Annotated in this window: 55 protein-coding genes (2 of these 55 cut by a window edge); 33 read left to right on the top strand and 22 right to left on the bottom strand. The window is 69.6% G+C overall.

Annotation, left to right across the window (positions count from 1 at the left end):
* From AC0IZJ_RS19640 to AC0IZJ_RS19610, 7 genes are all read right to left on the bottom strand, one after another.
* Positions 1 to 1,088, bottom strand: partial view of a peptide chain release factor 3 gene (locus tag AC0IZJ_RS19640; RefSeq protein WP_471853012.1) — the 5' portion only. It extends 553 nt beyond the left edge of the window; the window shows 1,088 of its 1,641 coding nt (coding positions 1-1,088); the start codon lies at positions 1,086 to 1,088; the stop codon falls past the left edge of the window.
* A gap of 318 nt (positions 1,089 to 1,406) precedes the next feature.
* Positions 1,407 to 2,315, bottom strand: a complete 909-nt coding sequence (locus AC0IZJ_RS19635) for a class I SAM-dependent methyltransferase (protein WP_471853011.1) — start codon at positions 2,313 to 2,315, stop codon at positions 1,407 to 1,409.
* Positions 2,316 to 2,368: 53 nt separating this feature from the next.
* Positions 2,369 to 2,578 (bottom strand): LytTR family DNA-binding domain-containing protein, encoded by a 210-nt coding sequence (locus AC0IZJ_RS19630; RefSeq protein WP_471853010.1) that lies wholly within the window; start codon positions 2,576 to 2,578, stop codon positions 2,369 to 2,371.
* A 438-nt stretch (positions 2,579 to 3,016) separates the two neighbouring features.
* Positions 3,017 to 4,333 (bottom strand): hypothetical protein, encoded by a 1,317-nt coding sequence (locus AC0IZJ_RS19625; protein ID WP_471853009.1) that lies wholly within the window; start codon positions 4,331 to 4,333, stop codon positions 3,017 to 3,019.
* Positions 4,330 to 4,830, bottom strand: a complete 501-nt coding sequence (locus AC0IZJ_RS19620) for a Dps family protein (protein ID WP_471853007.1) — start codon at positions 4,828 to 4,830, stop codon at positions 4,330 to 4,332. The genes AC0IZJ_RS19625 and AC0IZJ_RS19620 overlap by 4 nt, the downstream gene beginning before the upstream one ends.
* Before the next feature lie 52 nt (positions 4,831 to 4,882).
* On the bottom strand, positions 4,883 to 5,605 hold the full coding sequence (locus AC0IZJ_RS19615) for a P-loop NTPase family protein (protein WP_471853005.1): 723 nt from the start codon (positions 5,603 to 5,605) through the stop codon (positions 4,883 to 4,885).
* A 72-nt stretch (positions 5,606 to 5,677) separates the two neighbouring features.
* Positions 5,678 to 6,601, bottom strand: coding sequence for a hydrogen peroxide-inducible genes activator (locus tag AC0IZJ_RS19610; protein WP_471853003.1), 924 nt, complete (start codon positions 6,599 to 6,601; stop codon positions 5,678 to 5,680).
* 63 nt (positions 6,602 to 6,664) lie between these two features.
* On the opposite strand from AC0IZJ_RS19610, the gene panB reads away from it, so the two are divergent.
* The 9 genes from panB to AC0IZJ_RS19565 all read left to right on the top strand — a co-directional run bounded on the left by panB (position 6,665) and on the right by AC0IZJ_RS19565 (position 14,688).
* Entirely contained in the window at positions 6,665 to 7,471 is an 807-nt protein-coding gene (gene panB, locus AC0IZJ_RS19605) for a 3-methyl-2-oxobutanoate hydroxymethyltransferase (RefSeq protein ID WP_471853001.1), read from the top strand.
* Between the two features lies 1 nt (position 7,472).
* Positions 7,473 to 8,306, top strand: coding sequence for a pantoate--beta-alanine ligase (gene panC, locus AC0IZJ_RS19600; RefSeq protein WP_471853000.1), 834 nt, complete (start codon positions 7,473 to 7,475; stop codon positions 8,304 to 8,306).
* Position 8,307: 1 nt separating this feature from the next.
* Positions 8,308 to 8,946: a peptidylprolyl isomerase gene (locus AC0IZJ_RS19595; protein WP_471852999.1), complete on the top strand. Its 639-nt coding sequence runs from the start codon at positions 8,308 to 8,310 to the stop codon at positions 8,944 to 8,946.
* 94 nt (positions 8,947 to 9,040) lie between these two features.
* Positions 9,041 to 9,739, top strand: coding sequence for a peptidylprolyl isomerase (locus AC0IZJ_RS19590; RefSeq protein WP_471852998.1), 699 nt, complete (start codon positions 9,041 to 9,043; stop codon positions 9,737 to 9,739).
* A gap of 131 nt (positions 9,740 to 9,870) precedes the next feature.
* On the top strand, positions 9,871 to 10,767 hold the full coding sequence (locus AC0IZJ_RS19585; RefSeq protein ID WP_471852997.1) for an alpha/beta fold hydrolase: 897 nt from the start codon (positions 9,871 to 9,873) through the stop codon (positions 10,765 to 10,767).
* 19 nt (positions 10,768 to 10,786) lie between these two features.
* Complete coding sequence (locus AC0IZJ_RS19580) at positions 10,787 to 11,833, top strand: sensor histidine kinase (RefSeq protein ID WP_471852996.1); 1,047 nt, start codon at positions 10,787 to 10,789, stop codon at positions 11,831 to 11,833.
* The gene (locus tag AC0IZJ_RS19575; protein WP_471852995.1) at positions 11,830 to 12,549 is read left to right on the top strand and encodes a LytR/AlgR family response regulator transcription factor; all 720 of its coding nucleotides are present in this window, start codon (positions 11,830 to 11,832) and stop codon (positions 12,547 to 12,549) included. The genes AC0IZJ_RS19580 and AC0IZJ_RS19575 overlap by 4 nt, the downstream gene beginning before the upstream one ends.
* 122 nt (positions 12,550 to 12,671) lie before the next feature.
* A complete protein-coding gene (locus tag AC0IZJ_RS19570) occupies positions 12,672 to 12,863 on the top strand; it encodes a hypothetical protein (RefSeq protein WP_471852994.1) in 192 nt (63 codons plus the stop codon).
* Between the two features lie 382 nt (positions 12,864 to 13,245).
* Positions 13,246 to 14,688, top strand: a complete 1,443-nt coding sequence (locus tag AC0IZJ_RS19565) for a serine hydrolase (protein WP_471852992.1) — start codon at positions 13,246 to 13,248, stop codon at positions 14,686 to 14,688.
* A 7-nt stretch (positions 14,689 to 14,695) separates the two neighbouring features.
* Here the strand turns inward: AC0IZJ_RS19565 and recG are convergent, their stop codons facing one another.
* Entirely contained in the window at positions 14,696 to 16,753 is a 2,058-nt protein-coding gene (recG, locus tag AC0IZJ_RS19560; RefSeq protein WP_471852991.1) for an ATP-dependent DNA helicase RecG, read from the bottom strand.
* Between the two features lie 111 nt (positions 16,754 to 16,864).
* On the opposite strand from recG, the gene AC0IZJ_RS19555 reads away from it, so the two are divergent.
* Positions 16,865 to 17,224 carry a COG4315 family predicted lipoprotein gene (locus tag AC0IZJ_RS19555; RefSeq protein WP_471852990.1) on the top strand — a complete coding sequence of 120 codons (360 nt, stop codon included), beginning with the start codon at positions 16,865 to 16,867 and terminating at the stop codon, positions 17,222 to 17,224.
* Positions 17,225 to 17,258: 34 nt separating this feature from the next.
* A complete protein-coding gene (gene queA, locus AC0IZJ_RS19550) occupies positions 17,259 to 18,293 on the top strand; it encodes a tRNA preQ1(34) S-adenosylmethionine ribosyltransferase-isomerase QueA (protein WP_471852989.1) in 1,035 nt (344 codons plus the stop codon).
* Between the two features lie 24 nt (positions 18,294 to 18,317).
* Here queA and AC0IZJ_RS19545 read toward each other — a convergent pair whose 3' ends face one another.
* Genes AC0IZJ_RS19545 through AC0IZJ_RS19535 form a run of 3 tightly spaced genes read right to left on the bottom strand, consistent with a single transcriptional unit; the run spans position 18,318 to position 21,743 of the window.
* A complete protein-coding gene (locus AC0IZJ_RS19545) occupies positions 18,318 to 20,708 on the bottom strand; it encodes a hybrid sensor histidine kinase/response regulator (RefSeq protein ID WP_471852988.1) in 2,391 nt (796 codons plus the stop codon).
* A gap of 20 nt (positions 20,709 to 20,728) precedes the next feature.
* Positions 20,729 to 21,343, bottom strand: coding sequence for a response regulator (locus tag AC0IZJ_RS19540; protein ID WP_471852987.1), 615 nt, complete (start codon positions 21,341 to 21,343; stop codon positions 20,729 to 20,731).
* Between the two features lies 1 nt (position 21,344).
* Positions 21,345 to 21,743: an Hpt domain-containing protein gene (locus AC0IZJ_RS19535; protein ID WP_471852986.1), complete on the bottom strand. Its 399-nt coding sequence runs from the start codon at positions 21,741 to 21,743 to the stop codon at positions 21,345 to 21,347.
* Between the two features lie 195 nt (positions 21,744 to 21,938).
* Here AC0IZJ_RS19535 and AC0IZJ_RS19530 point away from each other — a divergent pair, with 195 nt between their 5' ends.
* On the top strand, positions 21,939 to 22,430 hold the full coding sequence (locus AC0IZJ_RS19530) for a chemotaxis protein CheW (protein WP_471852984.1): 492 nt from the start codon (positions 21,939 to 21,941) through the stop codon (positions 22,428 to 22,430).
* Between the two features lie 36 nt (positions 22,431 to 22,466).
* Positions 22,467 to 24,191: a methyl-accepting chemotaxis protein gene (locus tag AC0IZJ_RS19525; RefSeq protein WP_471852983.1), complete on the top strand. Its 1,725-nt coding sequence runs from the start codon at positions 22,467 to 22,469 to the stop codon at positions 24,189 to 24,191.
* A 15-nt stretch (positions 24,192 to 24,206) separates the two neighbouring features.
* Here the strand turns inward: AC0IZJ_RS19525 and AC0IZJ_RS19520 are convergent, their stop codons facing one another.
* A complete protein-coding gene (locus AC0IZJ_RS19520; protein WP_471852982.1) occupies positions 24,207 to 25,199 on the bottom strand; it encodes a PEP-CTERM sorting domain-containing protein in 993 nt (330 codons plus the stop codon).
* A 268-nt stretch (positions 25,200 to 25,467) separates the two neighbouring features.
* Here AC0IZJ_RS19520 and AC0IZJ_RS19515 point away from each other — a divergent pair, with 268 nt between their 5' ends.
* Both AC0IZJ_RS19515 and AC0IZJ_RS19510 read left to right on the top strand, forming a co-directional pair.
* A complete protein-coding gene (locus tag AC0IZJ_RS19515; RefSeq protein WP_471852981.1) occupies positions 25,468 to 25,878 on the top strand; it encodes a DUF4259 domain-containing protein in 411 nt (136 codons plus the stop codon).
* A gap of 5 nt (positions 25,879 to 25,883) precedes the next feature.
* Positions 25,884 to 26,264, top strand: a complete 381-nt coding sequence (locus AC0IZJ_RS19510) for a YfeK family protein (RefSeq protein ID WP_471852980.1) — start codon at positions 25,884 to 25,886, stop codon at positions 26,262 to 26,264.
* Positions 26,265 to 26,309: 45 nt separating this feature from the next.
* Here the strand turns inward: AC0IZJ_RS19510 and AC0IZJ_RS19505 are convergent, their stop codons facing one another.
* Both AC0IZJ_RS19505 and AC0IZJ_RS19500 read right to left on the bottom strand, forming a co-directional pair.
* Entirely contained in the window at positions 26,310 to 26,849 is a 540-nt protein-coding gene (locus tag AC0IZJ_RS19505; protein ID WP_471852979.1) for a PEP-CTERM sorting domain-containing protein, read from the bottom strand.
* A gap of 20 nt (positions 26,850 to 26,869) precedes the next feature.
* Positions 26,870 to 28,426 carry a DUF4331 domain-containing protein gene (locus AC0IZJ_RS19500; RefSeq protein ID WP_471852978.1) on the bottom strand — a complete coding sequence of 519 codons (1,557 nt, stop codon included), beginning with the start codon at positions 28,424 to 28,426 and terminating at the stop codon, positions 26,870 to 26,872.
* A 162-nt stretch (positions 28,427 to 28,588) separates the two neighbouring features.
* On the opposite strand from AC0IZJ_RS19500, the gene pbpC reads away from it, so the two are divergent.
* The 4 genes from pbpC to AC0IZJ_RS19480 all read left to right on the top strand — a co-directional run bounded on the left by pbpC (position 28,589) and on the right by AC0IZJ_RS19480 (position 33,801).
* Positions 28,589 to 30,934 carry a penicillin-binding protein 1C gene (pbpC, locus tag AC0IZJ_RS19495; RefSeq protein WP_471852977.1) on the top strand — a complete coding sequence of 782 codons (2,346 nt, stop codon included), beginning with the start codon at positions 28,589 to 28,591 and terminating at the stop codon, positions 30,932 to 30,934.
* A gap of 52 nt (positions 30,935 to 30,986) precedes the next feature.
* Positions 30,987 to 31,586: a hypothetical protein gene (locus tag AC0IZJ_RS19490; protein WP_471852976.1), complete on the top strand. Its 600-nt coding sequence runs from the start codon at positions 30,987 to 30,989 to the stop codon at positions 31,584 to 31,586.
* Between the two features lie 86 nt (positions 31,587 to 31,672).
* Positions 31,673 to 32,866 carry a response regulator gene (locus AC0IZJ_RS19485; RefSeq protein WP_471852975.1) on the top strand — a complete coding sequence of 398 codons (1,194 nt, stop codon included), beginning with the start codon at positions 31,673 to 31,675 and terminating at the stop codon, positions 32,864 to 32,866.
* A gap of 47 nt (positions 32,867 to 32,913) precedes the next feature.
* Positions 32,914 to 33,801 carry a LysR family transcriptional regulator gene (locus AC0IZJ_RS19480; protein ID WP_471852974.1) on the top strand — a complete coding sequence of 296 codons (888 nt, stop codon included), beginning with the start codon at positions 32,914 to 32,916 and terminating at the stop codon, positions 33,799 to 33,801.
* Here the strand turns inward: AC0IZJ_RS19480 and AC0IZJ_RS19475 are convergent.
* Entirely contained in the window at positions 33,798 to 34,373 is a 576-nt protein-coding gene (locus AC0IZJ_RS19475; protein ID WP_471852973.1) for a LysE family translocator, read from the bottom strand. The two genes, AC0IZJ_RS19480 and AC0IZJ_RS19475, sit on opposite strands and share 4 nt — an antisense overlap.
* A gap of 181 nt (positions 34,374 to 34,554) precedes the next feature.
* On the opposite strand from AC0IZJ_RS19475, the gene AC0IZJ_RS19470 reads away from it, so the two are divergent.
* Positions 34,555 to 35,955, top strand: a complete 1,401-nt coding sequence (locus tag AC0IZJ_RS19470; protein ID WP_471852972.1) for a hypothetical protein — start codon at positions 34,555 to 34,557, stop codon at positions 35,953 to 35,955.
* 28 nt (positions 35,956 to 35,983) lie between these two features.
* Here AC0IZJ_RS19470 and AC0IZJ_RS19465 read toward each other — a convergent pair whose 3' ends face one another.
* Complete coding sequence (locus tag AC0IZJ_RS19465) at positions 35,984 to 36,352, bottom strand: winged helix-turn-helix transcriptional regulator (protein WP_471852971.1); 369 nt, start codon at positions 36,350 to 36,352, stop codon at positions 35,984 to 35,986.
* A gap of 63 nt (positions 36,353 to 36,415) precedes the next feature.
* On the opposite strand from AC0IZJ_RS19465, the gene AC0IZJ_RS19460 reads away from it, so the two are divergent.
* The 4 genes from AC0IZJ_RS19460 to AC0IZJ_RS19445 all read left to right on the top strand — a co-directional run bounded on the left by AC0IZJ_RS19460 (position 36,416) and on the right by AC0IZJ_RS19445 (position 38,435).
* Entirely contained in the window at positions 36,416 to 36,973 is a 558-nt protein-coding gene (locus AC0IZJ_RS19460; protein ID WP_471852970.1) for a carboxymuconolactone decarboxylase family protein, read from the top strand.
* Between the two features lie 39 nt (positions 36,974 to 37,012).
* Complete coding sequence (locus tag AC0IZJ_RS19455; protein WP_471852969.1) at positions 37,013 to 37,564, top strand: hypothetical protein; 552 nt, start codon at positions 37,013 to 37,015, stop codon at positions 37,562 to 37,564.
* A 5-nt stretch (positions 37,565 to 37,569) separates the two neighbouring features.
* Positions 37,570 to 37,956, top strand: a complete 387-nt coding sequence (locus AC0IZJ_RS19450) for a GFA family protein (RefSeq protein WP_471852968.1) — start codon at positions 37,570 to 37,572, stop codon at positions 37,954 to 37,956.
* A 110-nt stretch (positions 37,957 to 38,066) separates the two neighbouring features.
* Complete coding sequence (locus AC0IZJ_RS19445) at positions 38,067 to 38,435, top strand: hypothetical protein (RefSeq protein ID WP_471852966.1); 369 nt, start codon at positions 38,067 to 38,069, stop codon at positions 38,433 to 38,435.
* A gap of 23 nt (positions 38,436 to 38,458) precedes the next feature.
* Here AC0IZJ_RS19445 and AC0IZJ_RS19440 read toward each other — a convergent pair whose 3' ends face one another.
* Genes AC0IZJ_RS19440 through AC0IZJ_RS19430 form a run of 3 tightly spaced genes read right to left on the bottom strand, consistent with a single transcriptional unit; the run spans position 38,459 to position 40,700 of the window.
* Entirely contained in the window at positions 38,459 to 39,622 is a 1,164-nt protein-coding gene (locus tag AC0IZJ_RS19440) for a serine hydrolase domain-containing protein (RefSeq protein ID WP_471852964.1), read from the bottom strand.
* Complete coding sequence (locus tag AC0IZJ_RS19435) at positions 39,619 to 40,293, bottom strand: glutathione S-transferase family protein (RefSeq protein WP_471852963.1); 675 nt, start codon at positions 40,291 to 40,293, stop codon at positions 39,619 to 39,621. Before AC0IZJ_RS19435 ends, AC0IZJ_RS19440 begins: the two co-directional genes overlap by 4 nt.
* Positions 40,290 to 40,700: a DoxX family membrane protein gene (locus AC0IZJ_RS19430; protein ID WP_471852962.1), complete on the bottom strand. Its 411-nt coding sequence runs from the start codon at positions 40,698 to 40,700 to the stop codon at positions 40,290 to 40,292. Before AC0IZJ_RS19430 ends, AC0IZJ_RS19435 begins: the two co-directional genes overlap by 4 nt.
* 90 nt (positions 40,701 to 40,790) lie before the next feature.
* Between AC0IZJ_RS19430 and AC0IZJ_RS19425 the strand changes: the two genes are divergently transcribed.
* The 5 genes from AC0IZJ_RS19425 (at position 40,791) to AC0IZJ_RS19405 (ending at position 45,743) form a co-directional block, all read left to right on the top strand.
* Positions 40,791 to 41,663, top strand: a complete 873-nt coding sequence (locus AC0IZJ_RS19425) for a LysR family transcriptional regulator (protein WP_471852961.1) — start codon at positions 40,791 to 40,793, stop codon at positions 41,661 to 41,663.
* 75 nt (positions 41,664 to 41,738) lie between these two features.
* The gene (locus AC0IZJ_RS19420; protein ID WP_471852959.1) at positions 41,739 to 43,934 is read left to right on the top strand and encodes a heavy metal translocating P-type ATPase; all 2,196 of its coding nucleotides are present in this window, start codon (positions 41,739 to 41,741) and stop codon (positions 43,932 to 43,934) included.
* Positions 43,931 to 44,338 (top strand): Cu(I)-responsive transcriptional regulator, encoded by a 408-nt coding sequence (cueR, locus tag AC0IZJ_RS19415; RefSeq protein WP_471852958.1) that lies wholly within the window; start codon positions 43,931 to 43,933, stop codon positions 44,336 to 44,338. Before AC0IZJ_RS19420 ends, cueR begins: the two co-directional genes overlap by 4 nt.
* A 59-nt stretch (positions 44,339 to 44,397) precedes the next feature.
* Complete coding sequence (locus AC0IZJ_RS19410) at positions 44,398 to 44,841, top strand: hypothetical protein (RefSeq protein ID WP_471852956.1); 444 nt, start codon at positions 44,398 to 44,400, stop codon at positions 44,839 to 44,841.
* A complete protein-coding gene (locus AC0IZJ_RS19405) occupies positions 44,838 to 45,743 on the top strand; it encodes a DUF2145 domain-containing protein (RefSeq protein WP_471852955.1) in 906 nt (301 codons plus the stop codon). The genes AC0IZJ_RS19410 and AC0IZJ_RS19405 overlap by 4 nt, the downstream gene beginning before the upstream one ends.
* On the opposite strand, the gene AC0IZJ_RS19400 is transcribed toward AC0IZJ_RS19405, so the two are convergent.
* A complete protein-coding gene (locus AC0IZJ_RS19400) occupies positions 45,744 to 47,090 on the bottom strand; it encodes a GGDEF domain-containing protein (RefSeq protein WP_471852954.1) in 1,347 nt (448 codons plus the stop codon). It abuts the gene before it with no gap.
* Between the two features lie 246 nt (positions 47,091 to 47,336).
* Here AC0IZJ_RS19400 and AC0IZJ_RS19395 point away from each other — a divergent pair, with 246 nt between their 5' ends.
* Positions 47,337 to 48,683, top strand: a complete 1,347-nt coding sequence (locus AC0IZJ_RS19395) for an aminotransferase class I/II-fold pyridoxal phosphate-dependent enzyme (protein WP_471852953.1) — start codon at positions 47,337 to 47,339, stop codon at positions 48,681 to 48,683.
* Between the two features lie 6 nt (positions 48,684 to 48,689).
* Here the strand turns inward: AC0IZJ_RS19395 and AC0IZJ_RS19390 are convergent, their stop codons facing one another.
* The gene (locus AC0IZJ_RS19390) at positions 48,690 to 49,394 is read right to left on the bottom strand and encodes a glutathione binding-like protein (protein WP_471852952.1); all 705 of its coding nucleotides are present in this window, start codon (positions 49,392 to 49,394) and stop codon (positions 48,690 to 48,692) included.
* Between the two features lie 92 nt (positions 49,395 to 49,486).
* Entirely contained in the window at positions 49,487 to 49,963 is a 477-nt protein-coding gene (locus AC0IZJ_RS19385; RefSeq protein WP_471852951.1) for a hypothetical protein, read from the bottom strand.
* 41 nt (positions 49,964 to 50,004) lie between these two features.
* Here AC0IZJ_RS19385 and ubiA point away from each other — a divergent pair, with 41 nt between their 5' ends.
* From ubiA to AC0IZJ_RS19370, 3 genes are all read left to right on the top strand, one after another.
* Positions 50,005 to 50,910 carry a 4-hydroxybenzoate octaprenyltransferase gene (gene ubiA / locus AC0IZJ_RS19380; protein ID WP_471852950.1) on the top strand — a complete coding sequence of 302 codons (906 nt, stop codon included), beginning with the start codon at positions 50,005 to 50,007 and terminating at the stop codon, positions 50,908 to 50,910.
* A gap of 101 nt (positions 50,911 to 51,011) precedes the next feature.
* Entirely contained in the window at positions 51,012 to 52,631 is a 1,620-nt protein-coding gene (locus AC0IZJ_RS19375; RefSeq protein WP_471852949.1) for a S41 family peptidase, read from the top strand.
* Positions 52,632 to 52,672: 41 nt separating this feature from the next.
* A protein-coding gene (locus AC0IZJ_RS19370; protein WP_471852948.1) for a S41 family peptidase crosses the window boundary here: on the top strand, positions 52,673 to 54,073 show its 5' portion. 240 nt of this gene lie beyond the right edge of the window; only the first 1,401 of its 1,641 coding nucleotides appear in the window; its start codon is at positions 52,673 to 52,675; its stop codon lies beyond the right edge, outside the window.

Raw genomic sequence — 54,073 nt, 5'->3', positions numbered from 1 at the left:
GCAAACGCTTCGTCCAGCAGCTCACGCTTCTGGCTCATGAAGGTCACCACGCTGTTGGGGCGCAGGCTCTTGCCGGAGCGCACCACCTTCAGGTTCATGCCGCGCTCGAAGCGGCCCGAGGCCACGCGCACGAAGGCGATGCGGTCGCGGTGGGCCGGGTCCATGTTGGCCTGGATCTTGAAGACGACACCCGTGAACTTCGGCTCGGCTGGCTGCACGGTGCGCTGCATGGCCTGGCGTGAATCGGGCGGCGGCGCCAGCTCGACGAGGGCGTCTAGCACCTCCTGCACGCCGAAGTTGTTGACGGCCGAGCCGAAGAACATCGGCGTCTGCTTGCCGGTGAGGAAGTCGTCGTGCACGAACTCGGGCGCGGCGTCGCGCACCAACTCGATCTCGCCCTGGGCCTGCTCGTACTGCATGCCGAAGCGCTCGGCATAGGCCGGGTTGTCCAGCCCTTCCAGCACCTCCTCGGTGCCGGCGGCGCGGTCCTCGCCGGGGGCGAACACGCGCATGCGCTGCTGGCGCAGGTCCATCACGCCGTGGAACTGCTTGCCCATGCCGACCGGCCAGGTGAAGGGCACGACCGTCATGCCCAGCTCCTGTTCGATTTCGTCCATCAGCGCCAGCGGGTCCTTGACCTCGCGGTCCATCTTGTTGACGAAGGTCAGGATGGGCGTGTTGCGGGCGCGGCAGACCTGCAGCAGGCGACGGGTCTGCGGCTCCACACCGTTGGCGGCGTCGATGACCATCAGCGCCGCGTCCACGGCGGTCAGCACGCGGTAGGTGTCTTCCGAGAAGTCCTGGTGGCCCGGGGTGTCGAGCAGGTTGATGACGCAGTCGCGGTATTCCATCTGCATGACGGAAGACGCCACCGAGATGCCGCGCTGCTTCTCGATCTCCATCCAGTCCGACGTCGCATGCCGCGTCGCCTTGCGGGCCTTCACCGACCCGGCAATCTGGATTGCGCCGGAGAACAGCAGCAGCTTCTCGGTCAGCGTGGTCTTGCCGGCGTCGGGGTGGCTGATGATGGCGAAGGTGCGGCGGCGACGGACCTCGGTCTCGATGCGGCTGGCGGTGGATTCGGACATGGAGGAACGCTGGACAGGGGCTAACCGGCGATTATCGTTGCCGGTCCTTGGAGTCTGCGCGGCAGCGCGTGGCACCCGCGTTGGGCCTGGCTGGGGGTGCAGGCAAGGCGCGAGGAGGCCGCGGGCTCATGCCCGCAACGACGAGCAACGCCGCATGCGCCCCCAGCCAGGCCCAACCCGAAGGGCCGGGACGATTTGCGGGGCCATGCGGCGTTGCCGGCTCGTTGTGGGTGCCCCACCCACGCCTCGCCGGCGCCTGGCCTGACCCCGCAAATCGCCCCGGCGCGGGCGCCACGCGCTTCCGCGCAGACTCCCAGCTCATCCCCCCTGGAACGCCAGCTTGCGGTAGTGCTCCAGCCGCAGCGCCTGCAGGTGCGCTTCCAGTGCGGCGACCTCGTGGGGGTCGCTCGAGCGCGGCGCCGCCTGCAGCACGATGATGAAGCTGTTGCTCACGGCCGCGGAGCACAGGCAGGCCAGCAGGTCACACAGACCCAGCAGGTAGAGCTCGGCCAGGATGATCTGCAGCGAGGCCGGCGTGAAGACGTGGTGGTGCAGATAGGCCAGGTCGACCGGTTCGCCACGCAGCCTCGCCTGGAAGCGGTCAAAGGCCAGGCGCAGGTCGCCCAGGGCCATGGCATCCTGCGCACCGAACAGATGCTGACTGCCGGGCGGCGCGATGGCGCAGTGGCTGTCGGCGTCGAAGGCGAGCTGGGTGGTCTTCCAGCCGGGCGGGCCGAACTGGGTCATCAGCACGTCGCTGGTGGTCGTCGTATGGCGGAAGACGTCGAAAGTGCGCTGCTTGTGCGGTATGACGAAGGCGGCCACGCCGTCCGGGCCGAGCAGGGCCTGCAGGCTGCGCAGATGCTCCAGCAGGTTGGGCTGGTGCTCGATGTTGTGCGAGCTGAAGATCAGGTCGAACTGCTGGCCGGCCGGCACCTGGGCGGCCAGACGGCTGTCGGCGCAGACGTAGTCGATGTCGTCGAACAGGTCGGGCGGCAGCTCATCGAGCTTGTAGGCCGACTGCAGCTGACGGCGCAGTTCAGCGGTGTCGCAGCAGTCCGACACCTTCAGATTGGGGAAGTCGCGGCGGCGGAACAGCGGCGCGGCGCCCGGGCCGATCTCCAGGATGCGCGCCTGCGCCGGCATCGCGCCGCGGATGGCCTCGTTGAAGTTGACGCCGGGCCTGAGCTGGGCCCAGAGCCGGTCGGTGAAGGGCAGGTCTGACATGGCTTGCGCAGTGTGGGCGCGAGTGTGTTGCGCGATCCCGCGATAACCGGTGTTTACATGCCCTTGAAGCGCGCACGGTGCGCGCGGCTGACGGGCAGCGCCTGAGCCAGGCCGCGCAGATGCACCCACAACTCACCGTCGTCGCGGCGCTCGATGCGCTCGACGGCCAGCGCGTTGACGACCGAGCCGCGGTGCGCTCGAAGGCGGCCAGCGCATGCTCGGCATAGGCCGTGACGAGACGAGGCGCGTGCCCGCTGGCGCAAGCTGGGCCAGGCCCAGGCCGTCGGTCAAGACCTGGGCCAGCTCGCTGCTCAAGCGGTGGCTGAGCGGGCTCAAGGCGGCGTCAGATGGCTAGGCCGGGTGGGTCGGCCGGGATGTCCAGCACGACCTAGGCCGGCTGGCAGCCGAAGCTGCCGCGCAGAGGCCGGTCGTTCATGTTGTCGAAGGCGGTGCCGGGGCGCTGGCCGCCGTCGGCAAGCATCCACAGGTCCGCCGGGCCGCGAGCCGGTCGCCGCGCACCTGGGCGGTCAGCCGCACGCGCTTGCCGGCGTAGTCACCGCTGCTGATCTGTTGCATCAGCGTCACGAAGCCCTCGGTCCCGCACGCAGACTAGGCAGCGCGAGGCGCTGCCTGCGGGGCGACGGGGCGAACGCGCTCGGCGCGCACAGCAAGGGTCGAAAAATCGACATCAGCGCGAACGCTCAGGGCGCACGCAGCAGCGGCAGCGCGTCCAGCCGGCGCTCGATGTCGGCCAGCATGCGGCGGTAGGGCGGCGCATCCACGCCGCCGTAGGTCGCGATGAAATCGCTGGCGCTGAGGAATTCCGGCAGGTCGGCCACGTCGGGCATCAAGTCGCTGGCGCGCGCGCCGCGCGCCAGCCGCTCCTGCAGCGCCCGCGGGTCACGCCTGGCCAGTAGCCCCAGGCGCGTGCCGGCACGGTCGGCGGCGATGTCATTGAAGCTGAAGCCGCTGCCGTCGCGCAGATCGGCCGTTTCCTTGTACACGCCGATGGCGTCCGCCAGCGGCCCGCCGCCCTCCAGCGCCAGCACGGCGGAGATGAGGAAGTGCTGGGCGAAGTCGTCTCGGCCGGCCAGCGTCACCGTCACGTGCGCCGGCTGGGGTGCCGCCTGGATGGCCGGCACGAGGTCGGACATCCGGCGCCCGGTGGCCTGCAGCGCCAGCGTCAACAGCGCCGCACGGTTTTCCGCGATCGCATCGCCGCCGCCGCTGCTGCGCTGGCCGGCGAGGGTGAACAGCGGCGGCAGCAGGCGTTCCAGTGGCAGGGCGGCGCCGCCGCCGGTCGAGACATGCGCCTGCAAGGCACCGGACAAGGCCTGGGCATAGGCTGTCAGGCGCGCCTGTTCTGCTGGCGGCAGCACGGTGCCGAGCAGGCGCTGCAGGCCGTCGTCGCCCCATGCGTAGACGACCTCCAGCCGCGCTGGCGTCAGGCGCACGCGCCGCACCATGTCCAGCGCCAGCGCCGCCTCGGGGGTGGCGTTCAGGCGCTCGACCAGGCGCGGCAGCAGCCATGCAGCCAGCCAGGCCGGCACCGGCAGCCGGCCCACCCGCAAATCGTCGACGGCAGGCAGCCCGGCGGTCTCGCGCAGCGTGGCGGTGATGTTCAGCCAGGCGGCGACGGGGCTGCGCGGCACGGGCAGGCTGGCCTGCAAGCGGGCGCTGCCGCTGCCAAGCCTCAGCGCCGCCGACGCACCTGGGGCGAAGCGGCGGGCCACCTGGTCCAGCATGAGGTTGGCCTCCCGCTCGGACGCGATCAGCGTGCGCACCGGGCCGGGCGCCGGCCGGCGCGGGTCGTTGCGATGCAGGAAGCTGCGGGCCTGCGCAACGTCTGCCGGCGACACCCCCGCCGGCGCCGGCCAGCGCGGCGACCCCTGCACCGCCAGCGCCAGTGCCAGCAGGCAGGCGGCCAGCAGCGCGAGCGCCGCCCAGACGGCCGCTCTCAGGCCCAGCAGCAGCGCCGCGCGCAGGCGGCCGCGGCGGGGCCGGGCAGCCTCTCTCACTCCTCCAGCAGGCTGCGCAGCATCCACGCGGTCTGTTCATGCACGGTGATCCGCTGCGTCAGCAGATCGGCCGTGGGCTCGTCGCTGGCCTTGTCGACGGTGGGGAAGAGCTGGCGCGCGGTGCGTGCAACCGCCTCGTGGCCCTCTTTCAGGATGCGCACCATCTCCAGCGCCTTGGGCGGCTCGGCGGGTGCGTCCGGCAGGCCGCTGAGCTTGGCGAACTGGGCGTAGCTGCCCGGTGCCGGGTGGCCCAGCGAGCGGATGCGCTCGGCGATCGGGTCCACGGCCGTCCACAGCTCGGTGTACTGGGCCATGAACATCGTGTGCAGCGTGTTGAACATCGGCCCGACGACGTTCCAGTGGAAGTTGTGCGTGGTCAGGTACAGCGTGTAGGTCTCGGCCAGCAGCCTGGACAGGCCGGCGACTATTGCCGCGCGGTCCTTGTCGCTGATGCCGATGCTGATGGAGGGAGAGGCGATGGGGGGTTTCTTGGCCATGGGGGCTCCAAAAATAAGTTGGCGGCGAGCCTAACGGATTCAGCGGGCGGGCCTACACGCCCAAGCGCTCGAACTCGCTCTCGACCTGCGCCAGCCACACGCGCAGGCGCTGGCGCTCCAGCAGGCCCAGCTTGGCGCCTTCGCCGCTGGAGGCGGTGCGGGCCGACCAGAAGCTTGCGTTCGCCGCGTCGATCTTGCGCAGCACCGCGTCCTGCAGGTGCTTGAGCGGCAGCGTCCGGGCGCCCAGGGCCTGAGCGCGGGCGAGCTGGCCGGAGCGCTCCAGCTGCGAAAAGTCGTCGCCGCGCAGCTGGTTGAGCACCAGCACATAGCGCAGCCGGTCGCCAAAGCGGTCGAGCAGGCGGGTGAGCAGGTCGACCGAGTCGCGGCCGGCGTCCATCACATGCCAGTAGTTCACCGCCACGCCGGATTCGGCGGCCAGGTCCAGCACGCCGGACTCGTCCATCCAGCGCGCCAGCGCCTCGTGCGTCTGCGCGGCCAGGTCCACCAGCACGCGCCGGCCCGGCTCGGCCACGGCGCTCTCGACGATGGCGTCCAGCGCCGCGAAGTTGTCGACCAGCGCGGGCGAGGCGTAGTCGGCATAGAAGCGCAGCAGCGCGCCGTGGGAGCGGTCGGTGTCGAAGCCGGTGAAGGGGATGCCGCGGTCGATCATGTACTGCGCCAGCAGCCGCGACACGAGCGACTTGCCGACGCCGCCCTTCTCACCGCCAACGAAATGGATGGCCCCGGCCGTGGGGTCGACAGGAAGGTGGCTCATGGCAGGAGGCGCCTGGGGCGCTGGAGTTGCGAAGTTCGGTGCATTGTGCAGCGCAGCAATGTGGCTTGGCGCTTATTGCGACAAGCGCGCCACGCCGTCCAACTGGCAGGCATAGATGGCATTGCGCAGTGCCGCGATGGCCTCGTAGCGCGTGAAGCTGCGCCGCCACGCCAGCACGACGCGGCGCGTCGGCACCGGCTCGCTGAAGGGCACGAAGCGCAGGTGCGGGGACGAGTCGGCCAGCATCGACAGCCGCGGCACGACCGTCACGCCCATGCCCGAGGCGACCATGTGCTTGATGGTCTCGAGCGACGAGCCTTCGAAGCTGCGGCGGATGCCCTCGGCGTCGCTCGAGAAGCGCGCGTACTCCGGGCAGACCTCCAGCACATGGTCGCGAAAGCAGTGGCCGGTGCCGAGCAGCAGCATGGTCTCGCGTTTGAGTTCCTCGGCGCTGATGGACTCGCGCGTGGCCAGCGGGTGGGCAGCGGGGAGCGCGACGACGAAGGGCTCGTCGTAGAGCTGGGCCGTGGCCAGGCCGGCGTCGGGGAAGGGCTCGGCCATGATGGCGCAGTCCAGCTCGCCGGTGCGCAGCATCTCCAGCAGCTTCACGGTGAAGTTCTCCTGCAGCATCAGCGGCATCTGCGGGTACTGCGCGATGGTGTGCTTGACCAGCTCGGGCAGCAGATAAGGGCCGATCGTGTAGATGATGCCCAGCCGCAGTGCGCCGGCCAGCGGGTCCTTGCCACGCTTGGCGATCTCCTTGATGGCGCCGGCCTGGTCCAGCACCGATTGCGCCTGGCGCACGATCTCGTCGCCCAGCAGCGTCACGCTGACCTCGCTGCCGCCGCGCTCGAAGATCTTCAGGTCCAGCTCCTCTTCGAGCTTCTTGATGGCGACGGACAGCGTCGGCTGCGACACGAAGCAGGCCTCGGCCGCGCGGCCGAAATGCCGCTCGCGGGCGACGGCGACGATGTAGCGCAACTCGGTCAGGGTCATAGGCCCGAACGCTACACTGCGCCCGCCCCACAAGGGCCCCAAGGGTTTACACCGAGGTACCCCATGAATGAACGCAAGCCGATGACCTTGCCGAAGCTGGCGCAGATGCATGCCAGCGGCGAGAAGATCGCGATGCTGACCTGCTACGACGCCGCATTCGCGTCGCTGCTGGACGAGGCCGGCGTCGACATCCTGCTGATCGGCGATTCGCTGGGCAATGTGCTGCAGGGCCGTGGCTCCACGGCGCCGGTGAGCCTGGAGGACATGGTCTATCACACGTTCTGCGTGTCGCGCGGCCACAAGTGGGCCTGGATCGTGGCCGACCTGCCCTTCGACAGCTATCACGTCAGCAAGGAAGAGGCCTGGAAGAGCGCCGCCGCGCTGGTCAAGGCCGGCGCCCACATGGTCAAGCTCGAAGGCGGCGGCTGGACGGCCGAGACCGTGCGCTTCATCAGCGAGCGCGGCATCCCGGTCTGCGCCCACCTGGGCTTCACGCCGCAGACGGTGAACGCGCTGGGCGGCTTCAAGGTGCAGGGCCGTGACGAGGCCGGTGCGGCGCGCATGAAGCGCGAGTCGATGGAACTGGTCGATGCCGGCGCCGCCATGCTGCTCTACGAGATGGTGCCGGCCGCGCTGGCCGCCGAGATCACCGCCGCATCGCCCGTGCCCGTCATCGGCATCGGCGCGGGCGTGGGCACCTCGGGCCAGGTGCTGGTGCTGCACGACATGCTGAACATCACGCAGGGCAGGAAGCCGCGCTTCGTCAAGGACTTCATGGCGGGCAAGGACTCCGTGCTGGCTGCGGTGAAGGGGTATGTGGACGAGGTGAAGGCCGCGACCTTCCCGGTCAATGAGGTGCATGGGTTCTGACATGCAAGTGATACACACGATCGCCGAGCTGCGCGACGCGCTGGCCATCCACCGCCAGCGCGGTTTCGTGCCCACCATGGGCAACCTGCACGACGGCCATCTGCAGCTGGTGAGGCAGGCGCGCGAGCTGGTCGGCCCGGCGGGCGCAGTGGTCGCCAGCGTCTTCGTGAACCGCCTGCAATTTGCGCCGCACGAGGACTTCGACACCTACCCGCGCACCTTGGCCCGCGACTGCGAGCTGCTGGAAGGCGCCGGCTGCGACATCGTCTTTGCGCCGAGCGAGCGTGAGCTCTACCCCGAGCCGCAGGGCTACAAGGTGCTGCCGCCGCCCGAGCTGGCCGACATCCTGGAAGGCCACTTCCGCCCCGGCTTCTTCACCGGCGTGTGCACCGTCGTGCTCAAGCTCTTCAACATCGTGCAACCCACGCTGGCCGTGTTCGGCAAGAAGGACTATCAGCAGCTGATGGTGCTGCGCCGCATGACGGCGCAGATGGCGCTGCCGATCGAGATCTACGGCGGCGAGACACGTCGCAGCAACGAAGGTCTGGCACTGTCGTCCCGCAACGGCTACCTCAGCGAGGCCGAGAAGGCCGAGGCGCTGCGCCTGTCGCGCACGCTCAAGGCCTTGGTCGCCCGCTGGCAGGCCGGTGAGCGCGAACTTGCGGTTATGGAAGCCGACGCAATGCAATCGCTGCGCGACGCCGGCTGGTTGCCGGACTACGTCACACTCCGCGCTCGCCACGACCTGAGTGGCGCCGTGGACGGTCAGCCGCTCGTGGCCCTGGCCGCCGCCAAACTTGGTACCACCCGTTTGATTGACAACCTTGAAGTCTGAGATGAGCACGAACCGAATCCCTCGCCGCGCGCTGCTGGCACTGGCAACCTCCCTGGCCCTCACCGCCTGCGGCGGTGGTGGCGGCGGCGGCGATACCACGCCGACGCCCACGCCGCCCGCGCCCGTCGTGCTGACCGTCACCCACAAGGTGCGCCTCACGACCAACCAGGGCGTCATCGAACTGGGCCTGGACCGCACCCACGCGCCCCTCTCGGTGGACAACTTCCTGAAGTACGTCAACGACGGCTTCTACAACGGCACCGTCTTCCACCGCGTCATCAACGGCTTCGTCATCCAGGGCGGCGGCGTCGCCCGCAATGGCGCGGGCGCGCTGCAGGACAAGACGCCCACCTACGGCCCCATCGCGCTGGAGAGCATGAACGGCCTGGCCAATGTGCGCGGAACGCTGGCCATGGCCCGCACCACGGTGCCCGACAGCGCGACCAGCCAGTTCTATATCAACGTGGTCGACAACGCGAGCCTGAACTACCAGAACTCGGCCAACCCGGGCTACGCCGTCTTCGGCCAAGTGACGTTGGGTCTGGACGTGGTGGACAAGATCAAGGCGGTGTCCACGAACACGTCGGACATCCCGCTGGTCGACGTGACGGTCACCGAAGCGAAGGTGATCCCGCTCTGACCTGAGCCGGATTTACGGTAACCACTTGATTCAGCGTGTCGGCGGCATGCGCCGCCGGCCCGTTGGGCAGGCCCAGCCACTCCCGGGTCCTGCCATGCTGCGCCGTCTTGCCGCCCTGTCGTTCGCTCTGACCCTGGCCGCCTGCGGTGGCGGCGGCGGTTATCACGACCACGGTGGCGGTGGTGGAGGCGGTGGCGGGGGCGGCGGAACGCAGTACCCGCAGCCCAACCCCACGCCCAACGCGCCGACGCTGTCCTGCAGCGCGGCTGGCCTGGCCGCATCGGCGGCGTCGACCTGGGGCACGGTCTGCATGCTGACGAGCAGTGGCGAGATCGTGGTCGAGCTCTACGACACCTACGCGCCGCAGACGGTCGCCAACTTCTACAAATACGTCGCTGCGGGCTTCTACACGAAGACGCTGATCCACCGCGTCGACCGCGACTTCGTCGTGCAGGGCGGCGGCTACACGAGCGGCATGGTGACCAAGACGCCGCTGTACGCGCCCATCAAGCTGGAGAGCAACAACGACCTGTCCAACCTGCGCGGCACCATCGCCATGGCCCGCCGCAGCGACGCCGATTCGGCCACCAGCCAGTTCTTCTTCAACGTGGTGGACAACACCTCGCTGGACTACCAGAGCGCTACCAACCCCGGCTACGCTGTCTTCGGCCGCATCATCTCCGGCCTGAACACGCTGGACGCGATCAATGTCGTGCCGACCTACACCTACAGCCAGACGGACATCCAGCCGCGCACCGAGGTGCTGGTGTACTGGGCCCAACGCCTCAAATAAGGGCTGAAGCAGGCCCGTCTGCCCCGTCGGCGCGCCACTCGTCCGCCCTTCTCGCCGCTCGTCATCGGGCCGCTGCGGGAGGCGGGCGGGCTGGGCAACATGCGCTCCATCGCAACCTAGATGGAGACACCATGTTCAGCAGCAAGCGTTCCTGGGCCGGCCTGTTCGGCGCCGCAGTCGGCATCCTGACGGCTCTGTACGTCAGCCACAGCCAGGCCGCGCCGGTGGAGTTCCGGGATCTGCGCGTCGAGGTCGTCGGCCAGGGCCGGCCCGTCGTCATGATCCCCGGCCTGAACAGCGCCGCCAGCGTCTGGACCGAGACCTGCGCCGCGCTGCAGCCCGGCGTGCAATGCCACATCGTGCAGCTGCCCGGCTTCGCGGGCGCGCCGGCGGTGACGACCGACAACTTCATGAACGGCATGCGCGACCGCCTGCTGGCCTACCTGGACGACCGCAAGCTGGCACAGCCTGTCGTCATCGGCCACAGCCTGGGCGGCACGCTGGCCCTGCAGATGGCGGCCGAGAAGCCCGGCCGCATCGAACGCCTCGTCATCGTCGACAGCCTGCCCTTCCTCGCCGGCATCCGCGGCATGACGCCGGAGGCAGCGCGCGGCGTGGCCGCCGGCATGCGCCAGCAGATGCTGGGCGCGACCCAGGAGCAGTGGGAGGCCGGCACCCGCCAGGGCGCGGGCGGCATGAGCCGCAACCCGGCCAATGCCGAGCGCGTCGTCGCCTGGGGCCTGGCCAGTGACCGCGCGACGACGGCGCAGGCCATGTCCGAGCTGTGGGGCGACGACCTGCGCCCGCTGCTGCCCAAGATCACCGCGCCGACGCTGGTGCTGGGCGCCTGGGCAGCTTTCGAGTCCATGGGCTCTACGCTGGCGAGCACGCAAGCCACATTCGAAGCGCAGTACGCCGGCCTGAAGGGCACCAAGGTGGTCATGAGCCCGCGCGGCTATCACTTCCTCATGTGGGACGATGCCGACTGGCTGGTGGGCGAGATCAAGGGCTTCCTGGCTGCCAAATAAAAACAGGAGCGGGGGAGACATGAACACGCGCAAGCGCAGTGCGATACAGGCGCTGCTGTGGAGCAGCTACGTCGGCATCTCGCTGGTGATGATTGCCAACTTCGGCCCGCTGAGCGGTTCCATGGTTTTCGTCATGGTTTTCGTCGGCGTGGGCATGTGGGTGATCAGCGAGGCCTTGCGCGCCCTGGCCTTGCGCCAGGCCTGGCTGGACCGGCCACCCCACGCCATGGTGCTGCGCCTGCTGCTGGTCCCGCCGCTGTTCGCTGTCGCGCTGCAGATACTGGCGTTCGTCGTCAACCGGGCCGGCGTGCTGGTGGGCCTGCTGGAGTTCCCGCCCGGCATGCCGAGGAACTGGCTGGTCCTGTTGGTCTACACATTCAACACCAGCATCCTGCTGTGGCTGTGGCTGGCCGTGTGGGGAGGCGTGCACATGGTCTCCCGCTGGCGCCTGGGCGAGATCGCCAAATGGAAGGCCGAGACGGCGGCCCGCGAGCTGGAGCTGCAGGTGCTGCGTGCCCAGATCAACCCGCACTTCCTGTTCAACGCGCTGAACAACCTGCGCGCCCTCATCAACGAAGACCCGGTACGCGCCCGCGAGATGCTGAGCCGCCTGTCCAACACGCTGCGGCACACGCTGCAGCACAGCGCCAAGGAGCGCGTGCCGCTGGCCGACGAACTGGCCGTCGTGCGCGACTACATCGCGCTGGAGCAGCTGCACCACGAGGAGAGGCTGCGCGTGGACTGGCAGGTCGACCCCGCCACGGCCGGCGCCAGCGTGCCGCCCATGCTGCTGCAGCTGCTGGTGGAGAACGCCATCAAGCACGGCATCGCGCGCACGCCGGGCGGCGGTGTCGTCGACGTGCGCATCGGCCGCCACGGCGAGAAGCTGCGCATCGCCGTCGACAACCCGGGCCACTGGAAGCCCGAGCCCGGTGCGCCCAACAGCACTGGCCTGGGCCTCGTGCACCTGCGCGAACGGCTGGCGCGGGCGGGCGGCGCGGGGGCGGACTGCCGCATCGCCGCTGGTGACGGGCGCGTCAACATCACCGTGGAGCTGGCCGCATGAGGATTTTCATCGTCGAAGACTCGCGGCTGGCCCGCCAGGAGCTGCGCACACTGCTGGCCGCCATCCCCGATGCCGACATCGTCGGCGAGGCCGCCGAGCTGGCACCGGCGCGCGAGGCCATCGAGACGCTGCAGCCGGAGCTGCTGCTGCTGGACGTGGAGCTGCCCGGCGCCACCGGCTTCGACCTGCTGGACCAGCTGGAGCACGTGCCCCTGGTTGTCTTCACCACCGCCTATGACCAGCACGCGCTGGCCGCCTTCGAGCGCAACGCGCTGGACTACCTGCTCAAGCCCATAGACGCCGACCGGCTGGCCGCCGCACTGACCAAGGCCCGCGAGCGGCTGCGGCCGGCGCCGGCCGCAGCGTCGGCATCGGCGCTGAAGGGCGCGGATGACATGGTCTTCCTGCGCGATGGCGAGCGCTGCTGGTTCGTGCGCCTGGGCGACATCGCCGGGTTCGAGGCCTGCGGCAACTACGCCCAGGCCTGGTTCGACGGCCAGCGCCCGCTGCTCGCCCGCACGCTCACCAGCCTGGAGGAGCGGCTGGACCCACAGCTCTTCTTCCGCGCCAGCCGCAGCCACCTCATCAACCTGCGCTGGATCCAGGGCATCGCGCCCTGGAGCAACGACGGCTACCGCGTGACGCTGAAGGACGGCCACCAGGTCGAGGTGTCACGGCGGCAGGCCAAGCTGTTGCGCGAGAAGCTGGAGCTTTGATGGGCCGTCAGGTCGGCCTGCAGCCTGTCCCAGGCGTTGTGCAGTCCGTCGCTTCCTTGCGGGCCGTCCGGCCAGCGTCAGCGACGATGCTCACCTCTCAACACCTGACCCCGAGAACTCCAATGAACCGCTTTGCTGCCTTTGCCGTTTCCTTCGCTGCTGCCACCCTGCTGAGCGCCTGCGTCTTCGCGCCGCCGGCCAGCTCGATTCCCGCGGACTCTCAGGCCATCACCAAGATGAGCGAGAACGCCGTTACCACCTGCGGCGCCGGCAACGTCAGGGAAGTCAACGCGAAGAGCTTCAGCTGCAAGTGAAGCCCGGGGGCCAATCGCTCAGCGTCTTGATTGAAGACGCGTAGACAGAAGGCGCGGCCGCGCGTTGTGACTCCATGAAATCACTTCTCCTGGCCTGCACCCTTCTGAGCCTTCTGGCCCTTGCCGGATGTGCGACCCACGCCGAGGTCGACGCCACGTGCTCGACCCACCCCGGCGGCGCCTGCTACGCCGGCCCGGGTGGCCCGCGTAGCAGGGCCTGGCGGCGCGTTGTACGCAGGCCCCGGTGGACCCTTGTATGCCGGCCCTGGCGGCGCTTGCTACGCGGGGCCAGGTGGTGCCTGCAGCGCCGCTTCAGGTCCTGGCAGCTGCCCTCCGGTCTGTGCACCGGCCGCCTCGTCACACAAGCCCTGAGCGGCAGCCAATGATTCGATATCTGCCCAAGGCGCTTGCCTTGGCGGGCGCCCTCGCGCTCGGCAGTGCTGCCGCCATCGAGCCTCTTCCCGAAGCCGAGATTCCCGCGCTGCTGCAGGCGCGCATCGACGACGCCGGCGGCTCGGGCATGGTGGTGGGCATCATCGACCGGCAGGGCCGGCGCTTCTACAGCGTCGGCACGGACCGGCGCGGCGGCAGGAAGCGAGTCGACGAGCACACGCTGTTCGAGATCGGCTCGGTCACCAAAGTATTCACGTCGCTGTTGCTGGCAGACATGGTGGTCAAGGGCGAAGTCGCACTCGACGACCCGGTGCAGAAATACCTGCCGTCTGATGTGACGGTGCCGGAGCGAGACGGCCAGGCAGTCCGCCTGGTGGACCTGTCCACGCACCGGTCTGGCCTGCCACGCGACTTCGACGGTGCCCACGCACTCGAGTCGTTCGCGAAGCAAGCTCCTGGCGTGCCGCAGCTCTACGCGCTCGTCTCAAGTTCCTCGCTGGCTTCCAGGCCAGGTACGAAGCTCAGCTATTCCAACGTCGGCCCGAGCCTGCTCGGCTTTGCACTGGCGAATCGCGAAGGCCGGCCCTACGAGTCGTCGATGCAGGCGCGCGTCCTCGCACCGCTGGGCATGCAGGACACCCATTTCCTGGATGACGTTTCGCGCCAGCGCCTGCCGCAGGGCTACGTCGGCTCGGTCCCTCATCCGCTGATGTCCCACATTGCCGCCTACAGGCCGGCCGGTGGACTGCTTTCTTCTGCGGATGAGCTTCTGAAGCTGCTCAGCGCTGCGCTCGGACTGACACCCACGCCGCTGGACCCGGCACTTGCCCTCATGAGAAAGCCGGATCAAGTCCAAGCCGGCCTTCGCCTTGGTTGGCTCACCGTGCGGCTTCGCCACGGTTCGGAAATCTGGGCCCACGGGGGCAACACCTTCGGCTTTTCGAGCGCAGTGGCGTTCGACGCGTTGAACGATCGGGCCGTCGTGGTGCTCGCCAATGGCAGGATCAATTCCCCAATCGACATTGCCCACACCCTCCTCAACCGCAAGTTCCAGCTGGATGACCCCAAGGGTCCACCGCCCGCCTTCAGGCAGATGCTCGAGGACTCCGGCTATCGCCAGGTGACGTCGGCCTACCGCGCCATGCGCGCCCGCGAGGCCAAGTTCGCGCTGAAGGAAGACATCGTCAACATCTGGGGCCTCGGCCTGCTGCACGACGGCCGCAAGCGGGAAGCCATCGCGCTACTGGCCTTCAACGTCCAGCAATATCCGAACAGCGCGAATGCGCATGACAGCCTCGCCGAGGCTTACGAGAAATCTGGCAACAAGACCGCGGCCATCGCGAGCTACCGCCAGGCGCTGGTGCTCGACCCCAAGGTGGAAAGCGCCATTGAGCGGCTGAAGGTGCTGGCGCCGGCTGAGACGGGGCGCTGACACCTTCTCAGGCCTTCAGGAACTCCGCCTTCGTCCCCAGCCAGCGCGCCACCTGTCGTCGCGCCGCCTCAGGGTGCTCGTCCAGCAGCTGCGGCGCGAGCGCGCGGGCGGCGACGAGCAGGGGTGCGTCCTCCTGCAGGTCGGCAAAGCGCAGCAGCTCGGCGCCGCTCTGGCGCGAGCCCATGAACTCGCCTGGCCCGCGGATGTCCAGGTCGCGGCGGGCGATCTCGAAGCCGTCAGTCGTCTCGGCCATGGCCTTGAGCCGCGCCTTGCCGGTGTCGGACAGCGGCGGGCTGTAGATCAGCACGCAGACGCTGGCCTTGGAGCCGCGCCCCACCCGGCCGCGCAGCTGGTGCAGCTGCGCCAGGCCGAAGCGCTCGGCATGTTCGATGACCATCAGGCTGGCGTTGGGCACATCCACGCCGACCTCGATGACCGTGGTGGCCACCAGCACGCTCGTCGCGCCGCTGGAGAACTGCGCCATCACGGCTGCCTTCTCGCCCGAGGCCATGCGGCCGTGCAGCAGGCCGACGGGCGTGCCGGCCAGCGTCTCGCTCAGTTCCGCATGCGTCTCGGTCGCATTGCGCAGGTCCACGGCCTCGCTCTCTTCCACGAGTGGACAGACCCAGTAGACCTGGGCGCCGTCGGCCACCGCCATGCGGATCTTGTCGACCACGTCGTGGCGCTTGGACTCGGTGAACACCTTGGTGACGATGGGGCTGCGGCCGGGCGGCAGCTCGTCGATGGTGGAGACGTCCAGGTCGGCGAAGTAGGTCATGGCCAAGGTGCGCGGAATCGGTGTCGCGCTCATCATCAGCAGGTGTGGTTCGAGGTCCATGGCCTTGAGCTTGTTGCGCAAGGCCAGACGCTGCGCCACGCCGAAGCGATGCTGCTCGTCAATGATCGCCAGGCCCAGCCGCGCGAACTTGACCTTGTCCTCGATGACGGCATGCGTGCCGATGACGAGTTGGGCCTCGCCCGACGCGGCGGCGTCCAGCATCTTCTGCCGCGCCTTGCCCTTCACGCTGCCGGTGAGCCACGCGACCTTCAGCCCCAGCGGCTCCAGCCAGCCGATCAGCTTGCGGAAATGCTGTTCGGCCAGGATCTCGGTGGGCGCCATCAGCGCGCACTGCCAGCCGGCGTCGATGGCGACTGCGGCGGCCAGCGCGGCCACCACCGTCTTGCCCGAGCCCACGTCGCCCTGCAGCAGCCGGTGCGTGGGCTGGGGCCGGGCCAGGTCTTGCGCAATCTCTTCGGACACGCGTTGCTGCGCACCGGTCAGCTGGAAGGGCAGCGCCGCCAGCAGCTTCTCGTGCAGGCCGCCAGGCCGGGCGCGCAAGGCCGGCGCCGCCAGCAGCGCACGCTCGCGCTGGGCCTGCAGCTGCGACAGCTGCTGGGCCAGCAACTCTTCGAACTTGAGCCGCTGCCAGGCCGGGTGGCTGTGGTCGTGCAGGGCTTCCTGGGACGCGTCGGGCGGCGGGTGGTGCAGGTAGTGCAGCGCGTCCTTCAGCGGCGGCAGCCCACGCGGCACAACGCCGGCCGGCAGCAGCTCGCGCAGGTCCGCCCGCGCCAGCCCCGAGGCCACGGCCTTGCGCAGATAGGCCTGCGGCAGCTGCGCCGAGGCGGGGTAGACGGGTGTGAGGGAGGCGGCAAGCGGCGTGTCTTCGTCCACCACCTTGACGACCGGGTGCACCATCTCGCGCCCGAAGAAGCCGACCCGCGCCTCGCCGCGGATGCGCAGCCGCGTGGCCGCCGACATCTGCCTTTGCTGCGCCGGGTAGAAGTTCAGGAAGCGCAGCAGCAAGGTACCGGACTCGTCCTTCACCCGCACCAGCAGCTGGCGACGGCTGCGCATCTCGATCTGGCAATCGGTGACGACGCCTTCCACCTGCGCGGGCTCGTTCTCGCGCAAGGCCGCGATGGGCAGGACGCGCGTCTCGTCCTCGTAGCGCATCGGCAGGTGCAGGGCCAGGTCGATGTCGCGCAGCAGGCCGAGCTTTTCCATCGCCTTCTGCGGGGCGGATTTGGTGGGTGCTTTGCTCGCTGCGGCGCTGGCCTCTGGCATGCGGCGGATTGTGGCGGCGACAACTTGCACAGATCAAAACTCGATTTCATTCGTTGGCCTCCGGGAGGCGCCGGCTTACCGTGCGCGCCTTTATTTCCGGAGCCTCGTTCCATGCGTTCTTCCCTGCTTGCCCTCATCGCCATCGGCTTTGCCGCGTCCGCCCACGCCGCCCCGCCCGCGCAGGCCGTCGACGGCGTCCTCGTCGGCCCCAACGGCCTGTCGCTCTACACCTTCGACCGCGACGCCGAGAACAAGAGCAACTGCAACGACCGCTGCGCCACCAACTGGCCGCCGCTGCCGGCCGCCGCCGACGCCAAGGCCGAAGGCGACTGGACCGTCGTGACCCGCGACGACGGCAGCAAGCAGTGGGCCTACAAGGGCAAGCCGGTCTACGGCTGGGTCAAGGACAGCAAGCCCGGCGACCGCACGGGCGACAACGTCAACCAGGTCTGGCACTTGGCCAAACCCTGAGCTTTCTCGCAGGGGCTGAGACAATCCCGGCCCCATGCCTGAGCTGACCGTTGCCGACTTCGATTTCGACCTCCCGCCCGAGCTGATCGCCCAGCATCCGGCGCCTGAGCGCAGTGCCTCGCGGCTGCTGGACGCCAGCGGCAAGGAGCCGGTGGACCGGGTGTTCCGGGAGCTGCCGGACCTGCTCGCGCCCGGCGACCTGCTGGTGTTCAACAACACCCGCGTCATCAAGGCGCGTCTGTTTGGCGTCAAGGCGACCGGCGGCTCCGTCGAGGCGCTGGTCGAGCGAGTGCTGCCTGGCACGCAAGAGGTCTGGATGCACCTGCGCGCCAGCAAGAGCCCCAAGCCCGGCGGCCGCGTGCGCTTTGCCGACGCCTTCGACGCCGAGGTGCTGGGCCGCTGCGGGCCGGACAACGGCCTCTTCCATCTGCGCTTTGCCGGCGACCCGTTCGCGCTGCTGGAGGCCCACGGCCATGTGCCGCTGCCGCCCTACATCGCCCATGCAGACGATGCCGACGACGAGCGCCGTTACCAGACCGTCTTCGCCAAGGAGCCCGGCGCCGTCGCCGCGCCCACCGCAGCCCTGCACTTCGACGAGGCGCTGCTGGCGCGCCTGGCCGAGCGTGGCGTCAGCACTGCGCATGTGACGCTGCACGTCGGCGCCGGCACCTTCCAGCCGGTGCGTGTCGAGACGCTGGCCGAGCACAAGATGCACAGCGAATGGTTCGAGGTGCCGCAGTCGACAGTCGCGGCAGTAGCCGCCTGCAAGGCCCGTGGCGGCCGTGTGGTGGCGGTGGGCACGACGACGCTGCGCGCGCTGGAATCGGCGGCCCGGGGTGGGCAGCTCGAAGCCGGTGCCCGCGAGACCGACATCTTCATCACGCCGGGCTTCGCCTTCCGCGTCGTCGACCGGCTGGTGACCAACTTCCACCTGCCCAAGAGCACGCTGATGATGCTGGTCAGCGCGCTGGCCGGCCATGAGCTCGTCATGGCCCTCTACCGCCATGCCATTCAACAGCGCTACCGCTTCTTCAGCTACGGCGACGCGATGCTGCTGACGCGCCGCTAGAGGCTGAGGTGTCGGTGGCCGCGCTCAGCCCGGCACCACCATCCGCGCCTTCTTCAGCCACTTGGCCAGGCACAGGCACAGCAGCTCCGGCTCGATCGGCTTGGCGAGATAGTCCGTCATGCCCGCCGCCATGCAGTTCTCGCGTTCGCCGGGCAGCGAGTTGGCCGTCAGCGCAATGATGGGCACGGTGACGTAGCCCGGCAGCTTGCGCACCAGGCGCGTGGCCTGCAGGCCGTCCATGCCGGGCATCTGCACGTCCATGAAGATGGCGTCGAACTGGCGCCGGCCGAGCTGGGACAGCGCCTGCTCGGCGTCGTCCGCCACCATGCACTCCACGCCGTGGGCGCGCAGCAGCTCGGCGGCGACGAGCTGGTTGATCTCGTTGTCTTCCACCACCAGCACGGTGCCGTCGAACTGGTCCAGATCGTCGCAACGGGGGGCGTCGGCCCGCGCATCGGCATCGCCCCAGGGCCGGGCCTTGACGACGGCGTCGTGCAGGGTGTCCAGCAGCGTGGACGGCGTCACCGGCTTTTGCAGCAGGCCGTCCAGCACATGGCCGTCCATGGCCGCCTCGACGATTTCGCGGTCGTAGGCCGAAACCATGATGAAGGACGCCTCGGACAGCGGCTCGGACTCGCGCAGCGCATCGATGACCTGGAAGCCGTCGAGGTCGGGCATGCGCCAGTCGACCACGGCGACCTTGAACTTCTCGCCGCCGGCCTGCACGGCCCGGGCGATGTCCAGCGCCTTGTGGCCGGAGTCGGCCTCGTGCACATCCATGCCGAAGGAGCGCAGCATGGCACCCATGGTGAGGCGCGCGGTGAAGTTGTCGTCGACGACGAGCGCCTTGAGGCCGCGCAGCGAGGCGCGCGCGTCCAGCATCTTGCCGGCGCGGGGCAGGTCCTGCTGGCTTTCCGCGGCCAGGGCGACGGTGAAGCTGAAGCTGCTGCCGGCGCCCTCTTCGCTGTGGGCCTGCAGCGTGCCGCCCATCAGCTGCACGATGCGCTGGCTGATGGCCAGGCCCAGGCCGGTGCCGCCGTACTTGCGGCTGGTTGACGAGTCGGCCTGCGTGAAGGCGGAGAAAAGCTTGTTGCAGACGGCCTTGGACATGCCGATGCCGGTGTCTTCCACGGAGAAGCCGATGACGGTGGCATCGCTCTGGTCGCCACCCAGCCTGGCGCTGATGCAGACCTCCCCCGCCGACGTGAACTTGACGGCATTGCTGCCGAGATTGAGCAGCACCTGCTTGAGCCGCATCGCATCGCCGCGCAGCAGGCGCGGGATGCCGTCGTCGCGGCGGATGATGATCTCCACCGGCTTGTCGGCCACCTGCACGTTCAGCACGGTGGCCACCTCGTCGAGCACCCGGTCCAGCTCGAAGGACGCGGCCTCCAGCTCCATCTTGCCGGCCTCGACCTTGGAGAGGTCCAGCACGTCGTTGAGCAGGCGCAGCAGCGACTTGCCGGCGGCCTGGAGCTTCTCCAGGTAGTCGCGCTGGCGGCCGCTCAGGTCGGTGCGCAGGACGATGTGCGACAGCCCGAGGATGGCATTCATCGGCGTGCGGATCTCGTGGCTCATGTTGGCCAGGAAATCGGCCTTGGCCTGGGCCGCCGCTTCGGCCGACAGCTTGGCCTGGCGCAGATTGTCGCGGCCGGTCGAGAGCTTGGCGGTCATGGCGCGCAGCGCGTTCTGCAGGTTGCCGAGTTCGTCGTCCCGCGCTGAAGGCGGCGTGGCCGAAAGGTCGCCGCCCGCCACACGGGTGGCCAGCGCCAGGCATTCGCCCACGGGCGTGAGGATGGATCGCAAGGCCTTGGCGTAGCCGATGGCGGCGCCGACGAGGGCCAGCAAGGCAAGCGCGACCAGCGCCTGCGCGCCGGTGCTGCGGGTCTGCTCGAACGAGGCCATGGCCGACGTGGCCTGCTCTCGGCTGACCCGCACCGTGACATCGACGGCGCGGCGGTGGCTTTCGTAGGCGCGCTGCGCCTTGTCCAGCGCCACGCGGGCCGACACCTCGTCCACCGCAGCCATGGCGGCCAGCACGCGGTGGGCTTCGGCAAAGATCTCCGCGCTGGTGCGGGCCAGGTCGCCGGCGATCAACGGCCGCAGCGCCTGCGGCCCGTGCCCGGACCAGTACCGGCTCTCCTGCTGGTTCTCGCGCTCCAGTCGCGCCAATGCGGCCTGCGCGGTGCCCACGGGCACCGAGCCTTCGACGGCCTGCGACAGCAACAGCCGCGTCTCGATCAGGTAGAGCGGCGGCGGCAGGGCATTGGCCAGCACGGCCGAGGATTCATGCGCCGTGCTGGCGTTGCGTGCCAGCGCGTTGAAGCTCCACAGCGAGAAGGCCAGCACGGCCAGCGCCGCGCCACCGGCAACGAGGCCGATGAAGTAGAGCGAGGAACGAAGTGTCTTGAACATGAGTGCCTCCCCAGGCAGGTCTAGCTTTGAGCCGCGCGACGCAGCAACGCGATGAAGGCGTCGGGGTCGGTGATGGGCTTTTGCACGTGGTGCACGGCCTGCGGTACACCGCCACGCTGCGCGAGCTGCTTCGCATCCAGGCTGGACACGGCCACCAGCACCTGCGGGCGGCCGCCCTCCTCCCGGGACAGCTGGCGCAGCAGCTCGATGCCGTCCATCTTGGGCATCTGAATGTCCGTCAGCACGACCTGCGGGCGCAACTCGCCGATGGCCAGCAGACCCAGGAAACCGTTCTCGACGGCCTGGATGACAGCTCCCGGAAAGGCTTCCTCGGCCAGAGCGACCAGCAGGTCGCGGTCATCGGGGTTGTCGTCGGCGATGACGACCCTGAGCGGCTCCGTGGCTTCTGCGGCTCCTGCGGTATCTGCGGTGACCGGCCCGGCCGGCTGTTGGGTGTCGAAGAGCGCGTCGGCGCTCGCCGCGTCGATGCGGCGGTGGCCGCCAAGCGTCTTCCAGGCCGGCAGCTGGCCGGCGTCGACCCAACGCTGCACGGTGGGAATCGAGACCCCCATGCGTTTGGCAACGTGAGCGGTCGAGTAGGACCGGGGCGACGTGGTGATGGGATTGCGGGGCACGCTATGACTTCCTTGGTGCGATGGCTTTGAGGTCGACGTCGCCACGGGCATAGGCGGCCAGGGCGTCCAGCACCTCGGCATGCTGGGTCGTGAACCGCTGGGCGAGCCGGGCGAGCCGGGCCGCGTCGGCGCCCTCGTCTGTGGCGGCTTGAAGAGCCAGGGCAGTGGCTGACAGACCGTCTGCGCCCAGCGTGCCCGCCGTGGAGGCGATGTCGTGGGCGAGCTTGCGGACGGCGTCCAGATCGCCGCTGTTCACGGCGGCCTGCAGCTTGCGTGCGTCATCCGCCCGCGTCTCCAGGAAGCGCCGGGCGATGCGGTCGTAAAGGGCGATGCGGCCGAGGCAACGGCGCAGACCGGTCTCAAAAGAGACGGCGGCCACTTGTGTCACGCCGTCGTTCATCTCCTGCTCCTGGCCTGGGTCTGACGGCGCCGCGGCTCCGTGGCGCGTGCAGATGGGATGAATCGCATGGCCTCCATTGTGAAACCGCGCGCCTTCAATTTGTTTGTTTTGTTTGTCTTCTGCGTGATTTGTTCACTATGTTTGTTTTATTCATATTTGTACTATTTCTCCATCGAACGACACCCAGGAGACGACATGGCCCAGCACCCCGACATCCCCGCCGACCAGCGCCACGCCCAGGAGGTGCTGACCTTCCTGGTGGGTGGTGAGAACTACGCCGTCGAGTTGCTGCAGGTGCAGGAGATCCGCAGCTTCGAGGCGCCAACGCGCCTGGCCAATGCGGCCCGCAGCGTTCGCGGCTTGCTGGACCTGCGCGGCACCATCGTCACCGTCGTCGACCTGCGCACCGTGCTGGGCTCGGACGACAGCATCGGCGCGGCCACCGCGACCGTCATCCTGACCCTGGGCGGCCGCACCTTCGGCCTTGTGGTGGACGCCGTCGACGACGTCGTCAGCCTGAAGACCGCCGACATCCAGCGCCCGCCCAGCCTGGGCATGACGACCCGCCTGGTGCAGGGCCTCATCACCGTGGCGGGGTCGCAAGCCGGCACGCAGCGGACCCTGCAGCTGCTGGACACCCAGGCCCTGATGGCCACCTTTGCACCCGCGTCGCTGGAAGCTGTGTAAGCGACCCGCCCCCGTCTGTCATCCAAGGAACACACCATGAACTTCCTGAGCAACCTGACCGTGCGCGGCAAGCTGACCGTCGCCTTCTCCTGCGTCCTGGCCCTGATGGCCCTGCTGGGCGCGCTGGCGTGGATGCAGATGTCCAGCATGTACGACCAGACCGAAAAAATCATCGTTTACCGCATCTCCGGGCTGCGCGACAGCGGCCGCATGGCCAACGCCGCCACGCGGGTGCGCACCCGTGAGTACCGCGTCGCCGTCAGCACCGGGCAGCACCTCACCGACGCCATCGAGAAGCACAAGGACGGCATGCAGGTGTTCGAGCAGGCCCGCAAGGACTACGCGGAGTTCCTGCTCGACAGCAACGAGAAGGCGCTCTACGAGACGGCGATGCAGGCATGGACCGCCTATGTCGCCGCCACCGACAAGTCGCTCGAAATGGCCAAGGCCGGCAAGCAGGAGGAAGCCATCGCAGCGGTCGCCAACTCCTCCAAGGCTTTTGACGGCGTGCAGCAGGCGCTGACCGCCTTGGTCAAGTTCAACGACGACGGCGCCAAGGGCGATGCGGGTGCCGCCAAGGCGCTGTTCCACGACAGCGGCATCTACCTCTCGGTGACGCTCGCTGCCGCCGCCGGCTTGGCCGTGCTGCTGGGCCTGATCATCTCCAAGGCCATCACCACGCCGCTGAACGAGGCCGTACGCATCGCCGAGGCCGTCGCCGGCGGCGACCTGTCGCAGACCATCCGTGCCCAGGGCAAGGACGAGATCGCCCAGCTCGCCCAGGCGCTGTCGGCCATGGTCGACAAGCTGCGCACCATCGTCACGGACGTGCGCCAGGGCGTGGAGTCAGTGACGACGGCCGCCACGCAGATCTCCGCCGGCAATGCCGACCTGAGCCAGCGCACCGAGGAACAAGCGGCCAATCTGCAGCAGACTGCGGCGTCGATGGAGGAGCTGACGTCCACCGTGCGCCAGAACGCCGACAACGCCCGTGCCGCCGCCCAGCTGGCGCAGAACGCCCGGGAAGTCGCCAGCCGTGGCGGCAGCGTGGTGGGCAATGTCGTCGCCACCATGGACCAGATCACCGACAGCTCCAAGCGCATCTCCGACATCATCGGCACCATCGACGGCATCGCCTTCCAGACCAACATCCTGGCGCTGAACGCCGCCGTGGAAGCCGCCCGTGCCGGTGAGCAGGGCCGGGGCTTTGCGGTCGTCGCCGGTGAGGTGCGCACGCTGGCCCAGCGCAGCGCCCAGGCGGCCAAGGAGATCAAGGTGCTGATCCAGCAGAGCGTCGAGAAGGTCGACGCCGGCTCGCGCCTCGTCAACGAGGCCGGGCAGACGATGACCGACATCGTCAACCAGGTGCAGCGGGTCAACGACCTCGTCGGCGAGATCAGCTCGGCCAGCCACGAGCAGACGCAGGGCATCGAGCAGGTGGGCGACGCGGTCGCGCAGCTGGACCAGGTGACGCAGCAGAACGCCGCGCTGGTGGAGGAATCGGCCGCTGCCGCCGAGAGCATGAAGCAGCAGGCGCAACGCCTGGCCGAGACGGTGGCCGTGTTCAACGTGGGCGACCGGGCTGCGACGCAGGCCCGGGCGCAAGCCAGCATCCGCAAGCCGGCCCGCCCGGTCTCGGTGCCGGCAGCGAAGGCAAAGCCGGCGGCGGCCCCGGTCAAGGGCCGTGCAGTGCCGGCCGCCACGATGCAGCCAGCCATGGCCGGCGCTCGCGGGGGAGACGACGACTGGGCCGCCTTCTAAGGCCGGCCCTCGGGGTCAGCGCCGCCGCTGGCCCAGCCGCGCCAGCCCGGCGAGCCCGCACAGCATCAGCAGCCAGGTCGAGGGTTCCGGGATGGCGGAGGGGAAGGGGTTCGCATAGTTGAAACCGGTGCTGGCGCTCAGCGCGGTGAAGCCCGCGACCGGATTGCCGAGTGAGTCGCGCACATCCTGAAAACCGCCCCAGGCCAGGGTGTTGCCAAAGTCGGCCAGGCCAACGGCCTGCGCCATGCCACCGCGCGCCTGAGCACCGAGGACCGAGGTGCGCACCTCTCCTTCGATGCCGACCGACAGGGTCTCGCCGCTGGCGAAGCTGAAGCTCATCGAATGCTGGCCCAGTGGATCGCCGCCACACCTGAACAGCCCGTCATTGAAGCTGGTGAAGCTGTTGCAGCCGCCCGAAAGCCGCACGTCGCCCAGGATGCCGCTGGCGCCGCTCACCACCATCCGCGCGGTCCAGCTCACCGTCACCTCGCCATTGCCCGGGATGGCCGGGTCCAGCGAGCCGGCGACTTCGGCCGCGCCGCTCAGCAAGGCATGGACGGAGAAGTTGGCCGAGCCCTGCAGCATGCCAACGGCGCCGGGCGCGCCAATGGTGAAGCTGTCGCCGAAGCCGCCACTGGCCATCGCGTGTGCACTGAAGGCGGAGCTATAGAAGGGCTGGGCGTCTTCGATCAGGCCGCGAGCGCTGGCCAGCAGGTGCACGCCGCCCATGTCGGCGCGTGCCGTTGCCTTTGAATACACCAGCGTGTGGGATTCGAAGGGCGCCTCATCGGGTATCGGATCGTAGGGAACCAGGCGTGATCCCTGGTGCTCGGACTGGGCCTCGACCGGCGCCTTGCCGCCCATGAAGTACTTTTGTTCGCCGGAGGGGCCGGGAGTGCCGCTGGCCGAGGTGCGAGCGACGAAGTCGGCGGCACTGGCCGGGGCGGACGCGAAGACGGCCGCAGTGAGGGCCGCCAGCAGCGGCAGAGCAAAGGTGATTCGACGCATATGCGCTCCTTGAGTGACCCTTGCAGATGCGTCGGGATGCGGCGGAACATAGTGGGGGCGCCGAAAGCCTGCCAGTCACCTGCGGATGAATGGGTGTCACCTGTGCGCCGTTCTAGGGGGCTGCCCGAGGCGCGGCGGCGAGGCGTGAAGTCGCAGCCAGAATTGCCGGGTCCGCTGCAGGCGCATCGACGCTTCCGGTTGGAGCCTGCTGGAACTCCGGGCAGCGGCCACATTGCGGCTTCATTCACCGATCAACGAAGGACCACCCATGGGTGCCTGGTCACACGAACCTTTTGCCAACGACACCGCCAGCGACTGGGCCCATGTACTGATGGACGCAACCGACCTGTCTCACGTCGAGGCCACGCTGGACCGCGTGCTCGAGGCAGGCAACTATGTGGAGGCGCCCGACGCCGAGGAGGCCGTCGCGGCGGTGGCGGTGGTGGCCCAGTTGCTTGGCCGCAGCGCACCCATCACCGATGGCCCCGAAGGGCTGCAGGCCTGGATCACCGGCGTCGGCGTGCGGCCGTCAGCAGCGCTGCTGGACAAGGCGCGCCGCGTTGCCGACCGTGTGGTGGCGGAAGACTCCGAGCTGGCCGAGCTGTGGGACGACAGCGAGTCGGCCGCAGACTGGCGCGCCTCCATGGCCGCCTTGCGGCAAGCGGTCACGCCGGGTTGAGCGCCATGCGTGCCATCCACGCCCTGCTGGCCAGCACGCTCATGGCCACCGCCAACGCCGCGCCATTGCCGGCGCCGGCGCGCGCCGAAGTCGATGCGCTGCTGACCCGCCTGCAAACCTCGGGCTGTGAGTTCAACCGCAACGGCAGTTGGTACGCCGGTGCGGACGCCAGAGCGCATCTGTTGAAGAAGCTGGATTACCTCGAAGGCAAGGACCTGGTGAAGACCGCCGAGCAGTTCATCGAACGCGGCGCGGCCAGCAGCAGCATGAGCGGCAAGCCGTATTTGGTGCGCTGCGCCGGCAAGGCGCCGGTGGAGAGCGCGAAGTGGCTGACGGCTGAGCTGCTAGCTGTGCGTGCGGCGCGGGCGGCGTCCAGCCCGCGCTGAAGAAAAAGGGCGGCCGAAGCCGCCCCTTGAAGTCCCCCACGCCGATCAGCGCCGCCGCCTCGTCGCCGCGAGCAGCAGCAGGCCCGCACCGGCCAGCGCGAAGCTGCCCGGCTCCGGCACCGCGCTGATGTTGTCAAGCGCAAAGCCGCCGGTCGCCGAGAAGCTGACCGATGTCAGCTGGCCCCAGGCGCCGTCGAACGACAGGCTGCTGGCGCCCGTCAGGTCGATGCTGCGCAAGGCCACTTCCACGCCGCCCAGCAGGCCGGACACGAACAGCGTGCCCGGGCCGAAGCCGAGGTCATACGGCGCCAGGTCCAGCGACTTCAGCCCAAACGAACCGCCGCCGGCCAGGCTGAAGGTGAAGGGCGTGGCGTCGAAACCGCCAACCAGCGCGCCGTCGATGGGCAGAAAGCTGGTCGCCGGCCCACTGACGATGAAGCTGCCCTCGGCGTAGGTGGCCACGCCGGTGTCGTTGTCGATGGCGATGACGCCGGGGTTGTCGAAGTTGACGAGGCCGGCATGCGCCGCCCCGCCGCTGAAGAGAGCCGCGGCCGCAAAGGCCAGGGTGCCGAGTAGGTGCTTCATGGCTGTGCTCCTGGAGGGTTTCACTGCGCGCCCGGCTTGGGCGTGTTGAGGTAGGGGAAGCCCGGCAGCAGCGGCACAACGGCCTGGTCGACGGCGTCGTGCAGCTCCAGCGACGTGGCGCCCAACGGCACCGAGGCGCGGGTGCAGGCGGCGCCGAAGAGCCCACCGCCGTTGTTCAGCCAGCACAGGCCGCCCATCACGGCGGAGATCGACACGTCGACCACGTCGTCCTTGGGCCGGCGGCCATTCGGGAAGCCGGCAAAGTCGGGTGGGTTGTCGGCGTCACGCAGCGTGCCGACGATGCCCAGGCGGTTCTGCATCGCGAACGGCCGCGCGGGGATGGCGGTGTTCAGGCGCAGCATCTCCGAGCCCACCACATTGGCCGGCTGGTTGACGCCGGGGATGCCGGTCAGGAAGGTCGTCACCAGGTCGGCGCGCGGCAGGTTGGTGGGCGCGGCGTTGCCGATGGGCAGCACGGCCGACAGCAGCGCCGGCAGCGTCGGGTTGGTCACGTAGTTGATGAACTGCCCGTCGCCTGCCGGCACGGAGGCGTTGAACTTGTCCTTGTCCGGCAGGCCGATGACGACCTCGTTGACCAGCGGGTTGCCCAGCCGCGAGACCTGCACCCAGGCGCCGCCGCCACGCACGGCGGTGTCGTAGCCGCTGGGCGGCGCGGCGTTGACGATCTGGCTCTGGCGCACGCTGGCCGTCGTCCAGGCGCCGATGACGGTCTCGCTGCCCTGCGTCAGGCAGCTCTTGTGCACTTCCAGCGCCAGCGACGTGACGTTCTTGTCCTGGATGGAGTTGGCCGCCGCCGCGTTGATCAGGCTGCGGTTGGTGATGACGCTGACCGGGGCGTTCACCAGGTCGAAGATCGCACCGAGGTTGACCGCAAAGGCCTCCTGCCGCTGGCCGACGAAGACCTTGGCGGGCATGGCGCAGCCCGGCAGGTTGACGCTGTAGATGTGCTGCGCGGCGTAGGCCGGGTAGTCGGCGATCGTCTTGGTGCCGATGTTGTCGACCGGCTTGTCGAACGTCGTGCCGCCCATCGGGTTGGCGACCGGCGTGGCGGTGCCGGTGCGGCGGTCGCCGCGCACGAGGGTGAGGCTGAACTTCTCGTTGACGTTGAGCGTGGCCGCGTTCGGCGCGCTGACGGTGCCGGCCTGGGTCAACGGGATCGGCACCATCTGGTTGCCGATAGGCAGCGCGATGCTCTTGAGCGTGTTGGTGAACTTGAACTGGAAGGTCAGGTCTTCCTTGGCGTCGCCGTTGTTGTCGACGTGGATCTCGTAGATCGCGTTCGGGTCCAGCTTGAAGTAGTTGGGACCGCCGTAGGCGTCCTGCAGCGGCAGGTAATTGGCGATCAGCGTCACGTAGCCGGCCCGGCCGCCCGTGCCGTTGGCGGCCACGCCTTCGTAGCTGCTGAACATGTAGAAGTCCGTGCCGTCGAGGCGCGGCATGCCGCCGATGGACGGGGCTTCGCGGTGGCTGGAGGCCTGCGCGGGCAGGGCGGCGATGCTGGCGAGGACGCCTGCGGCAACGAGCGCAACGGTGGGCGCGCGGGAGGGCAATTTCATGAAGGCTCCTGTTCGTGGTGGACCGCAAACAGATGGAAACAACCAGCGCTGCGGCTCATGTCTTACGCAGCGCAGGCGGCTTGGATGCAGGCTTTCGAGCGTTTCGAGGGTTCAGCCTGTGTTCAAGCTAGGGGGGCGCCTCGCGTTGGTATCGTCCGGCCGATGCGCATCTCCCGCCGCTGCGCCGAGCTCACGCTTGCCGGCCTGCTCACCGCCGTCCTCCTGCTGGACCTGGCCTGCCCGCTGCCTCAGCCGGCCGCCGAGTCAGCCACGCTGACGGTGCTGGCCGCCGACGGCACGCCGCTGCGGAGTTGGGCCAGCGACGACGGCGCCCAGCGCCAGCCGACCACGCCCGAGGCCGTGTCGCCGCGCTATCTGGAAGCGCTGCTGCACTACGAGGATCGCTGGTTCCACTGGCACCCAGGCGCCAACCCCGCCGCACTGGCACGCGCCGCCTGGCAGTGGGCGCGACACGGGCGCATCGTCTCGGGCGGTTCCACGCTGACGATGCAGGTGGCGCGGCTGATGGACGACAAGGCCGCTGGCCGCAGCGTGCCCGCCAAGCTGCGCCAGATCGCCCGCGCGCTGCAGCTTGAACTGCATCTGAGCAAGCAGGAGATCCTGACGCTGTATCTGAACCTCGCACCGATGGGTGGTCCGCTGGAGGGCGTGGAGACGGCCAGCCGCGCCTACCTGGGCAAGGGCGCGGCCGAGCTGTCGCAGGCCGAGGCGGCGCTGCTGGTGGCGCTGCCGCAGTCGCCGACCCGCTTGCGGCCGGACCGCGCCGTCGCTGCCGCTCAAGCCGCGCGCGACAAGGTACTGACGCGCATGCAGACGCTCGGCGTGTGGAGCGCAGCCGACGTGGCTGACGCCAAGCTGGAGCGCGTCTTCGCACCGCCGCTGCGTGCCCGCTGGTTGGCACCTCTCGCCGCCGAGCGCCTGCGACAGCAGGCTCGCCGCGAAAGCCAGACGGCCGCCGTCATCCCAACCACGCTCGACGCCGGCCTGCAGGCCCGCCTGGAACAGCTGCTGAGCGACCGACTCAACACCTTGCCCGAGGCCAACTCCCTGGCCGCGCTGGTCGTCGACAACCGCACGCTGGAGGTGCGCGGCTATGTCGGCTCGGCAGACTTCACCGACGCACGACGCAGTGCCCATGTCGACATGGTGCGGCGCATGCGCTCGCCCGGCTCCACGCTCAAGCCCTTTCTTTACGGCATGGCGCTGGACGAAGGATTGATCCATTCCGAGAGCCTGCTCATCGACGCGCCGCAGAACTTCGGCGGCTATGCGCCGGGCAACTTCCAGGCGGACTTTTCCGGGCCGGTCAGCGTCAGCGAGGCGCTGCAGCGCTCGCTCAACGTGCCCGCCGTCGACCTGCTGGAGCGCCTGGGCGCCGAGCGCTTTGCCGGCCGCCTGCGCCACGCCGGCCTGCGCCTGCGCATGCCGGCCAACGCGGCGCCCAACCTCAGCCTCATCCTGGGTGGCGGCAGCACGTCGCTGGAGGAACTGGTCGGCGCCTACACCGCCCTGGCGCGCGGCGGCCTGGCCGGCAAGCCGCGCCTGACACCCGCCGAGCCCACGCAGGAAACCCGCTTGATGAGCGAAGGCGCCGCCTTCATCGTGCGCGAGATCCTGGAGAACGGCGGCCGGCCCGGCAGCCCTTTTCGCGAGGGCAACCAGCGCGTCGCGTGGAAGACGGGCACGTCATTCGGCTTCCGCGACGCCTGGGCGCTGGGCGTGACGGACCGCTACACCATCGGCGTCTGGGTGGGCCGGCCCGACGGCACGCCCAACCCCGGCCACTTCGGCGCCAACACCTCGGCGCCGCTGCTGCGTGACATCGCCGCCGCCCTCGGGCCGCAAGAGTCACGGCAACAACTGGCCCCGCGCCACCAGCCGGCCAGCGTGCGCGCCGTCGCCATCTGCTGGCCGCTGGGCACGGCCGAAGCCGCCACGCCACCCGAGCACTGCCTGCAGCGCCGCACCGCCTGGACGCTGGACGGCGCCGTGCCGCCGACCTTGCCGGACCGGCTGCAACCCACCAGCCTCGTGCAGGCGGTGTGGACGCAGGGCCACGCGCGCGTGCGCCCCGACTGCGCGCCGGCCGCGATCAAGGCCGAGGCCGTGCGCTGGCCCACGCTGCTCGGCCCCTTCCTGGACGCCGCCCAGCTCGACCCGACCGAGCGCCTGCCCTGGGCGCCCGGCTGCGCGCCGCGCACCACCAGCGCTCAGGCCCTGCGCATCGTCGGCCTGGAGGCCGGCACCGTGCTGCGCCCCGCGCCGGGCCAGGCCGCCGTGACGCTGCGCCTGCAGGCCATGGGCGCCCAGCAGGGCGTGAACTGGCTGCTGGACGGCCAGCTCGCCGGCAGCAGCGAGACAGCCGGCGCCGTTCAGACGCTGACGCTGCGCCAGCCCGGTCCGCATGCGCTGACGGCGCTGGACGGCCGCGGCCGCTGGGCGCGCATCGGCTTTGAGCTGCATCCTTCGCGCGCCGCTTTGCCCTAAGCTGCCAACCCGGCGCATCGACCACGCACGCGTCAGCAAAACAGGGAGAACCATGCGCCTCGCCACGTTCATCGTCGTCGCCCCGCTGCTGTCGCTCGGCCTGCTCGGGCCCTGTGCCGCCGCCGACGACGCCCCCGCGCCGCCCGCCACTGCCGCCTCCGAGGCTGCCAAGCCGGCGCCGACGCTGCACAGCCGCATCTACCAACTGCAGCACCGCCTGATCCCGGGTTGGGTGCACAAGAGTTCCGGCGCCTTCTACACGGCCCTGGTCGTGGGCGACCTCGCGCGGCTGCGCGAAGTGGCCAGCGAGATCGTCTCGCCCGACTACGCCGCCGGCATCAAGGTCACGCCCTATCCGGCGCTGGAAGGCGTGCTCATCGAATACCCCACACCGCTGACCCCGCCGCTGTGCTATTTCGCCTTCGTGCACGCCAATGCCAAGAGCAGCAGCGGCTACGACATCTACACCTACGAGAAGACGATGAAGTTCCCGGGCATGGAGCCGCAGCCCTTTGGCGTCGTGGGCGCGTGGTCGGCCGACGGCGACCGGCACAGCAACATGGGCGGGCGCACCTATGAAGACGCCGAGTCCTTCGTCCGCGACCTCAAGCTCGACAAGCAACCGAGCAAAACTGCCGAGAAGCCGGCCTGACGAAAGCAAGTCAGGCCACCCTTCGCTAAGCTGCCACGCTCAAACCCGAACATCGGGCATCTGCTGTCCGCGCTGTGCTTTTTGATATGAACGAGCTGTTGATCTGGATCCTCGCCGCCACTGCCGTGGTGGGCACCCTGTTGCTGGTGTGGCTGGGCCGCCGGCGCCAGCAGCGTGCCCGCGACGCCACCGCCCACCGCGAAACCCAGCGAATGGCGCTGGAGCAGGCCGAGCACGTCGCCCGCGCGCAGCGGCTGGCGGCAGAGCGTGAGCACGCCAGCGCCGAGCCCGCGCCCCTGGCCGGCGCCGTGGAGGCCATACGCCTGGCCGAGCAGGCCCGCGGCAACGCCGACGCCGGCCGTGAAGGCGCCGACATCACCCGCCGCATCGCCGAGGGCGAGGCCGCCCGCATCGCCCGCGACCAGGCCCAGCACGATGCGGCCCGCGAAGCCGAGCAGGCCCGCGAACAGGCCGAACGCGACGCTGCCGCGGCCACCGAAGCGGCCGCTGAAGAGGCCGAGGCTGCTCGCGCTGCAGCCGAAGCCCGTGCCCGTGAAGACGCCGAGCGCCTGGCCCGCGAGACGGCCGAACGGCAAGCTGCCGAGGCAGCCGAGGCCGCAGCTCGCCAGGCGGCCGACGCTGAAGCCGCCCGTATCGCCGCCGAGGCCGAGGCTCGCGAGCAGCAGGCCCGTGATCAGGCCGAGCGGAAGCAAGCCGAGCGTGAGGCTGCCCAAGCCCTCGAAACCGCACGCCTTGCCGAGGAAGCCCGCGTCAGCGCCGAACGCGAAGCCGCCGAAGCCGCCGCCGCGCTAGCCTCCCGCCTGGCCGCCGAGGCGGAGGCCGAAGCCGCCCGAATCGCCGCAGCCGCAGCGGCAGCCGCGCCCACCCGCGCGCTGCGCCCCGACGAAACCCTCGTGCTGGTGGCCGACGACTCCAAGATCGTGCGCGTCAAGCTCAGCCGCCTGCTGGCCGCGCAAGGCTACCGCGCCGCGCTGGCCGAGAGCGGCGAGCAGGCGCTGGAAATGCTGGCCGCCGAGCCGCCGCACCTGCTCATCACCGACGTCGAGATGCCCGGCATCGACGGCTTCGAACTGACCCGCCAGGTGCGCGCCGCCGCCGCCACGGCCGAGCTGCCCATCGTCATGATCACGTCCTCCGACGACAAGCAGGAGCAGGCCCGCGCGGCTGGCGTCACCCAGCTGCTGGGCAAACCGTATTCAGAAGAAGCGCTGATCGCCGCCATCGAGCAGGCCCGGCTGGCGGTGCGCGTGCCGGCCTGAGGCCTCGTTCCCTCGTTGCCTCGTCACAGCGTGCGCGGCCTGCACCCGTGATCGACGACATCCGCTACCTCATCGTCTTTGCCAAGGTGGCCGAGGCGAAGTCCATCACCCGGGCTGCCGAGCTGCTCGAACTGGCCCCGGCGACGGTCAGCGCCCATCTGGCCAAGCTGGAATCCAACGTCGGCGCAGCGCTGCTCTACCGCAACACCCGCAAGCTGTCGCTGACCAGCGAAGGCGCCGTGCTGCTGGAAACCGCGCGCGCCATGCTGCAGCTCTATGAAGAGGGGCTGATCGATTTCAGGCAGCGGGCGATCTCGTCCTCGGCGTCCCTGAAGGTGTCTGCGCCGGCGATCCTGCTGCCCTGCACCGCGTTCATGCGCACGCTGGCGGGCTTCCTGGCCGAACACCCGGCGCTGCGCCTGGACATCAGCTTCAGCGACCAGCGCCAGGACGTGATCGGCGAGGGTCTGGACATTGCCTTTCGCATCGGCGATCTGCCCGACAGCGCCCTGCGCGCGAAACCCGTTTTCCGCCTGAAGCGGCAGCTGGTGGCCGCCGCATCGGTGCTCGCGCAGCATGGCCATCCCGAGCATCCCGGGCAGCTGGCCGACATGCCCTGGATAGGCTTGAGCATGCGCCCCAGCACGCGGTCCTTCGTCAACGCGCAGGGCGAACGCGCCGAGGTGCGCTACACGCCGCGCATCAGCACCGACAGCGTGGACGCGAGCTATCGGTTCGCCAAGCTGGGGCTGGGCCTGGCAGCACCGCCGGCCTTCCTGTTCCACGGCGACCCGGACGCGCCGCCGCTGGCCGTGCTGCCGGGCTGGACGCTCGACCCGCTGGACGTGCACGCCGTGTGGCCGTCGAACCTGGCCAGCAACGGCATGGCCTACCGGCTCATCAACCGGGTCTACGAAGCCATGGCCGATGTCTAGGCCGGCCGCGGCAGCAGCGGAAGTAGCGCCGACAGGGCCAGGCTCACGCCCATCGCCACATTGAAGGCCTGCGCACGCGCGGGCGTCGTCAACCAGCGCGCCATCTGGCGGCCGAACACGGCCCAGGCGACCAGCGACAGGTAGCAGACGCCGAAGTACACGGCGATGAACAGCTGCAGCAGCACGGGGGTGTCCGGCCGCGCGAACAGCGATGCCCCGGCCGCGCAGGCGACCCAGGCCTTGGGGTTGATCCACTGCAGCAGCCAGCCCTGCAGGAAGGTGGGCACGGGGCCCGCCCGCACACGGTCGCCGGCAGGCGAGGTGGCGATGAGCCAGCCCATGTAGAGGACGAATGCCGTGCCCAGGCCGCTCAGCGCGGCCTTGAGCGCCGCGTGGCCGTTCATCAGGTCGGCCAGCGCGTAACTCACCAGCGCGAGCAGCGCGGTGAAGCCCAGCGTCGCGCCGGACACGAAGGGCAGGGTGCGCGCCACGCCGTGCTGCTTGCCGGCCGACAGGATGAGCAGGTTCACCGGCCCGGGCGACAGGGACATGGTGAGGGAGAACAGCAGCATGGCAAGGATCACGGCAGGCCTTGAGAAGTCGCGACAGGCGAGGTCTCGCCCGTCAGGCAGCCACCGTAACGACCCCGCTCGGCGCCGTGAAGCCAGAAAAGCCGAAAAGGCGTTTTCGGCCGTTTGCTCTTCAAACGCACAAGCGGCACTTCGACAATGCCCTGCTGTCAGGGAGTTAGCTGTGTTGAATATCTGGAAATGGATCGCCGGGCTCGGCATGGGTTCGGTGCTGCTGGCGTGCGGCGGCGGAGGCGGCGGTGCGGACGGGGGCGGTGCGCCCAAGCCCGGCCCCGAAGGGCCGCCCATCGGCGTCGCGGTGCCGGGCCGCTTCGTCACCAAGCTCGCCACCGGCGACCGAGCCTGGTTCGCGCTAGCCGAGAAGGCTCAGGACTTTGATCGCAACATCGCGCCGGACCGCCAGCTGCTGGCGGCCCTGGACGGGGCACCGACGCCTGCCGTCGCCTACCAGCCGCCGGCGGGCTGGTCGCTGATCGACTTCGCGGTGCATCCGTCGCGCGAGATCAGCCTCGTGCTGGCGTCGGCCACACAGTTGCGCCTGGTCCGCTTGAGCCGCAGCGGCGAGCTGCTGCGCGATCAACCCTTCCTCGACCCGCAGGCCGCGACCGACCCGATCATCGACGGCCCGTTCGCGCTGATGGACTCGGCGTCGCTGGTACCCACCGCCGTCACCCACGACGCGGCACGGCTGGCCGCGCTGGGAGAGGACGTCGTGCTGGCTTTCCGCAGCGGCCGCTTCGCCGTTGTGCTGCACCGTCTGGGCTACGGCGCGGCGAACGGCTTCGTCAAACAGTGGCGCAGCCTGGCGGAGCCGGGCGTGCTGATCGGCGCTTCAAGGCCCATGAGCGGCAGCTACGACCCGTTCAAGGGCGTGGACAACATGTGGCGCGTCTTCCTGGCCGCTGACACGCAAGGCCGCATCGCCGTGGCGATGGCCCTGAGCGCCACCGAACTGGCCGCGGGCCATGCCCGGCACTTCGGCGAGCCGCTGGACACCACCGTCACAGAGGGCTTCATGCTCAGCCGCTTCAGTGGTGACGGCCAGCGGCTCTACAGCGTGATGCACCGCAGCGAGGGCCGCTCGGAAGTGCAGGGGCTGCGCTGGCTCGGCGACCGCATGGCGGTGGTCGGCCGCGTGCGCACCGTCAGGGCGGCGGACGGCTGGGACGCCTACGTCGCCTTCGTCGCCGACAGCACCCGCGCCCTCAGCCACGCGCTGATCCATGTCGACCAGGGCGAGGTGTTGTTTGACATCGCCAGTCTGCCCAACGGGCAACTGCTCGCCTGCGGCGCGGCGGGCTACACACAGAACCCGACCGGCGTCAGCATCTCGGAAAGCGCGACGCCACTGCTGATGCTGCTGGACGCCGCCGGCCAACCGGTCCGGCGCGTGGCGCTCACCGCAAGCCCCCGGCAGAACCAGCTGCGCAGCCTCGCAGCCTGGCAGGGCGGATGGCTGATGGCCGGCATGGAGAACGGCCCAGGCACGCATTCCGCAGACGCAGATGCCACGCTGCTGACGGCGGACGGCCATGTGCGGGAGCGGCGCGACCTGGGACTGTGAGGCGCAGCCGTCTGCACCGCGCCTACGGCTAGACGGCCTTCAGCTTCTGTACCTCGCGCGCCCAGCGCGGCGCCCATTGCAGCAGCGGCTCGATGGCCACCAACAGGGCGCGCCCCTGGTGGCTGAGCCGATAGCCGCTGCCCGCGTCGTGATCGATGAGCAGCGCCTCGCGCAGCTCCGCGAGGCGCTGGTTCAGCACCGAGGCCGACAGGTCGCCGCAGGCCGTCTGCAGTGCGCGAAAGTTCAGGCTCGCCCCTTCGCCGCGCAGCTCCCACAGGATGCGCAGCGTCCAGCGGCGGTTGAACAGTTCCAGCGCCGCGTTCAGCGCATCCTTGCCGGAAACGGGGGCGGCGGCGGCCACCAGCCGCGCGACTCGTGCAGGTTGTTTCGTCGTCATGCTTTGATTTTAGAAGCAACTGCGGCTAGAGTCCGCTCACCGCAACGCTTCTGATTTCGAAGCATGAACACAGCCACACACCGCATTGCTCCTCAAACCCTGCCGCTGCCGGCCGACCTGGCAGAGCGCATGGCCCGCCTGCTGCCGCCAGGCTTCCCGCCGCCGCAGATCTTCCTGACCGTGGCCCGCCACGGCGAGCTGTTCAAGGAGATGGTGGACACAGGCTTTCTCGGCCCCACCGGCCTGGCGGACCGCAAGCGCCTCGCGCCCTCACTGCGCGAGGCCGTCATCCTGCGCACCTGCGCGATGGCCCGCTGCGACTACGAGTTCAACCTGCACGAGCAGACGATCTCGCGCCACATGGGCCTCAGCGACGCGCAGATCGCCAACCTGCGCGAGCCCGCGCCCGACGCGGCGCTATGGGCGCCTGCGCTGCTGGCCGTCTTCCAGCTCGTCGACGGGCTCGTCAAGCATCTGGACGTTGACGACGCGACGTGGGACGGGCTGCGCCGCCACTTCGACGAGGCGGCGTTGATCGAGATCACGCAGCTGGTGGGCCACTACACCGGCGTGGCCATGCTGGCCGCGCTGGCCCGGCCGCATCTGGATCGGTATCGCTAGAGCCGGTATCGTCGGGCGCATTGACACCTTCTCTGCGCCATGGAATTCCAACGGTTCACCGCGCCCGACCTCGCTGCACTGGCGGCCGGCATTGCCAAGCACCAAGCCAAGCTGGCGCAGGCACTGCAAGCCGGCGACGATCTCGCCCTTGTCGATCACACGGCCGACCTGGCCGGTCTGCTGACAACGGCTCGCCGAGAGGCCGAGGCCCTGGCCCTGCTGCAAGCGCAACTCGATCGCGTCGAGCAGTTCTCCACCTCGGAGGTGTCCGGCTGGTTCTGGAACGCCTACGCGACGGCGCTGCAATACAACGGTCTGCGTGCCCAGGCCGGCCCGGCTTTCGCCAGGGCGCTGGAACTCTCACGTGCAGGCGGCTGGCTGCGGCTGCAATCCTTCGTGCTTCAGCACTGGGGCCGCAGCCTGGTCGAGCAAGGCGATCTCGATCAGGCGCAGGCCAAGTTCGAGGAAGCGCTGGTCATTCGCCGCCGGCTGAACGACCCGCGCACCGCCTCCACCGAAGGCGCTCTGGCCGGCCTGGCCCGGTTGCGCGAACAGCAGGCTGGCACAACGAGCAACGCGCCTCAACTCTGAGCACCATGACCAACTCCCAACACTCATCAAACCTGCTTCAGGGCGCCTGCCACTGCGGCGCCGTGCGCCTGACCCTGCCCTCCCTCCCGGAGAAGGCGACGAAGTGCAACTGCTCGCTCTGCCGCCGCCTCGGCGGGCTGTGGGCCTACTACGAATTCGGCACGGTCGAGGTGAAGGGGCATCCCGAGCACACCGCCGAGTACGTCTGGGGTGACAAGACCTTGCGCAATGTGCGCTGCAAGCATTGCGGCTGCGTGACGCATTGGGAGCCGCTGGTACCGGAGGCCGGCGGCAAGCATGGCGTGAACCTGAACAACTTCGACCCGCAACTCGTCGCGGCGGTGCAGGTGCGGCGCTTCGATGGGGCCGACAGCTGGACCTTTCTGGATTGAGGCCGGTGTTGGCGCGACGCCTTGACAAGGCTGGGGGCGCGCCATTCAATGCCTTGCGCTCGCTGAGGTGAGCGATGAGCGACGCCCCACAACGTTTCCCGGGAGATGACATGACCATCAAACTGGACCTGATGCGCAACGGCAAGGTCAAGAAGACCTACGAGTCGAGCAACAAGAACACCCATGCAGAAGAGGCGGCCTTCTTCATGCAGGCGCCGGGCAAGAGCAAAGCCAAGGTCATCAAGGAAGACTTGCTCAAGACCGGCAACCTGGAATTCGAAATGAGTGGCTGGCCCTGTGTGAATGACGGCAGCCACAACTGCCATGGCATCTTCCTGACCCATTCCGCGACACCGGTCGCGCGAACCATCGTCGTCACGATGACCGGTGACAGCGGCGGCTACAAGACCGGCCATCCAGGTGCGGCAGCCGGGCACACCACGATCACCTACACCAACGGGGTTGCCGCCTACAGCTGAGCCGCAAGCTGGCGCCCGGCCATCTACTGCTTCACCGCCGCCAGCAGCTTGCCAATGAACTCGTTCAATGCCGGTCCGTTGTCTATCCAGCGCACCACCGCGACCACATCGTTCTCCCAGTCGATGTAGATGATGTTCTGGCCATTGCCGCGAAAGGTCACGCTGCTTTCCGGCGCCGCCGGCAGCGCCTTGCGGCCGGTGTTGAGGAACCAGTTGCAGTAGCCGTACTCGGCATTTGCCGGCCCGGGCGCGCGGGCCTTGGCGATCCACTCGCGCGAGACGATCTGGCGGCCGTTCCACTGGCCGTCGCGCAGATGCAGATAGCCGAAGCGCGCCATGTCCCAGGCGTCGATGAACATGCCGCCGCCCCAGTGCCCGCCGCCGGAAACCGACTGCATGCGTTGGCCGTCCAGCTCCAACCAGCTGTTGTCATAGCCGTGCCAACGCCAGCGTGTCGAGGCACCGATGGGGTCCATGACCTGCTCGCGCAGCACCTCGGGGAGCGGCCGGCGCCAGACCTGCAGCGCGGCCAGCGCCAGCACGTTGACGCGCACGTCGTTGTACTTGTAGTGCGTGCCGGGCGCACGCAGCGGTCGGTTGGGCCAGTCGGCCGGCGTCTTGCCCTCGGGGCGGTCGGCCCAGTCCGGCTTGCCCCACAAAGTGCCTTGCCAATCACTCGTCTGGCGCAGCAGATGCTCCCAGCTGATGGGCGCGTTATGCGGCGACGTGAACAGGTCGACGCCGGGCGGCATGGCGTCGGCCACGCGCTCGTCGGTGCTGCGGATCAGGCCCTGCTGCCAGGCCAGGCCCACGACCGTCGACAAGAAGGTCTTGGTGATGCTGTGCGACATGTCGACGCGCCGTGTGTCGCCCCACTCGGCCACCACCTGGCCGCGCCGGATGACGATGCCATTGGCCGCGCCACGCTCGCGCGTGGGCCCGATCTGGCCGCCGAAGTAGGGTTCGGCCTTGCCAAATGTCTGGGCCAACGCGAGCGCCTGATCACGTGGCGCCGGGTTCTCGTGCGACTGCGCGTAGGCCACCGCCTCGGCGAGCCGGGTGGTATCGACGCCCACCGCCGCCGCCTCGACGCGTTGCCAGTCACCGCGCGGCGGGAAGTAGGCCGGCTCGGCTGCAGCAAGCGTCGAGACGAGGGCGGCAAGAAGGACGAGGCGGCGTGTGCTCATGCGGCTATTGTGGCCAGCCGCCGCGACAGCGCAGTGCCGCGCGCAAGCAGGAAGCCGCGCAGCCGCTCGGCATAGCCCGCCGCAACGGCCTCGCGCACCGAGGGCCGCCCGGCCAGCTGCTCGCGCCAGGCCTGCACGCGGGGCAATTCGTCGAACAGGCCCTCGGGCGGGATGACGTCGAAGTAGCGGAACACCGGGCCGAACACGGCGTCGACAAGGCCGAAGCGCCGGCCGGCAAACCACGGCCCCGGCTCGACCCGGGCCGCGAGCTGAGCCTCCAGCTGCTCAAGGCGCACCCTGAGCGCTGCGTAGGCCTTCGCCAGCGCCGCGTCGTCGCCCGCGCTGTAGAGCACGGCGATGCCACTCAGCACCGCCGAGCCGAACTCCATCCAGGCCCGCTCGCGTGCCCGGGCCAGCGGGTCGTCGGGATGCAGGCGGGGCGGCAGCGTGTCGTCGAGGTATTCGCAGATGACGGCGGACTCGAACAGTGCCTCGCTGCCCACCTGGAGCACCGGCGTTTTGCCGAGCGGCGACAGGCGCTGGAACCAGTCGGGCTTGTTGGCGAGGTCCACGTCCAGGCGTTCGAAGGCCACGTTCTTCTCCTTCAGCACGATGGCCGCGCGCTGCACATAGGGGCACAGCCGATGGCTGACCAGCGTCAACGTGCTCATGCATCGCTCCAGGTGAAGCGGGCGCTGCGCTTGAGTGCGCCGCTGCCATCGCCCGCCAGCCACAGCACGACCGACGTCGCCGCCAGGAAGACCGGGTACTCCCAGCCGCCGCCTGCCGCATTGAAGACCCAGCCGTTGGGCAGATGCACCCAGGCGGCACCGAGCAGGATGGGCGTGAGGGCCAGCGCAACCTGGCGCGGGTAGACGCCGAGCAGCAGCAAGGCGCCGCCGGCCGCCTCGGCCGCGAACACGGCATAGGCCAGCGCGCCCGGCAGGCCCTGCGCAGCGAAGAACTGCGCCGTGCCCGGCAGCGTGAAGACGAACAGCTTGAGCCCGGCATGCGCCAGGTACATCAGGCCGAGAGACAGGCGCAGCAGCAGCAGGCCAAGTGAGGTCGAAGGGGACATGGGACATATCGAAAGAGTGGTTGGTGCAGTCAATGTAGGTAGGCAGCGCGCGCAGCAAAATACGCAAACCCGTCAACCGAGATTGCAGCCATGCAATACGAAATCGCTCCCGCCGACCTTGCCCTCGTGCTGGCCTTGCACCGCGCCGGCACGCTGGCCGCCGCGGGCGAACGGCTGGGCGTCAATGCGTCCACCGTGTTCCGCATGCTGCAGCGCGTGGAGCGGGGCCTGGGCCAGCCGCTGTTCGAACGCGGCCGGCGTGGCTACAAGGCCGGCGAGCTGGCGCGCACGCTGGCCGCCCAGGCCGAGCACATGGAGGCCGCGCTGGAGGCCGCCCGCGCGGCCGCCCAGGCCCAGCCCGGCCAGGCCGCCGGCACCGTGCGCATCACCACGACGGACACGCTGCTGCACGGCCTGCTGGCGCCGGCACTGGCCGCCCTGCACCAAGCGCAGCCCCGGTTGCAGTTCGAGCTGCACACCGGCAACGAACTGGCCAGCCTGACGCGGCGCGACGCCGACATCGCGTTGCGTGCCACCGCCAAGCCGCCACCGCATTTGATCGGCCGGCGTGTCGGGCCCATCCGCGTGGCGCTGTACGCGGCCCCCGACAGTCCCATCCAGCATTGGGACCAGGTCGAGGCCGGCGAGGCCGCCTGGGTCGCGCCCGACGACGGCCTGCCGGAGCACCCCTCGGTGCGCTGGCGCCAGAAACACTTCCCGACGCTGCAGCCGGCGTTTCGCACCGGCAGCGTGCAGAGCGTGGCCGAGCTGGTGGCGCTGGGCATGGGCGTGGGCGTGCTGCCGCTGTTCCTGGGTGAAGCACGCGCCGATCTGCGCCGCCTGACCGAGCCGCTGGACGAGGCCGAGACCGACCTGTGGCTGCTGACCCACCCGGAGACGCGTCACCTGCAGCGCGTGCACACCGTCTACAGCCACCTCGCCGCGGCCCTGCGGCTGGATTGAGCCCCATCAACCCCTTGACCTTGCCATCGTGGGAAGCTTGAGCATGGCGGCATCATTGAACTCGCGGGGCTCGCCATGAACACCTCTTCCACCTTGAACGACATCACGCTGCAGGTCAGCGGCATGAGCTGCGCGTCCTGCGTCGGGCGCGTCGAGAAGGCCTTGCTGAAGGTGCCGGGCGTCACGGCCGCGTCGGTCAACCTGGCGACCGAGCGCGCGCAGGTGCAGGCGCTGGCCAACGTGCCCGCCGCCGCGCTGACGGCCGCGCTGGACAAGGCCGGCTACCCCGCCAGCGCGCTCGAGCCGGCAGGCTCGCCGGTGGCCGCGCCCGCCCCGGCCGGCCTGCCCGCCTGGTGGCCGGTCGCGGCGGGTGCCGTGCTGACGCTGCCGCTCGTGGCGCCCATGCTGCTGGGCGTGTTCGGCATCGTGTGGATGCTGCCCGGCTGGCTGCAACTGCTGCTGGCCACACCGGTGCAGTTCATCCTCGGCGCGCGCTTCTACCGCGCCGGCTGGAGCGCGCTGCGGGCCGGCAGCGGCAACATGGACCTGCTGGTGGCGCTGGGCACGTCGGCCGCCTACGGCCTGTCGGTCTATCTGCTGGCGCGGCATCCGGGGCACACCCATCTCTACTTCGAGGCCTCGGCCGCCGTCATCACGCTGGTGCTGCTGGGCAAGTGGCTGGAGCAGCGCGCCAAGCGCCAGACGACCGACGCCATCCGCGCGCTGAACGCGCTGCGGCCCACGACGGCCCGCGTGGTGCGCGCCGACGGCAGCGAGATCGAGGTGGCCGTGTCCGCCGTCGCCGTGGGCGACCTTGTGGCCGTGCGCCCCGGTGACCGCATCCCGGTGGACGGCGAGATCGTCAGCGGCCGCAGCCACGTGGACGAATCGCTGATCACCGGCGAAAGCCTGCCGGTCGCCAAGTCGCCCGGCGACCGCGTGACGGGCGGCGCCATCAACGCCGAGGGCGCGCTGACGCTGCGCACGACGGCCATCGGCGCCGAGACGACGCTGGCTCGCATCATCCGCATGGTCGAGTCGGCGCAGGCCGCGAAGGCGCCCATCCAGCGCGTCGTCGACCGGGTCAGCGCGGTTTTCGTGCCGGTGGTGCTCGTCATCGCGGCGTTGACCTTTGCGGGCTGGCTGCTGCAAGGCGCCGGTGCGGAGCAGGCGCTAGTCAACGCGGTGGCCGTGCTCGTCATTGCCTGCCCCTGTGCACTGGGCCTGGCGACGCCAACCACGCTGATGGCCGGCACCGGCGTGGCGGCCCGGCAGGGCATCCTCATCAAGGACGCCGAGGCCCTGGAGCTGGCACATGCGGTCACGGTGGTTGCCTTCGACAAGACCGGCACGCTGACCGTCGGCCAGCCCGCGCTGGTGGCCGCAGTGCCGGTGAAGGGAGGCACGCGCGACGGGCTGCTGCAACTGGCTGCCGCGCTGCAGCGCAGCAGCAGCCACCCACTGGCGGTGGCCGTGCTCGCCGCGGCCAAGGACCTGCCCGCGCTGCCGGTCGACCAAGCCCGCGCGCTGCCGGGGCGCGGCGTGCAAGGCGTCGTGAACGGGCGCACGCTGTCGCTGGGCAGCGCGCGGCTGGCGCAGGAGCTCGGCGTCGATGCCGGCGAGTTGGCGGCGAGAGCGCAGCAGATGGAGGCCGACGGCCACACCGTGTCGTGGCTGATGGACGGTGCACAGCCGCTGGGTCTGCTGGCCTTTGGCGACGCCGTGAAGGACACCGCCGCGCAGGCCGTCGCGCAGCTGCAGGCGCGCGGCATCCGCACCGTCATGCTGACGGGCGACAGCCAAGGCGCAGCGGCGGGCGTCGCCCGCACGCTGGGCATCACCGAGGTCCACGCCGAGGTGCTGCCGGGCGACAAGGCCGCCATCGTGCAGCGGCTGCGCGAAGGCGGCGCAGTGGTCGCCTTCGTCGGCGACGGGCTGAACGACGGGCCGGCGCTCGCCGCCGCGTCGGTGGGCTTTGCGATGGCCGGCGGTGCCGACGTGGCGACCGAGGCGGCCGGTGTCACGCTGATGCGCGGCGACCCGCGCTTGGTGGCCGATGCGCTGGACGTGTCGCAGCGCACCTACGCCAAGATCCGCCAGGGCCTGTTCTGGGCCTTTGCTTACAACGTCGTGGGCATCCCGCTCGCCGCGCTGGGGCTGTTGAACCCGGTCATCGCCGGCGCGGCCATGGCCTTCAGCAGCGTCAGCGTGGTTGCCAACGCGCTGGCCCTCAGGCGCTGGCGCGGCGGTGCCACGCAGGTGCAGCCATGAGCGCGCGGCTCAACATCGGCGAGGCCGCGCGTGCGGCGGGCGTGTCGGCCAAGATGATCAGGCACTACGAAGCCATCGGCCTGTTCGCGCCGGCCACCCGCACCGAGTCCGGCTACCGCACCTACGGCGAAGCCGACATCCACACGCTGCGCTTCATCCGCCATTCGCGCGACCTGGGCTTCTCGCTGGAACAGATCCGCGCGCTGCTGGGCCTGTGGCAGGACCGCACCCGCCCCAGCCGCGACGTGCAGGCGCTGGCGCAGCAGCACCTGGCCGAGCTGGACGCCAAGCTCGCCGAGCTGCAGGCGATGAAGACGACCTTGCAGCATCTGGTGCATTGCTGCCACGGCGACGACCGGCCGGACTGCCCCATCCTCGAGACGCTGGAGCGCGGGGCCACTTAACAAGGTGGGCGGCCATCCGCGCTATCGTTGGCCCCTCCCCTCCAACGCGAGACCCCCCGATGCGCCTCGTCCTCCTTGCCGCCCTGACCCTGGCCGCCGCCACCGCCGCCCAGGCCACTTCGTTCGCCTCCTCCGCTGCGGGGGCCGGTTCGGCCTCGTCGGGCAGCGTGTCCGACTCCTTCAAGGCTTCGTCCGGCAGCAGTGCCGGCGGCGAGCGCCGTGCCGAAGGCCGCTACCGCGTCACCGACGTGGCGCAGGCCGAGGCCGGCAAGCTGCGGCTCACGCTGGCCCGCAACGGCGCCCCCAATGCAAACGACACTGTCGAGCTGACCCTGCCCCAGCAAGCGCTGGCGGCACGCGCCGTCAACGTGGGCGACGAGGTGCAGGCCACGCCCCAGCCCTATGGCACGGCCTTCGCGCATGCCGACACCGGCCAGGCCTTCTTCCTGGTGCTGGAAGACGCCTGGCACCGCGAGCTGGCCGCGCGCGTCGTCAAGCCTTGACCCGCCTGGCAGCAGCGGCCCTGCTGCTGGCCGCTGCCGGCGCGGCCCAGGCCGGCTCCTCGCTGCCGCAGGGCTGCGACCGCCCCATCACCGTCACCGCCACGCAGCAGGACCGCCTGCTGCGCTTTGCCGCCGTCATCCGCGAGGCGCTGGCGGCCTCGGGCAGCCAGGCGGCGCTGATCGCCCGCTCGGGCACCGACCTGTCCCGCTTCGGCCTGCGCTACTCGCACGCCGCCGTCGCGCTGGCCGACGGCCTGGGAGACGGCCGGAACATGCCCTGGGCCGTGCGCCAGCTCTACTACGCCTGCGCCGAAGGCCAGGCGCGGCTGTTCGACCAGGGCCTGGCCGGCTTCGTGACGGGCAGTGACGACGCGCACGTCGGCTACGTCAGCCTGCTGCTCCTGCCGCCCGAGGCCGCAGCGCCGCTGGCCGCCACGGCCCTCGACAAGCGCATCGCCCTGGGCCTGTTGAACGCACGCTACAGCGCCAACGCCTACCCCTTCAGCACGAGCTACCAGAACTGCAACCAGTGGGTGGCCGAACTGATCGCTGCGTCCGCCGCCGGCACGACAGGCATGACGACCCGCGCCGACGCCCAGGCCTGGCTGAAGCGTGAGGGCTATGCGCCCGAGCCGGTGCATGCCTCGCCCTGGCTGATGCTGGCCGGGCGCTTCGTGCCCTGGCTGCACTTCGACGACCACCCGGCGGAGCAGCTGAACGCCGGCACGGTGCAGACCAGCCTGCCCGAAAGCGTCGAGGCCCTGGCGCTGAGGCGCTGGCCGACCGCAAGGCGCCTGGAGTTCTGCCACGGGCCGCAGGGCGTGGTGCAGCGCGAGGGCGGCTTGCCGCTGGCGGCCGGTTGCGTGCCGCAGGACGGTGACCGCGTCACCGCCTTGAATTGATCAGGCGGTGACAAGAAGCGGTGGCTGCACCTGGTTGCGGCCGGCCTGCTTGGCGACGTACAGCTGTTCATCGGCGCGGCTCAGCAGGTCTTCTCCTCGCTCGCTGCTGCGGTACTCGGCCACCCCGAGGCTGGCCGTCACACGCAGGACCTGCCCGTTCGACAACTCCACCCGCAAGGTCTGCTCGATCTGCTGTCGCAACCGCTCGGCAACATCCTGCGCCTGTGACAGGGGCGTCTCTGGCAGCACCAGCACGAACTCCTCGCCGCCATAACGCGCCACCCAGTCGGAACTGGCACGCAGCGCATCGCGCAAACACCGGCCCAGGGCGCTGAGCACCTTGTCGCCGACGGGATGGCCGTGGTTGTCGTTGATGGCCTTGAAGCGGTCCACGTCACAGAACACCAGTGACAGCGGCCGCCCATAGCGCTCGGCGTGGGTCAGCGCCTCGGGATACTTCTGCGTGAACGCTAGACGGTTGTGGCACCCGGTGAGCGGGTCGGTGATGGACAGTGTCTTCAGCGTGTCCAGCGCGGTCTGCAGCTGTTCGGTGCGCTGCGCTACATGGGCGTCGAGCTGCTGGACATGCTCTGCCAGCCGCTGCTGCATGCCGGCAAAGCTGGTTGCCACCAAGTCGATCTCGTCCCGCGTTCGGCCTGCACGTCGCGACAGCTGAAGACGCTCACCCAAACGGCCGGCGTCCAGGTGATTCAGAAATTCCGTGATCTGGCGCATCGGCCGCTGCAACTGGCGGCGCACGACCATGAGCGATGAGACCAGCAACAGGATCGTCAAAAGCAGGCACGGCAATACTGCTTGCACGACGGCCTCGGCCACGTCCCGCCGGATGGCGTCGTGATCCACGACGACCTTCAAGACGGCAAGCTGACGGCCTGCCCAACTGGGCCCCCTGCTCTGGACGGTCTTCGTGCCAATCCAGGACCCGTGCACCGTAGTCACCGTGGTGGAGCCTTCAGCTGGCGCATGTTCCGGCGGAAGGACGACGGGAAAGCTCAATGGGTCCGGCGCGTCACGCAGCGCCTTGTCGCCGCTGCCGACTAACGTGACATCGCCCTCCAGCACGGATGCATAGCCCACGCCCCGTATCAAGAGCGCCAACTCGAGCTGCTCCTTCACGGCTTCGGGATTCACTTCGTACACAGCCAGCGCCACGCCTCTCGCAAGCACAGTGACGTAGCGGTGCAGCTCGCTCTGCAAACGAGATTCCGCTTCTCGCCGCGTATGCAGGCCTTGCAGCAAGCCCACCACCAACGCTCCGACCAGCCCCCAGAACAGGATGGCGCGAGTCAATCGAACAGTGACTGGTTGAAAGCGGATCTCTTGCATGGCAGCGTGTGAGGAAGAGGCCGAGATGTTAGAGACCACCGCCTCTGTGCCTGCGGCCGGCATGCCGTCCTTTTTCACGGGAATGCCGTTTCATGTCGAGCAGGTCGAAGATCAGGCGCGCTCGGCCCGCCAGGCGCTGCCCAAACCAACCTATGGTTCCCCGCCACTCGACAGAAGTGCGGATGCCAAACGCGCCGCCCCTGCGCACAGTCCGCCCCACAAGATCACTTTGTCTTTGGGGCTCATATGGACGAACTGCTGGACCGGGTCGCAGACGCGACGCCGGAGGTCACCACCACCTCCACGAACGACGGCGCCGAGCTGCAGGGCTCGTCCTTTGACTATCTGACAAGACCCGGCACCGATCTGGCCGCCAAGGCGCAGGCCTTCCATGCCTGGGCGCAGACGCGGGTGTCGCACGGCGTGTTCCCTTATGCCAAGCGCCTGGGCGGGCGGCCGGGCGCCACGGCCGAACTGATGCTGCTGGACGGCCAGCGCCATGCGGGGTTGAACTTCTCGTCGCAGGAGTACCTGTCGCTGGCCCACCACCCGCTGGTCTGCGCGGCGGCGCAGGCGGCGATGGCGCGCTTCGGTGTGCACAGCGCCGGGTCCACGGCGCTGGCCGGCAATGTCGAGGAGGCCACGGCGCTGGAGGGCGAACTGAGCGAGCTGCTGCGCACGCCCGAGGTGTTGCTGTTCCCGACCGGCTGGGCAGCGGGCTACGGCGCCATCAAGGGCCTGGTGCGCGAGACCGACCACATCGTCATCGACCAGCTCGCCCACAACTGCCTGCACGAGGGCGCGCGCGCCGCCACGCCCAACATCCACCTGCACCGGCACCTGGACGCGGACCACGTCGAACGGGTGCTCAGGCGCGTGCGCCAGCGCGACCCGCGCAACGGCATCCTCGTCGTCACCGAGGGCTGTTTCTCGATGGACGCGGACTCGCCCGACCTGCGGCGACTGCAGGCGCTGGCCCGCGAGCACGGCGCCCTGCTGATGGTGGACGTGGCGCATGACCTGGGCTGTCTCGGCCCGGGCGGCACCGGCCAGCTCGGCCTGCAGGGCATGCTGGGCCAGGTGGACCTGGTGATGGGCTCGTTCTCCAAGACCTTTGCGTCCAACGGCGGCTTCGTGGCCAGCCACGACCCGGCGATCAAGGCCTACCTGCGCTTTTACGCGGCGCCCAACACTTTCTCCAACGCGCTGTCGCCGGTGCAGGTGGCCGTCATCCGCACCTGTTTGGCCATCGTGCGCTCCGGCGAAGGCCAGCAGCGGCGCGACCGGCTGATGCGCGCCATCGTCGGCCTGCGCGGCGCGCTGACCGAGCAGGGCATCACCGTGCTCGGTCATCCCTCGCCGATCGTGCCGGTCATGCTCGGCAACGACGCGCTGGCCCGCGTGGCCAGCCGCGAAATGGGCCAGGCCGGGCTGCTGGCCAACTTGGTAGAGTACCCGGCCGTGTCGCTGAACAGCGCGAGGCTGCGCATGCAGGTCATGGCGGACCACACGCCAGCGCTCACGCAGACGGCGGCGCGCATCGTCGCGGACGCTTTGCAGCGTGCGCGGGCGCTGACCGACGTGCTGCAGTGACGCCGCTCAGTCTCGAGAAGGGATCTTGAGGCCTCGCTGCACGGCCGGCCGCGCGAGGAAGGACTGCAACACACGGTCCACTTCCGGGAAGTCGTCGTAGCCGACGATCTCCCGCGCGCCGTAGAAGCCGACGAGGTTGTTGACCCACGGGAAGGTGGCAATGTCGGCCACGGTGTAGTCGTCGCCCAGCAGCCAGGCCTTGCCCTTCAGGTGGCCGTCCAGCACGCCGAGCAGGCGGCGCGCCTCGGCCACGTAGCGGTCGCGCGGCCGCTTGTCTTCATAGTCCTTGCCGGCGAACTTGTGGAAAAAGCCGAGCTGGCCAAACATCGGCCCGATGCCGCCCATCTGGAACATCAGCCACTGCAGCGCCTCGTAGCGGCGCGCCGGCTCCTGGGGCAGCAGCAGGCCGGTCTTGTCGGCCAGGTAGATCAGGATGGCGCCACTCTCGAACAGCGGCAGCGGCACACCGCCGGGGCCACGCGGGTCGATGATGGCGGGGATCTTGTTGTTCGGGTTCAGCGACAGGAACTCGGGGCTGAGCTGGTCGTTGGTGTCGAACTTGACGAGGTGGGGCTCGTACTCCAGGCCCAGCTCCTCCAGCGCAATGGCCACCTTGACGCCGTTGGGCGTGGGCAGCGAGTAGAGCTGCAGACGGTCAGGGTGGGCGGCGGGCCATTTCTGGGTGATGGGGAAGTCGCTGAGCTGGGTCATGGCGGGGGGCCGGAGATGGGATCCGCGCGACTTTAGAGGCGCTGGCGGCGGTCTGCATTGGCCGTAGACGGGCCAGGGCTTTGCAGCCTGAATCAGCGCCGCTCGTTCAGCAGATGGCGGGCGCAGGCAATCGCGATCGCCGCCGCGCCGCAGGCCAGGCAGCTCCAGTGCAGCGCCGACAGCGACACCAGCCCGAGCAAGCCGTTCGCCGCCGACAGCGGTTGCAGCGGCTGGATGTCGGCGTGCATGAAGCTGTCCAGCAGCACATGCGTCCAGGCGCCCAGCGCCGCACCGATGGCCACCTGGCGCATCGTCAGCGCCGGCAACGGCCGCTTCACGCCGGCCCTGCGCAGCAGCCAGAAGGTCGCCACGATGGCCAGCGCGGCCAGCGTCGCGCCGACGTAGGTGTGAAAGAAGGCGTGCACCGGGTCGCGGCCGTGCATGAGGTTGTAGAGCGACTCCACGTCGATCAGCACATTGGCCGCGCAGAAGGCCAGGAAGCTGACGTGGCGCGGCGCGATGGCGTGCAGCGCGGCGCCGGGGCCGAAGTGGAAGGGGGTGATGGGCATGGCGCGGGACCATACCGCGCCCCCGCGTGAAAATGCTCCGCATGTCCACCGCCGCCCCTGCCCCCGCACAGCCGTCGCGGCTTGCGCTTTATCTGCAGCTGATCCGCTGGGACCGCCCCGCCGGCTGGCTGCTGCTGCTGTGGCCCACGCTGGCCGCGCTGTGGATCGCCGCGGACGGCTTCCCCGGCTGGCATCTGCTGGCCGTCTTCACGCTCGGCACGGTGCTGATGCGCTCGGCCGGCTGCTGCGTCAACGACGTGGCCGACCGCGACTTCGACCGCCATGTGCAGCGCACCGCGCAGCGGCCGGTAACGACGGGGGCGGTGTCGGTGAAGGAGGCCTTGCTGCTCGGCGCGGCCCTGGCGCTCCTGTCCTTCGGCCTGGTGCTGACGACCAACCCGCCGGCCATCCTGCTCAGCTTCGCGGCACTGGCCGTCGCCATCGCCTACCCGTTTGCCAAGCGCGTGCTGGCCATGCCGCAGGCGGTGCTGGGCATCGCCTTTTCGTTCGGCATTCCGATGGCGTTTGCCGCGGCCCTGGGCGGGGCCGAGTGGAACCTGCGCTCGGTGCCGCTGGCGGCCTGGGCGCTGATGCTGGCCAACCTGTTCTGGGTGCTGGCCTACGACACCGAGTACGCGATGGTGGACCGCGACGACGACCTGCGCATCGGCGTGCGCTCCTCGGCCATCGCGCTGGGCCGTTGGGACGTGGCCGGCATCATGATCTTCTACGCCACCTACCTGGCGATGTGGACGGGCCTTGGGCTGCGCCTGGGCCTCGGGCGATGGTTCGTGGCCGGCATGGTGGTGGCGGGCCTGCAGGCGCTGTGGCACTACACCTTGATCCGCCGGCGCAGCCGGGCGGAATGCTTCAGGGCCTTTCGTGCCAACCACTGGCTGGGCTTTGCGGTGTTTGCGGGCACGGTGGTGGATCTCGCGCTGCGCTGACTAGCGGCGGTGAAAAATAACGCCCAGTCGCTGCGCCACGCCGGCCGGGCGCCGCGTGGATTTGCGCTTACATTGCCTCGCGAATTGCAGGGAGTGACGAGATGTTGAAAGCGATCCGCGGTGCCGCCACGCTGGCCACCGTGCTGGGCCTGGCCCTGAGTGGCTGCGGCGGGGGAGGTGGTGGCAGCAGCCCGACGGGGTCGACCGGATCCACTGGGTCAACGGGCAGTACAGGTAGCTCAGGCAGCTCAGGCAGCGCCACGGCCGACGTTGCAGGCCCGTCGGCCAGCTTCGCGCAGCAGTGCGCTGCCAACAACACGCTCGCGGCGGCGAACCTGCGCACGTCCACGCTGGACAGCGAGAAGAAGTGGCTGCGGGCCTACTTCGACGAGGCCTACCTGTGGCGCGACGAGGTGCCGCGCGTGGACCCGAGCCTGCCCACCTACAGCGGCAGCAACAGCTACACCGCGATGGACACGTACTTCGAAGCGCTGAAGACGCCGCAGTTGACCGCCTCCGGCGCACGCCGCGACAAGTTCAGCTTCACCTACCCCACCGCCGAGTGGGATGCGCTGTTCGACAGCGGCGTCGAGGCCGGCTACGGCATCGAATGGAAGATCACCCACGAGACCCCGCCGCGCAAGGTCTTCATTGCCTACGTGGAGCCCGGCAGCCCGGCCGCCTTGGCGGGCCTGATGCGTGGCGACCTGCTCTCCGTGGCCGACGGCACCAGCGCCGACGTGCCTGACGACGCGGGTGTGGACCGGCTGTACGCCGCGCTCTACCCGGCCGCCCTCAACGCGACACGCACCTTCGTCTTCACGCGCACCGATGGCTCGACGATCACGCGCAGCCTGACCAGTGCCAACGTCACCAAGACGCCGGTGCCGCTGGCCAGCGTCGTCACGACGCCGGCCGGCACACGCGCCGGCTACCTGGTGTTCAACGACCACCTCGCGCCGTCCGAGGCCCAGCTCATCACGGCGATGCAGGGCTTCCAGGCCCAGGGGGTGCGCGAGCTGGTGCTGGACCTGCGCTACAACGGCGGCGGCTATCTCTACATCGCCAGCGAACTGGCGACCATGATCGCCGGCACGGGCGCCACCGCCGGCAAGGCATTCGAACGGCTGTCCTACAACAGCAAGCGCAGCAGCGAGAACCAGACGACGCCGTTCTACGACACGGCCTGCAACCTCGTCGGCAGCCGCTGCACCAGCGCAACGCCGCTGCCGATGCTGAACCTGACGCGCGTCTACGTGCTCGCGCAGTCGGGTACCTGCTCGGCCAGCGAGGCCGTCATCAACGGCCTGCGCGGCGTCAACGTGGAGGTCGTCCTCATCGGCGGCAAGACCTGCGGCAAGCCCTATGGCTTCAACGGCCGGGACAACTGCGGCGTCACCTACCTGCCCATCGAGTTCGTCGGCGTCAACGCCAAGGGCTTCGGCGAGTACGCCGACGGCTTCGAGCCCACGTCGGGCACGGACAGCGGCCGCATGGTGCGCGGCTGCACCGTGTCCGACGACATGACGCGCGCGCTGGGCGACACCCGGGAGGCGATGCTGGCCACGGCGCTGGGCCACCTCGACACCGGCCTCTGCCCGGTGCTGCCGGGCCTCGGCGCCAGCGTTCGTGCGCAGAGCGCCAGCACCGGCGAAGGCGGCGTGGCGCTGCACCAGAAGAGCAACCCGGCGCGCAGCAACCGCGTGTGGTTGCCGCGTTAGTTTCGGCATACATTGCCCGCGACTTGTCTGGGAGTAGACCGATGTCGAATGCAATCCGCGGAACCTGGACACTGGCCGTTGCCTTGGGCCTGGCCCTGAGCGGCTGTGGCGGCGGAGGCGGCCCGGCCGGCACACCCATCCTGGGCGGGTCGACGGGTTCTTCCGGCTCGTCAGGTTCTTCCGGCAGTTCCGGCAGTTCGGGCAGCACTGGCAGCGCCTCGCCGGACCCGGCCGGCCCCTCGTCCAGCTTCGCTCAGCAATGCGCGGCCAACAACACGCTGGCCGCCGCCAGCCTGCGCACGTCCACGCTGGACACCGAGAAGAAGTGGCTGCGCGCCTACTTCGACGAGGCCTACCTGTGGCGCGAAGAAGTACCGCGCGTCGACCCGAGCGGGGCCGGCTACAGCGGCAGCGACACCTACGTCGCGATGGACGCCTATTTCGAGGCGCTGAAGACGCCCGCCCTGACCGACAGCGGCCAGAAGCGCGACCGCTTCAGCTTCATCTACCCGACCGACAAATGGAACGCGCTGTTCGACAACGCCATCGAGGCCGGCTACGGCATCGAATGGAAGCTGACGAACGCGACGCCGCCGCGGCTGGTCCGCATCGCCTACGTGGAGCCCGGCAGCCCGGCCGACCTGGCGGGCCTGGTGCGCGGTGACCAGCTCATCAGCGCGGACGGCACCAGCGCCGACGCGGCCGACGAAGCCGGCGTGAATGCGCTGAACGCGGCGTTGTTCCCGGACAAGGCGAACGCACTGCACAGCTTCGTCTTCATGCGCGCCAGCGGCGCGACGATCACGCGCAGTCTGACCAGCGCCGACGTCACGAAGACGCCCGTGCCCATCGCCCGCGTCGTCACGACGCCGGCCGGCACGCGGGCGGGCTATCTGCTGTTCAACGACCACATCGCGCCGTCCGAGGCCCAGCTCATCACGGCCATGCAGTCCTTCAAGGCCCAGGGCGTGGGCGAGCTGGTGCTGGACCTGCGCTACAACGGCGGCGGCTACGTCTACATCGCCAGCGAGCTGGCCACCATGATCGCCGGCACCGCGCGCACCGCCGGCCAGGCGTTCGACACGCTGAAGTTCAGCGCCAAACGCAGCAGCGAGAACGAGACGACGCCCTTCCTCAGCTCGTCCTGCGTCCTCGTCAACAACAGGTGCACGAAAGAAGAGCCCCTGCCCCTGCTGAACCTGAGCCGTGTCTACGTGCTGGCGCAGGCGACCACGTGCTCGGCCAGCGAGGCCATCGTCAACGGCCTGCGCGGCGTGGGGGTGGACGTCGTCCTCATCGGCGGCAAGACCTGCGGCAAGCCCTATGGTTTCTCGGCCAAGGACAACTGCGGCATCAGCTACTTCCCGATCGAGTTCGCCGGCGTCAATGCCCAGGGTTTCGGCGACTTCGCGGACGGCTTCGAGCCCAGCGCCGGCGGCACG

It is taken from the genome of Roseateles sp. AC306 (genome assembly GCF_979253795.1).
The sequence above is the reverse complement of the archived record's forward strand: the minus strand, read 5'-3'. Positions and strand labels throughout refer to the sequence as shown.

Coding starts and splice junctions, on each gene's coding strand:
- AC0IZJ_RS19635 (WP_471853011.1), bottom strand. CDS start 2,315: ATGTCAGACCTGCCCTTCACCGACCGGCTCTGGGCCCAGCTCAGGCCC.
- AC0IZJ_RS19620 (WP_471853007.1), bottom strand. CDS start 4,830: ATGGCCAAGAAACCCCCCATCGCCTCTCCCTCCATCAGCATCGGCATC.
- AC0IZJ_RS19615 (WP_471853005.1), bottom strand. CDS start 5,605: ATGAGCCACCTTCCTGTCGACCCCACGGCCGGGGCCATCCATTTCGTT.
- AC0IZJ_RS19610 (WP_471853003.1), bottom strand. CDS start 6,601: ATGACCCTGACCGAGTTGCGCTACATCGTCGCCGTCGCCCGCGAGCGG.
- panB (WP_471853001.1), top strand. CDS start 6,665: ATGAATGAACGCAAGCCGATGACCTTGCCGAAGCTGGCGCAGATGCAT.
- panC (WP_471853000.1), top strand. CDS start 7,473: ATGCAAGTGATACACACGATCGCCGAGCTGCGCGACGCGCTGGCCATC.
- AC0IZJ_RS19595 (WP_471852999.1), top strand. CDS start 8,308: ATGAGCACGAACCGAATCCCTCGCCGCGCGCTGCTGGCACTGGCAACC.
- AC0IZJ_RS19590 (WP_471852998.1), top strand. CDS start 9,041: ATGCTGCGCCGTCTTGCCGCCCTGTCGTTCGCTCTGACCCTGGCCGCC.
- AC0IZJ_RS19585 (WP_471852997.1), top strand. CDS start 9,871: ATGTTCAGCAGCAAGCGTTCCTGGGCCGGCCTGTTCGGCGCCGCAGTC.
- AC0IZJ_RS19580 (WP_471852996.1), top strand. CDS start 10,787: ATGAACACGCGCAAGCGCAGTGCGATACAGGCGCTGCTGTGGAGCAGC.
- AC0IZJ_RS19575 (WP_471852995.1), top strand. CDS start 11,830: ATGAGGATTTTCATCGTCGAAGACTCGCGGCTGGCCCGCCAGGAGCTG.
- AC0IZJ_RS19570 (WP_471852994.1), top strand. CDS start 12,672: ATGAACCGCTTTGCTGCCTTTGCCGTTTCCTTCGCTGCTGCCACCCTG.
- AC0IZJ_RS19565 (WP_471852992.1), top strand. CDS start 13,246: ATGATTCGATATCTGCCCAAGGCGCTTGCCTTGGCGGGCGCCCTCGCG.
- recG (WP_471852991.1), bottom strand. CDS start 16,753: ATGCCAGAGGCCAGCGCCGCAGCGAGCAAAGCACCCACCAAATCCGCC.
- AC0IZJ_RS19555 (WP_471852990.1), top strand. CDS start 16,865: ATGCGTTCTTCCCTGCTTGCCCTCATCGCCATCGGCTTTGCCGCGTCC.
- queA (WP_471852989.1), top strand. CDS start 17,259: ATGCCTGAGCTGACCGTTGCCGACTTCGATTTCGACCTCCCGCCCGAG.
- AC0IZJ_RS19545 (WP_471852988.1), bottom strand. CDS start 20,708: ATGTTCAAGACACTTCGTTCCTCGCTCTACTTCATCGGCCTCGTTGCC.
- AC0IZJ_RS19535 (WP_471852986.1), bottom strand. CDS start 21,743: ATGAACGACGGCGTGACACAAGTGGCCGCCGTCTCTTTTGAGACCGGT.
- AC0IZJ_RS19530 (WP_471852984.1), top strand. CDS start 21,939: ATGGCCCAGCACCCCGACATCCCCGCCGACCAGCGCCACGCCCAGGAG.
- AC0IZJ_RS19525 (WP_471852983.1), top strand. CDS start 22,467: ATGAACTTCCTGAGCAACCTGACCGTGCGCGGCAAGCTGACCGTCGCC.
- AC0IZJ_RS19520 (WP_471852982.1), bottom strand. CDS start 25,199: ATGCGTCGAATCACCTTTGCTCTGCCGCTGCTGGCGGCCCTCACTGCG.
- AC0IZJ_RS19515 (WP_471852981.1), top strand. CDS start 25,468: ATGGGTGCCTGGTCACACGAACCTTTTGCCAACGACACCGCCAGCGAC.
- AC0IZJ_RS19510 (WP_471852980.1), top strand. CDS start 25,884: ATGCGTGCCATCCACGCCCTGCTGGCCAGCACGCTCATGGCCACCGCC.
- AC0IZJ_RS19505 (WP_471852979.1), bottom strand. CDS start 26,849: ATGAAGCACCTACTCGGCACCCTGGCCTTTGCGGCCGCGGCTCTCTTC.
- AC0IZJ_RS19500 (WP_471852978.1), bottom strand. CDS start 28,426: ATGAAATTGCCCTCCCGCGCGCCCACCGTTGCGCTCGTTGCCGCAGGC.
- pbpC (WP_471852977.1), top strand. CDS start 28,589: ATGCGCATCTCCCGCCGCTGCGCCGAGCTCACGCTTGCCGGCCTGCTC.
- AC0IZJ_RS19490 (WP_471852976.1), top strand. CDS start 30,987: ATGCGCCTCGCCACGTTCATCGTCGTCGCCCCGCTGCTGTCGCTCGGC.
- AC0IZJ_RS19485 (WP_471852975.1), top strand. CDS start 31,673: ATGAACGAGCTGTTGATCTGGATCCTCGCCGCCACTGCCGTGGTGGGC.
- AC0IZJ_RS19475 (WP_471852973.1), bottom strand. CDS start 34,373: ATGCTGCTGTTCTCCCTCACCATGTCCCTGTCGCCCGGGCCGGTGAAC.
- AC0IZJ_RS19465 (WP_471852971.1), bottom strand. CDS start 36,352: ATGACGACGAAACAACCTGCACGAGTCGCGCGGCTGGTGGCCGCCGCC.
- AC0IZJ_RS19460 (WP_471852970.1), top strand. CDS start 36,416: ATGAACACAGCCACACACCGCATTGCTCCTCAAACCCTGCCGCTGCCG.
- AC0IZJ_RS19455 (WP_471852969.1), top strand. CDS start 37,013: ATGGAATTCCAACGGTTCACCGCGCCCGACCTCGCTGCACTGGCGGCC.
- AC0IZJ_RS19450 (WP_471852968.1), top strand. CDS start 37,570: ATGACCAACTCCCAACACTCATCAAACCTGCTTCAGGGCGCCTGCCAC.
- AC0IZJ_RS19445 (WP_471852966.1), top strand. CDS start 38,067: ATGACCATCAAACTGGACCTGATGCGCAACGGCAAGGTCAAGAAGACC.
- AC0IZJ_RS19440 (WP_471852964.1), bottom strand. CDS start 39,622: ATGAGCACACGCCGCCTCGTCCTTCTTGCCGCCCTCGTCTCGACGCTT.
- AC0IZJ_RS19435 (WP_471852963.1), bottom strand. CDS start 40,293: ATGAGCACGTTGACGCTGGTCAGCCATCGGCTGTGCCCCTATGTGCAG.
- AC0IZJ_RS19430 (WP_471852962.1), bottom strand. CDS start 40,700: ATGTCCCCTTCGACCTCACTTGGCCTGCTGCTGCTGCGCCTGTCTCTC.
- AC0IZJ_RS19425 (WP_471852961.1), top strand. CDS start 40,791: ATGCAATACGAAATCGCTCCCGCCGACCTTGCCCTCGTGCTGGCCTTG.
- AC0IZJ_RS19420 (WP_471852959.1), top strand. CDS start 41,739: ATGAACACCTCTTCCACCTTGAACGACATCACGCTGCAGGTCAGCGGC.
- cueR (WP_471852958.1), top strand. CDS start 43,931: ATGAGCGCGCGGCTCAACATCGGCGAGGCCGCGCGTGCGGCGGGCGTG.
- AC0IZJ_RS19410 (WP_471852956.1), top strand. CDS start 44,398: ATGCGCCTCGTCCTCCTTGCCGCCCTGACCCTGGCCGCCGCCACCGCC.
- AC0IZJ_RS19400 (WP_471852954.1), bottom strand. CDS start 47,090: ATGCAAGAGATCCGCTTTCAACCAGTCACTGTTCGATTGACTCGCGCC.
- AC0IZJ_RS19395 (WP_471852953.1), top strand. CDS start 47,337: ATGGACGAACTGCTGGACCGGGTCGCAGACGCGACGCCGGAGGTCACC.
- AC0IZJ_RS19390 (WP_471852952.1), bottom strand. CDS start 49,394: ATGACCCAGCTCAGCGACTTCCCCATCACCCAGAAATGGCCCGCCGCC.
- AC0IZJ_RS19385 (WP_471852951.1), bottom strand. CDS start 49,963: ATGCCCATCACCCCCTTCCACTTCGGCCCCGGCGCCGCGCTGCACGCC.
- ubiA (WP_471852950.1), top strand. CDS start 50,005: ATGTCCACCGCCGCCCCTGCCCCCGCACAGCCGTCGCGGCTTGCGCTT.
- AC0IZJ_RS19375 (WP_471852949.1), top strand. CDS start 51,012: ATGTTGAAAGCGATCCGCGGTGCCGCCACGCTGGCCACCGTGCTGGGC.